The sequence below is a fragment of the Pseudomonas sp. UBA1879 genome (genome assembly GCF_002338065.1).
In the GTDB taxonomy this organism is placed as follows: domain Bacteria; phylum Pseudomonadota; class Gammaproteobacteria; order Pseudomonadales; family Pseudomonadaceae; genus Aquipseudomonas.
This window is the reverse complement of sequence record NZ_DDHJ01000010.1, coordinates 224,058-281,728: the sequence shown is the minus strand read 5'-3', so window position 1 is coordinate 281,728 and position 57,671 is coordinate 224,058. Positions and strand designations below refer to the sequence as shown.

General features: G+C 61.8%; 46 protein-coding genes (1 of these 46 only partly in view). 22 read left to right on the top strand and 24 right to left on the bottom strand.

Annotation, left to right across the window (positions count from 1 at the left end; genetic code table 11):
* From B3N48_RS10465 to B3N48_RS10430, 8 genes are all read left to right on the top strand, one after another.
* Positions 1 to 1,333 carry the 3' portion of a sensor domain-containing protein gene (locus B3N48_RS10465; RefSeq protein WP_296183018.1) on the top strand. 1,151 nt of this gene lie to the left of the window's left edge, so 1,333 of the gene's 2,484 nt are visible here — the last part of the coding sequence; its start codon lies off the left edge, out of view; it ends in the stop codon at positions 1,331 to 1,333.
* A gap of 293 nt (positions 1,334 to 1,626) precedes the next feature.
* Positions 1,627 to 2,571, top strand: coding sequence for an NAD(P)-dependent oxidoreductase (locus B3N48_RS10460; protein ID WP_296183015.1), 945 nt, complete (start codon positions 1,627 to 1,629; stop codon positions 2,569 to 2,571).
* Between the two features lie 17 nt (positions 2,572 to 2,588).
* Positions 2,589 to 3,992, top strand: a complete 1,404-nt coding sequence (locus B3N48_RS10455; protein WP_296183014.1) for an MFS transporter — start codon at positions 2,589 to 2,591, stop codon at positions 3,990 to 3,992.
* 34 nt (positions 3,993 to 4,026) lie between these two features.
* Complete coding sequence (locus B3N48_RS10450) at positions 4,027 to 5,004, top strand: LysR family transcriptional regulator (RefSeq protein ID WP_296183010.1); 978 nt, start codon at positions 4,027 to 4,029, stop codon at positions 5,002 to 5,004.
* 164 nt (positions 5,005 to 5,168) lie between these two features.
* Entirely contained in the window at positions 5,169 to 6,041 is an 873-nt protein-coding gene (locus B3N48_RS10445; protein ID WP_296183008.1) for a phosphonopyruvate hydrolase, read from the top strand.
* Positions 6,042 to 6,275: 234 nt separating this feature from the next.
* On the top strand, positions 6,276 to 6,950 hold the full coding sequence (locus B3N48_RS10440) for a DUF1028 domain-containing protein (RefSeq protein ID WP_296183006.1): 675 nt from the start codon (positions 6,276 to 6,278) through the stop codon (positions 6,948 to 6,950).
* A gap of 27 nt (positions 6,951 to 6,977) precedes the next feature.
* Positions 6,978 to 8,126, top strand: coding sequence for an acetylornithine deacetylase (gene argE / locus B3N48_RS10435; RefSeq protein ID WP_296183004.1), 1,149 nt, complete (start codon positions 6,978 to 6,980; stop codon positions 8,124 to 8,126).
* Between the two features lie 47 nt (positions 8,127 to 8,173).
* On the top strand, positions 8,174 to 9,070 hold the full coding sequence (locus B3N48_RS10430) for an NAD(P)-dependent oxidoreductase (protein ID WP_296183087.1): 897 nt from the start codon (positions 8,174 to 8,176) through the stop codon (positions 9,068 to 9,070).
* Positions 9,071 to 9,357: 287 nt separating this feature from the next.
* Here the strand turns inward: B3N48_RS10430 and B3N48_RS10425 are convergent, their stop codons facing one another.
* From B3N48_RS10425 to yghX, 6 genes are all read right to left on the bottom strand, one after another.
* On the bottom strand, positions 9,358 to 10,203 hold the full coding sequence (locus tag B3N48_RS10425) for a DUF4434 domain-containing protein (protein ID WP_296183002.1): 846 nt from the start codon (positions 10,201 to 10,203) through the stop codon (positions 9,358 to 9,360).
* A gap of 19 nt (positions 10,204 to 10,222) precedes the next feature.
* A complete protein-coding gene (locus tag B3N48_RS10420) occupies positions 10,223 to 12,190 on the bottom strand; it encodes an NfrA family protein (RefSeq protein WP_296182999.1) in 1,968 nt (655 codons plus the stop codon).
* A complete protein-coding gene (locus B3N48_RS10415; RefSeq protein ID WP_296182996.1) occupies positions 12,187 to 14,307 on the bottom strand; it encodes a glycosyl transferase family protein in 2,121 nt (706 codons plus the stop codon). Before B3N48_RS10415 ends, B3N48_RS10420 begins: the two co-directional genes overlap by 4 nt.
* Positions 14,308 to 14,318: 11 nt before the next feature.
* Complete coding sequence (locus B3N48_RS10410; protein ID WP_296182994.1) at positions 14,319 to 16,526, bottom strand: cellulose biosynthesis cyclic di-GMP-binding regulatory protein BcsB; 2,208 nt, start codon at positions 16,524 to 16,526, stop codon at positions 14,319 to 14,321.
* Positions 16,527 to 16,704: 178 nt separating this feature from the next.
* The gene (gene wecB / locus B3N48_RS10405; protein WP_296182992.1) at positions 16,705 to 17,937 is read right to left on the bottom strand and encodes a non-hydrolyzing UDP-N-acetylglucosamine 2-epimerase; all 1,233 of its coding nucleotides are present in this window, start codon (positions 17,935 to 17,937) and stop codon (positions 16,705 to 16,707) included.
* Positions 17,938 to 19,080: 1,143 nt separating this feature from the next.
* Entirely contained in the window at positions 19,081 to 19,968 is an 888-nt protein-coding gene (gene yghX, locus B3N48_RS10400) for a YghX family hydrolase (RefSeq protein WP_296182987.1), read from the bottom strand.
* Positions 19,969 to 20,346: 378 nt separating this feature from the next.
* Between yghX and B3N48_RS10395 the strand changes: the two genes are divergently transcribed.
* Positions 20,347 to 20,658 carry a hypothetical protein gene (locus B3N48_RS10395; protein WP_296182984.1) on the top strand — a complete coding sequence of 104 codons (312 nt, stop codon included), beginning with the start codon at positions 20,347 to 20,349 and terminating at the stop codon, positions 20,656 to 20,658.
* Positions 20,659 to 20,761: 103 nt separating this feature from the next.
* Here the strand turns inward: B3N48_RS10395 and B3N48_RS10390 are convergent, their stop codons facing one another.
* Positions 20,762 to 21,646: a LysR family transcriptional regulator gene (locus tag B3N48_RS10390; RefSeq protein WP_296182982.1), complete on the bottom strand. Its 885-nt coding sequence runs from the start codon at positions 21,644 to 21,646 to the stop codon at positions 20,762 to 20,764.
* A gap of 113 nt (positions 21,647 to 21,759) precedes the next feature.
* Between B3N48_RS10390 and argC the strand changes: the two genes are divergently transcribed.
* Positions 21,760 to 22,683: an N-acetyl-gamma-glutamyl-phosphate reductase gene (gene argC, locus B3N48_RS10385; protein ID WP_296182980.1), complete on the top strand. Its 924-nt coding sequence runs from the start codon at positions 21,760 to 21,762 to the stop codon at positions 22,681 to 22,683.
* A gap of 6 nt (positions 22,684 to 22,689) precedes the next feature.
* On the opposite strand, the gene B3N48_RS10380 is transcribed toward argC, so the two are convergent.
* Entirely contained in the window at positions 22,690 to 23,592 is a 903-nt protein-coding gene (locus B3N48_RS10380) for a LysR family transcriptional regulator (RefSeq protein ID WP_296182976.1), read from the bottom strand.
* Positions 23,593 to 23,853: 261 nt separating this feature from the next.
* On the opposite strand from B3N48_RS10380, the gene B3N48_RS10375 reads away from it, so the two are divergent.
* Positions 23,854 to 24,825 carry a DMT family transporter gene (locus B3N48_RS10375; RefSeq protein ID WP_296182973.1) on the top strand — a complete coding sequence of 324 codons (972 nt, stop codon included), beginning with the start codon at positions 23,854 to 23,856 and terminating at the stop codon, positions 24,823 to 24,825.
* A 48-nt stretch (positions 24,826 to 24,873) separates the two neighbouring features.
* Positions 24,874 to 26,028 carry a gamma-butyrobetaine dioxygenase gene (locus B3N48_RS10370; RefSeq protein ID WP_296182971.1) on the top strand — a complete coding sequence of 385 codons (1,155 nt, stop codon included), beginning with the start codon at positions 24,874 to 24,876 and terminating at the stop codon, positions 26,026 to 26,028.
* Positions 26,029 to 26,338: 310 nt separating this feature from the next.
* On the opposite strand, the gene eutC is transcribed toward B3N48_RS10370, so the two are convergent.
* The 3 genes from eutC to eat are packed head-to-tail and all read right to left on the bottom strand — an operon-like array spanning position 26,339 to position 29,947.
* Positions 26,339 to 27,160, bottom strand: coding sequence for an ethanolamine ammonia-lyase subunit EutC (eutC, locus tag B3N48_RS10365; RefSeq protein WP_296182968.1), 822 nt, complete (start codon positions 27,158 to 27,160; stop codon positions 26,339 to 26,341).
* A 12-nt stretch (positions 27,161 to 27,172) separates the two neighbouring features.
* Positions 27,173 to 28,567: an ethanolamine ammonia-lyase subunit EutB gene (locus B3N48_RS10360; protein WP_296182965.1), complete on the bottom strand. Its 1,395-nt coding sequence runs from the start codon at positions 28,565 to 28,567 to the stop codon at positions 27,173 to 27,175.
* Between the two features lie 27 nt (positions 28,568 to 28,594).
* The gene (eat, locus tag B3N48_RS10355) at positions 28,595 to 29,947 is read right to left on the bottom strand and encodes an ethanolamine permease (RefSeq protein ID WP_296182963.1); all 1,353 of its coding nucleotides are present in this window, start codon (positions 29,945 to 29,947) and stop codon (positions 28,595 to 28,597) included.
* A 476-nt stretch (positions 29,948 to 30,423) separates the two neighbouring features.
* Between eat and qhpR the strand changes: the two genes are divergently transcribed.
* A complete protein-coding gene (qhpR, locus tag B3N48_RS10350; RefSeq protein WP_296182962.1) occupies positions 30,424 to 31,473 on the top strand; it encodes an AraC-like transcriptional regulator QhpR in 1,050 nt (349 codons plus the stop codon).
* A 237-nt stretch (positions 31,474 to 31,710) separates the two neighbouring features.
* Here the strand turns inward: qhpR and B3N48_RS10345 are convergent, their stop codons facing one another.
* From B3N48_RS10345 to B3N48_RS10315, 7 genes are all read right to left on the bottom strand, one after another.
* Positions 31,711 to 32,976, bottom strand: a complete 1,266-nt coding sequence (locus tag B3N48_RS10345) for an MFS transporter (protein ID WP_296183084.1) — start codon at positions 32,974 to 32,976, stop codon at positions 31,711 to 31,713.
* Positions 32,977 to 33,160: 184 nt separating this feature from the next.
* A complete protein-coding gene (locus tag B3N48_RS10340; RefSeq protein WP_296182960.1) occupies positions 33,161 to 34,324 on the bottom strand; it encodes an L-talarate/galactarate dehydratase in 1,164 nt (387 codons plus the stop codon).
* Positions 34,325 to 34,360: 36 nt separating this feature from the next.
* Positions 34,361 to 35,677 (bottom strand): MFS transporter, encoded by a 1,317-nt coding sequence (locus tag B3N48_RS10335; RefSeq protein ID WP_414704223.1) that lies wholly within the window; start codon positions 35,675 to 35,677, stop codon positions 34,361 to 34,363.
* A 255-nt stretch (positions 35,678 to 35,932) separates the two neighbouring features.
* Positions 35,933 to 36,985, bottom strand: a complete 1,053-nt coding sequence (locus B3N48_RS10330) for a LacI family DNA-binding transcriptional regulator (protein WP_296182957.1) — start codon at positions 36,983 to 36,985, stop codon at positions 35,933 to 35,935.
* A gap of 120 nt (positions 36,986 to 37,105) precedes the next feature.
* Positions 37,106 to 37,561, bottom strand: coding sequence for a hypothetical protein (locus B3N48_RS10325; protein WP_296182955.1), 456 nt, complete (start codon positions 37,559 to 37,561; stop codon positions 37,106 to 37,108).
* Complete coding sequence (locus B3N48_RS10320) at positions 37,545 to 38,234, bottom strand: DUF6036 family nucleotidyltransferase (RefSeq protein ID WP_296182954.1); 690 nt, start codon at positions 38,232 to 38,234, stop codon at positions 37,545 to 37,547. The genes B3N48_RS10325 and B3N48_RS10320 overlap by 17 nt, the downstream gene beginning before the upstream one ends.
* A gap of 132 nt (positions 38,235 to 38,366) precedes the next feature.
* Positions 38,367 to 40,502 carry a TonB-dependent siderophore receptor gene (locus B3N48_RS10315; protein WP_296183079.1) on the bottom strand — a complete coding sequence of 712 codons (2,136 nt, stop codon included), beginning with the start codon at positions 40,500 to 40,502 and terminating at the stop codon, positions 38,367 to 38,369.
* 386 nt (positions 40,503 to 40,888) lie between these two features.
* Between B3N48_RS10315 and B3N48_RS10310 the strand changes: the two genes are divergently transcribed.
* Together B3N48_RS10310 and B3N48_RS10305 are read left to right on the top strand one after the other, a co-directional pair.
* Positions 40,889 to 43,054, top strand: a complete 2,166-nt coding sequence (locus tag B3N48_RS10310) for an outer membrane assembly lipoprotein YfiO (protein ID WP_296182951.1) — start codon at positions 40,889 to 40,891, stop codon at positions 43,052 to 43,054.
* Positions 43,054 to 43,776 (top strand): DUF3142 domain-containing protein, encoded by a 723-nt coding sequence (locus B3N48_RS10305; protein ID WP_296182947.1) that lies wholly within the window; start codon positions 43,054 to 43,056, stop codon positions 43,774 to 43,776. The genes B3N48_RS10310 and B3N48_RS10305 overlap by 1 nt, the downstream gene beginning before the upstream one ends.
* Before the next feature lie 350 nt (positions 43,777 to 44,126).
* Here the strand turns inward: B3N48_RS10305 and B3N48_RS10300 are convergent, their stop codons facing one another.
* From B3N48_RS10300 to B3N48_RS10290, 3 genes are read right to left on the bottom strand one after another with little or no spacing between them, the layout of a single operon-like run.
* Positions 44,127 to 44,456, bottom strand: coding sequence for an AtuA-related protein (locus B3N48_RS10300; protein ID WP_296182946.1), 330 nt, complete (start codon positions 44,454 to 44,456; stop codon positions 44,127 to 44,129).
* Positions 44,453 to 45,811 (bottom strand): acyclic terpene utilization AtuA family protein, encoded by a 1,359-nt coding sequence (locus B3N48_RS10295; RefSeq protein WP_296182944.1) that lies wholly within the window; start codon positions 45,809 to 45,811, stop codon positions 44,453 to 44,455. The genes B3N48_RS10300 and B3N48_RS10295 overlap by 4 nt, the downstream gene beginning before the upstream one ends.
* Complete coding sequence (locus tag B3N48_RS10290) at positions 45,812 to 47,104, bottom strand: CitMHS family transporter (RefSeq protein ID WP_296182941.1); 1,293 nt, start codon at positions 47,102 to 47,104, stop codon at positions 45,812 to 45,814. It lies immediately after the preceding gene.
* Positions 47,105 to 47,295: 191 nt separating this feature from the next.
* Here B3N48_RS10290 and B3N48_RS10285 point away from each other — a divergent pair, with 191 nt between their 5' ends.
* The 5 genes from B3N48_RS10285 to efeO (B3N48_RS10265) all read left to right on the top strand — a co-directional run bounded on the left by B3N48_RS10285 (position 47,296) and on the right by efeO (B3N48_RS10265) (position 52,857).
* Complete coding sequence (locus tag B3N48_RS10285) at positions 47,296 to 48,186, top strand: LysR family transcriptional regulator (RefSeq protein ID WP_296183076.1); 891 nt, start codon at positions 47,296 to 47,298, stop codon at positions 48,184 to 48,186.
* 345 nt (positions 48,187 to 48,531) lie between these two features.
* The gene (gene efeU, locus B3N48_RS10280; RefSeq protein WP_296182938.1) at positions 48,532 to 49,401 is read left to right on the top strand and encodes an iron uptake transporter permease EfeU; all 870 of its coding nucleotides are present in this window, start codon (positions 48,532 to 48,534) and stop codon (positions 49,399 to 49,401) included.
* 8 nt (positions 49,402 to 49,409) lie between these two features.
* Positions 49,410 to 50,618 (top strand): iron uptake system protein EfeO, encoded by a 1,209-nt coding sequence (efeO, locus tag B3N48_RS10275; RefSeq protein WP_296182936.1) that lies wholly within the window; start codon positions 49,410 to 49,412, stop codon positions 50,616 to 50,618.
* Positions 50,619 to 50,685: 67 nt separating this feature from the next.
* Positions 50,686 to 52,008 carry an iron uptake transporter deferrochelatase/peroxidase subunit gene (gene efeB / locus B3N48_RS10270; RefSeq protein WP_296183075.1) on the top strand — a complete coding sequence of 441 codons (1,323 nt, stop codon included), beginning with the start codon at positions 50,686 to 50,688 and terminating at the stop codon, positions 52,006 to 52,008.
* 27 nt (positions 52,009 to 52,035) lie between these two features.
* Positions 52,036 to 52,857: an iron uptake system protein EfeO gene (gene efeO / locus B3N48_RS10265; RefSeq protein ID WP_296182934.1), complete on the top strand. Its 822-nt coding sequence runs from the start codon at positions 52,036 to 52,038 to the stop codon at positions 52,855 to 52,857.
* A gap of 90 nt (positions 52,858 to 52,947) precedes the next feature.
* Here efeO (B3N48_RS10265) and B3N48_RS10260 read toward each other — a convergent pair whose 3' ends face one another.
* The 3 genes from B3N48_RS10260 to B3N48_RS10250 form a co-directional block, all read right to left on the bottom strand.
* Positions 52,948 to 53,718 carry a molybdopterin-dependent oxidoreductase gene (locus B3N48_RS10260; RefSeq protein ID WP_296182931.1) on the bottom strand — a complete coding sequence of 257 codons (771 nt, stop codon included), beginning with the start codon at positions 53,716 to 53,718 and terminating at the stop codon, positions 52,948 to 52,950.
* Positions 53,711 to 54,334 (bottom strand): cytochrome b/b6 domain-containing protein, encoded by a 624-nt coding sequence (locus B3N48_RS10255; protein ID WP_296182929.1) that lies wholly within the window; start codon positions 54,332 to 54,334, stop codon positions 53,711 to 53,713. The genes B3N48_RS10260 and B3N48_RS10255 overlap by 8 nt, the downstream gene beginning before the upstream one ends.
* Positions 54,335 to 54,530: 196 nt before the next feature.
* Positions 54,531 to 55,136: a hypothetical protein gene (locus tag B3N48_RS10250; protein ID WP_296183071.1), complete on the bottom strand. Its 606-nt coding sequence runs from the start codon at positions 55,134 to 55,136 to the stop codon at positions 54,531 to 54,533.
* 278 nt (positions 55,137 to 55,414) lie between these two features.
* Here B3N48_RS10250 and B3N48_RS10245 point away from each other — a divergent pair, with 278 nt between their 5' ends.
* Both B3N48_RS10245 and B3N48_RS10240 read left to right on the top strand, forming a co-directional pair.
* Entirely contained in the window at positions 55,415 to 56,110 is a 696-nt protein-coding gene (locus B3N48_RS10245) for a heavy metal response regulator transcription factor (RefSeq protein WP_296182926.1), read from the top strand.
* Positions 56,083 to 57,474 (top strand): heavy metal sensor histidine kinase, encoded by a 1,392-nt coding sequence (locus tag B3N48_RS10240; RefSeq protein WP_296182924.1) that lies wholly within the window; start codon positions 56,083 to 56,085, stop codon positions 57,472 to 57,474. The genes B3N48_RS10245 and B3N48_RS10240 overlap by 28 nt, the downstream gene beginning before the upstream one ends.
* Positions 57,475 to 57,671 lie beyond the last annotated feature (197 nt).

Below are 57,671 nucleotides of genomic sequence, written 5' to 3'. Positions count from 1 at the left end.
GGCCGAGGACGTGACCGATGAGCTGGCCGCCAACGCCAAGATCCATCACATGGCCCACCACGATGCGCTGACAGGACTGCCCAATCGCACGCTGTTTCAGCAGCGCTTGAAGGACGCCCTGGGGCGTTCCAACGGCCCGGGGGGCTCCGGCAAGATCACCGGCACGCTGTGCCTGGACCTCGATGACTTCAAGGACGTCAACGACGCGTTGGGCCACGCGTTTGGCGACAAGCTCCTGCGCGCCCTCAGCGACCGACTGCGGGCCGAGCTGCGCGAACGCGACACCCTCGCGCGGCTGGGGGGCGATGAGTTTGCCGTCATCCTGCCGGAGCTGGACACCCGAGAGGCCGCCGAACTGGCGGCACAACGGATGATTCAAGCTGTGCGGCCGCCGTTTCTGATCGACGGGCACAGCTGCACAGTCGGTGTCAGCGTCGGGATTGCGCTGTCCCCTGACGACCACGTCAAACCCGAGCAGTTGATGGGCTACGCCGACATGGCGCTGTACGAGGCGAAACGCAACGGTCGCAACCGCTTCGAGCGTTTCCGTCAGGAGCTGGATGAAATCGCTCGTCAGCGCCGGAACCTCGAAGCCGACCTGCGAACGGCGCTGCACTTCGGCCAGTTGAAGATGCATTACCAGCCCATCGTTAGCCGGGACGGTCAGGACATTTCCGGCTACGAGGCACTGATACGCTGGATCCACCCGATCAAGGGCATCATTGCGCCGATGGATTTCATTCCGATGGCTGAAGAAACCGGCCTGATTCACGAAGTCGGCACCCGCGCGTTGAACCTGGCCTGTCAGGAAGCTGCCGGCTGGGGGACTGGACAATCGGTGTCGGTGAACCTGTCGCCGATCCAGTTCAAAAACCCGGGGCTGATCGCCATCGTCGAACTGGCGCTGGCGGATTCCGGGCTGGCGCCGGAGCGCCTTGAGCTCGAAATCACCGAATCGGTCCTGCTCGGCGACAGCGACGAAAACGTGTCCACCCTGCGCGCCCTTAAGGCCTTGGGGGTGGCGATATCGCTGGATGACTTCGGCACCGGCTATTCGTCCCTTGGCTACCTGCGCTCCTTCCCCTTCGACCGCATCAAGATCGACCGCTCGTTCGTCAAGGACATGGCTGAGAATAAGGAAGCGCTGGCGATCATCCGGGCGATCACCGGCATGGGCAACAGCCTGCTGATCGAGACCACGGCGGAAGGTGTTGAAACCCAAGAGCAGATGCTCCAGTTGCAAGCGGAAGGCTGTTCGCACTTTCAGGGCTTTTTCTTCGGGCGACCGGTGCCAGCAGAAGAGCGGCTGATCACGTTGAAGGACGACCTCTAAAAGGGCGTACGTTCCGATGCAGGCCAGGAAGTGACGCACCCGGCCTGCGTTCACACGACCTCTTTCGGACAACGGCCCACTCAGGCGTCCACATCGTGGTCAGAAGTTGCGACAAGAACCTGCCCAACGCGCTCGGACCTCGCAGAAAATCAGCGATTAATACCCCAATCAATTCACTTTACCCCCTCCTCCCCTCACATTAGCCTTAATCCCGCGTCCTCATCGTTCATTGAGTCAGCCTGTCACTTAGCGATAAATCAGCGAACTAAGTCGTTAAAACTCGCGCGAACGAAATGCTCTGTAATTTGGGGAGGACGCACCGTCTTACTTTGAATAAGAGAACATGTATGAAACTTAATGTGGGCTTTATCGGCTACGGTGAAGTGGCTTCTCATTTTGCCCGACGCCTGGCGGAAAACGGATGCAGCGTTGTAGTGCATGATGTACTGGCCGACAATGAAGGCGGGTTGGCAACACTGAAAGATCGAATAGGTTCAACGCCAGTGACGGTTGTGGGATTTGAGGCGTTGTTTAAACACTGTGACATTGTCTTATCAACAGTTGTCACGCAGGCGGCGCTGAACGTTGCGCAACGAAGTGCACAGCAGCTGAGGCCAGGGCAGTACTACGTCGACTTGAATTCCACTTCGCCTTCGATCAAACAGGCCATCTCCAACATCATCCAGCCGTCCGCCGCCCTCTTTGTGGAAGGCGCGATATTAGGGGCACTGGGTGCAACGGGCGCAAACACCAAGATTCTATTGGGGGGCGAGCAGGCCAGCGAACTCAGTGCCCGCCTCAACGGTGCCGGGTTGAACACCCTGTTCTTCAGCCCAACACTGGGCCAGGCATCGACCTTCAAAATGTTGCGCAGCGTTTTTTCCAAGGGCATCGAAGCCATCCTCATCGAGACGATGCTGGCCGCGACAGAATCCGGAGTTGATGAGGCGCTCTGGGCCGATATTGTCCACACCGTGACGCATACGCCATTTGAAAAGACAGCGAGCAACTGGATCGTCAGTCATTTGAATGCGTGTGAACGCCGCTACTTCGAAATGCAACAGGTGGTGGAAACGCTGGAGGAGTTGCACGTCACGCCGTGTGTCACGCAGGGAACGCTGGCGTTCTTCAAGCGCTCCGCCGATTTGCAACTCAGTCATCAGACCCGGGAGCAGCCGGTGGATGGGGTATCGCAGGCCATCAATGTGATGCGTACAGCGCTCAACAGTCATCGATAACACGTCGGGGCATTTACATGATCTCTCTATTACAAGAAAAACAACGCAGCGAACATGCTCAACACCAAGCGGGCGGTAGAACATTTCTGAAATATGGCATCAGCGCGGTCGCCTCGTGCTTTCTCGCTTATATGGCCTATTACATTGTCCGCAACAACTTTGCTCTGTCGACGCCTTATCTGAAACAGCATCTAAGTTTGACGTCCACACAAATCGGCTTGCTCAGCAGCGTCCTGCTGATTTCCTACGGACTCAGCAAGGGGTTCATGAGTGCGTTGGCCGATAAGGCCAGTCCCAGGAAATACCTTGCCGTGGGCCTTTCTTGCTGTGCACTGGTCAACCTGGCGTTCGTGTTTACCAAGGACCTGTGGGAGTTCGTCGTCCTTCTGGCGTTACTTGGCCTGTTTCAGGGCACCGGGGCAGCACCGGCCTACATCACCATGGCGAACTGGTTTCCGAAAAGGCTGCGCGGACGCGTCGGGGCACTCTGGAATATCTCGCACAACATCGGCGGAGGCATCGTGGCGCCGGTGATCACCGCCGGCATCGTTTTCTTTGGGGTCGGCGGCTGGCAGTACGCTGTCTATGTGTTGCCTGCCATGCTTGCCCTGGCGGTTGTTCCTCTGGTCCTGATGCTTGGGAAGGACTCCCCACGCGCCGAAGGCTTCACCCCTCTTGAAGAGGCCCCTTCCGTTCACACGGCACGTAAGCCCTTGCCAGAAGATGAAGCGCGTCTCGGCCGTGAATTGTCCACCTGGCAGATATTTCGTCGGTACGTGCTGCCGAACAAATCCGCCTGGTACACCGCGATGGTGGATGCATGCGTGTATGTCATTCGTTTCGGCATGGTGTCCTGGATGCCGCTTTATCTGACGGAATACAAACACTTCTCCATGGCCGAAATGTCAGTCGCATTCTTGCTATTCGAATGGGCCGCCATTCCCTCCACGCTTCTGGCGGGCTGGATTTCCGATACGTTTTTCAAAGGTCAGCGCATGCCACTGGCGATCATCTCGACCCTGATGATCATCGTCTGCATCGTCGGCTACTGGAAATCCACGAGCGTCGTATCGGTGGTCATTTTTACCGCGATGATCGGGTGCCTGATTTACATCCCACAGTTTCTGGCCAGCGTCCAAGGCATGGAAATCGTCCCGTCCTTTGCCGTAGGGTCAATGACCGGGCTTCGCGGCTTCATGAGCTACATCGTCGGCGCAACCGCCGGTACGACGCTGATTGGCATCGCCGTCGACCGCGTGGGCTGGGACGGCGGAATAATGGTGCTGTTTGGCGGGTCGCTGCTCTGCGTGCTGTTTTGCATTCTCGCGCACATTCAGGTGCTCAAGATGAATCGGCGTCATGTGACGCACGCACCGACCGTCACCGACACGCCAACGCCCGTGTCGCGCACGACAGTATGACGTGCACATCCTTCGGGTCCGGAGGACGTTTGCTATGCTGCGCCGACCTGCAATGCGCCCTGCCATGACGTCGCAAGGATGCATGATCGGCGCCCATCATTGCTTTGATCCAGCGTGCGGAGGCGGCATGTATTACTTGGGCGTGAGTGCATTTCTTGCCATCGTCAAAGAGCAAAGTCTGAGGGCGGCGGCGGACAGTATTCATGTTTCGCCGTCGGCCATCAGTTATCGCTTGAAAGAACTTGAACAGAAGCTGGGCGTAACGTTGATCGAACGCCACAAGGGCGTCGACAGTATCAGGGTCACCGCATCGGGAAAGGCGTTTTTGCCGCTGGCCGAACGCTTCCAGGATGTGCTGAACGATATCGACCGGTTTGGCGTCACGAATTTCAATCTTCATTTGAATATCAGTGCGCCGAACAGCATGAACATGTATTTGCTGCCGCCCCTGTATTCGATGCTTTATCAGTGTGCGCCTCGTATGACCCTTCGCATTCACACGGAACACACCGAAGAGTCCGTTGAGTCGGTGTCCACGAAAGTCATGGATATTGCCTTTCTCGCGCGCGAAGTCTCAGTGCCGTCCAATGTGCTGATGTCACCGTTCACGGAAGAAGGGTTTTGCCTGCTGCGCCGTTCAGGGCCTTCCCGTGGGGAACCCACGGAAGTGAATGTCGCTCAGCTCGATCCTGAAAAGGAAATCTTCTGGCGCTGGAGCAAGGATTTTCAGTTATGGCATGAGCGAACGTTGGGCAGCCTGCAGATCAGGCGGGTCCAGCTGGACATGGCCAGCCTGATTCCAGACTTGCTGGTGGATGAGCAGCAATGGTCGATTGTCGTGAATTCGGTCGGTGAATGGGTCAAAAAAATCCGGCCCGATGAGTTCGTCGTCGAGTCCATCAAAGACGCGCCGCCCGCCCGCAAGTATTTCAAGATCACGCACAAACAACCTTCAGCAGAAGTCTGCGAAGGGCTGAGTATGGTCGAGAGATGCCTGACAACACTGTTCTGAAAACGCATGTTTAACGTCGTCCTCTGAACCAGGGACGGCCCGTTTTACTCACGCTGAACGATCGTTCCGCCGCCTCAGTCCCGAGCGCGGTGAGTGATGTCGTGTCAATACTGATTCTGCCCTCGTTATACAGGGCAAGTTCCAACGCCACTTCAGGAGTTTATATGAGCAAGCATCAACGCCTTCGCGCAGCCCTCGACAGCCGTCAGTTGTTCACTGCAATGGCGGCACACAATCCTCTGTCAGCGGTCCTGGCTGAAGAAGCAGGCTTTCACGGTATTTGGGGCAGTGGCTTCGAACTGTCTGCCAGTTACGCGGTGCCTGACGCGAACATTCTATCCAGCGGTACGCACCTCGACATGATGCGCGCCATTGCGTCGGTCACGTCCATCCCACTTATTGCAGACATCGACACAGGCTTCGGAAATGCCGTCAACGTCAGTTACGTCGTCCCCCTATATGAGGCGGCAGGTGCCTCGGCGGTGGTCATGGAAGACAAGACATTCCCGAAAGACACCAGCCTGCGCGCCGATGGGCGGCAGGAACTGGTTCGTCTCGAAGAGTTTCAAGGCAAGATCGCCGCTGCGGTGCAGGCGAAGTCCGATAAGGACTTCGTCGTCATTGCACGCACTGAAAGCTTGATCGCAGGGCTGGGACAAGAGGAAGCGATTACCCGAGCCCTGGCATACGAAGCGGCGGGCGCCGATGCCATCCTCATTCATTCCAAGCAGCCGACGCCCAATGAAATCCTTCACTTCGTGAAGGCATGGTCGGGTACCGTGCCACTGGTGCTCGTGCCCACCGCGTACCCTCAATTGACCGAGAAAGACATCGAAGCCCTGGGCAAGGTCGGGATTGTGATTTACGGCAATCACGCGATCAGAGCGGCCGTGGGTGCGATGCGCACAACGTTCGCGCAAATCATCAAAGACCGCGGTATCCAACACGTGGACCCACATCTTCCCTCCGTCAAAGAGATCATCCTGTTACAAGGCGATGAACGCATGCGTGACATTGAGCGACGCTACTTGCGCTGACAGGCGAAGCCGACGATTCGGACTGGCGACATTGCGAGTGGTGGACGGAGCGGACCGAGGAGCCGCGTCTGCCTGCATCACGTTCGGGCTGATACGGTTTTCCCTAACCAGCGCTCACGAATATCCTCGTTTCGTCCACGACGGCACCGCTCCAGAATGCGGTCATGGGCCATTCCCTCCGCCACGCTTCGGAGCGGTGAATGGCAGGTCAGGACGAAACAGGATGAACACACCATGACGTTTTCCATCGTCGGCCGCTGCGCCGCAACCGGCCAATTGGGCATCGCCATCAGCTCGTCGAGCATTGCCGTGGGGGCGCGTTGCCCTTGGTTGCGGCCGGGGGTTGGCGCGGTGTCGACCCAGAACATCACCCTCCCCGCCCTCGGCGCGCTCACGCTCGATCAGATGGAAAACGGCCTGTCCTGTGAGCAGGCGCTGGAGGCTGCGTTGCGCGTCGATGATTACCGCCAGTTTCGGCAAGTGACAGCCATCGATCATCTCGGCCGAACCGCGCATTTCAGCGGCAGCGAAACCCTCGGCACGCACCATGCGTTATCGGGGGAACAGTGCGTCGGGGCGGGCAACATGCTGGCGGATCGGGCCGTGATCAAGGCGCTGGTGCGGGCGTTCGAATCCTGTGAAGGCCCGCTCGCCGAGCGTTTGATCGCCGCGATGCAAGCGGCCGTTGCAGCCGGGGGTGAAGCCGGCCCGGTGCATTCGGCGGCGCTGGTGGTGGTCGGCGAACACAGCTGGCCTATCGTCGATCTGCGCGTCGATTGGGCCGACGAAGACCCCATCGGCACCCTCGCCCACCTGTGGGCCGATTACCGTCCGCAGATGCAGGATTACCTGACCCGCGCCCTCGACCCGACCCAGGCTCCCCGCTATGGTGTGCCGGGTGACGAATGACGCGTCGATGAAGCAAAGGGGAACAGCATGAACAGCCGGGACCTGTTGGCCGCGCTGGTGGGATTCGATACCACCAGCCGCGAATCGAACCTGCATTTGATCGAGTTCGTGCGCGATTACCTCGCCGGGTTCGACGTGCCTTGCGAGCTGATGTTCAACGCGTCGCGCAGCAAGGCGAATCTGTTCGCGACACTGGGCCCCGCAGACTTGCCCGGCATCGTGCTGTCGGGCCACACCGACGTGGTGCCGGTGGACGGGCAGCCGTGGACCGTCGCCCCGTTCGAACTTAGCGAGCATGACGGCAAGCTGTTCGGACGGGGTACGGCGGACATGAAAGGCTACATCGCCTGCGTGCTGGCCGCAGTGCCAGGTCTGCTGGCAGCGCCCTTGAATAAGCCAGTGCACATTGCGCTGTCTTACGACGAAGAAGTCGGTTGTCTCGGCGTGCGCTCGTTGCTGGCGGAGCTGGATCAACGTCCGGTCAAGCCGCTGCTGTGCATCATCGGCGAACCCACCGAGCTCAAGCCGGTGTTGGGCCACAAAGGCAAACTGGCGATGCGCTGCGACGTCCACGGCGCCGCCTGTCACTCGGCCTACGCGCCCCAAGGCGTGAATGCCATCGAGTACGCCGCCGAGCTGATCGGCGAACTGGGCCGCATCGGCTCAACGTTGCGCGCCCCAGAATTGCATGACGCACGCTTCGATCCGCCGTTCACCACCGTCCAGACTGGCATGATCAGCGGCGGTAAGGCCTTGAATATCGTGCCCGCCGATTGCCGCTTCGATTTCGAAGTCCGCGCCCTGCCCGCCCATGATCCGCTCGACATCGCGCAGCAGTTGCAGGACTACGCCAACGCGCGCGTCCTGCCACGCATGCAGGCGGTCTCTGCGGACGCCGACATTCGCTTCACCGAGCTCTCCGCTTATCCCGGCCTGGCGACCGACGCGAAGGGCCAGGCGGCACAGTTGATTGCGCAGTTCTGTGGTTCGGACGCGTTCACCACGGTGGCGTTCGGCACCGAAGGCGGGCTGTTCGACGCCATCGGCATCCCCACAGTGGTCTGCGGGCCGGGCAGCATGGATCAGGGGCACAAACCCGACGAGTTCGTCAGCGTGGCGCAGCTTGAGGCGTGCGATGCCATGTTGCAGCGGATCACCCGAACATTGCAGGACTGACGCGATGCATTGACCGGTCGAGGTGCTAGAGTGCTTGGCCTGCGGGCATCACTTTCACGGAGGCACCTCGAATGAAAATCGGTTTCTTGGGACTGGGCAACATGGGTCAGGCCATCGCGGCCAATCTGTTGAAGGGCGGCCATGAATTGGTGGTGTGGAACCGTTCGCCAAAGGCCACTGAGCCGTTGGTCGAGCTAGGCGCGAAGGCGGCCTCGGACCCGGCACAGGCGTTCGCGGTGGACGTGGCGTTCAGTATCTTTGCCGACGACAAGGCGTTGCGCTCGGTGTTGCTGGACTCCGGGCTGCTGGACCAGCTCAAAGGGCCGCTGGTGCACGTCAACATGGCGACGATTTCGGTGGAGTTTGCCGACGAACTGGCCGAGCGACACGCGGCACAGGGCATCGACTACATTGCCGCGCCGGTACTGGGTCGGCCGAATGTCGCGGCGGCGGCGCAACTCAATATCCTCGCAGCAGGCCCCGAGCAGGCCCTCGCCCGGGTTCAGCCGCTCTTCGACCTCATTGGCCGCAAGACCTGGCCTCTAGGCGACAAAGCCTCGGCGGCGAATGCGATGAAATTGGCGGCCAACTTCATGATTGTCTCGGCGGTGCAGGCGGTGAGCGAAGCGGCGGTGCTGGTGACCCGGCATGGATTGGAATCGAAGGACTTCGTCGACCTGATCTCCAACACCATTTTTCCCGGCCCGGTGTATGCGGGGTATGGCGGGTTGATCGGGGAACGTCGCTATGAACCGGCGGCGTTCAAGGCGGTGCTGGGGCTCAAGGATGTGGATTTGGTGCTGGCCGCCGCGAAGCAGGTGTCGGTCGAGATGCCAACTGCCGAACGGGTCCGGGCCAACTTGCAGGATGCGATCGAGCATGGCCAGGGGGAGATGGATCTGGCGGTGTTGGCCGAAGTGGAAGAGCGGCGCAATCCGCGGTGATGGGGTTGCGGTGGGTCTGAGAGCCTGGGGTGTCTGGCTTTACTGCCGCTGCGCGGCAGGTCGCGGCCGTCGTGCCTCCGGCGGCTCCTACAGGGATTGGGTGCTGTCACAATTGAGTGCAACCGTCTGCCTGTGAAGCAACAGCGAGATCAGACGACCTCGGCGTTATCCGGCACACTGCGGAACCTTGTAGGAGCCGCCGGAGGCACGACGGCCGCGATCAGCCCGGGGGCCGACCGCAGCGGCAGCAGAACCTGTGCACGCGGTGTGTCTCGCGGAATAATCGCTTACCTTGCCAACCCCTTGACCACGTCCGGCGTCACATAGTGCGGGCCGTCGAACAGGTACAGCGGGTAGCCCCGATAAGCCGCGATCTGCGGTTTCAGCTCATCAACGGTCGCCGGTCGAAATCCGCCGCCGACTTGGGGGCGGAAGGCTTCGACGATGATTTTCACGCGCTGTTTGCCGAGTTTTTTGCGCAAGGCATCGGCGTAGGTTCTGGCCACGGGGGCGGTGCGGGCGTAGACGCCGACGCCGTCCTGGAAGAACACGCCAATGTCGTCCGGCAGCCAGGTCTTGAGCCAGTTGGCTGTGGCATCGGGGCCGATATTGGCGCCATCGTAGACGCTGATCCACAACGGTCTCGGCAGCCGAGCGAGCAGCGCGGGCAACTCTTTGGCGCGGCTCCAGCTCGGGTCGACTTCCGCCGGGAAATACCACCCGGTGACGTTCAGCGGTGTCTTCACCTTCGCCAGTCGTTCAGAGAGCGTCGCCAGTTCCTCAATGTTGTCACGCGAGCGGTTTTCGCTGAAGAACCCCGCCAGACCGACAATCACATCCCGCGCCCAAGGCGCTTTGGCAATGCGCGCCCAGTCCGGCAACACGGGCACTTCAGGCAAACCTGAACCCGGCACGAAGGCCTGCCCGTCGACCGCCGTCCATTGCACCAGCAACTCGCGCACGCCGAGTTTCTGCCAGTCCCCTTGAATGCCCACCGTCGCGTTGTCAGGCTGCCATACGATGCCAACGATGTTGGGTCGGGTGCTCTGCCCCAGTTCATACAGCGCATCCACCGCCACGCCTAACGCGCCGATCAACAGCGCAGCAAGGGAGGTTTTCAGCAGGCGTGACATGGCAGATCCTTGCAAAACGTCACCACGAATAGGTCATGCGCGCGAATACACCTTGCGCGCGGTCATCGCCGAAAATCTTCTCCCGATACTGCACGGAGAAGTCGATGTACGACTGCGGCGCCTTGTGTTTGGTCTCGCGGAACCAGTAGCGCACGCCGACGCCGACACCCGCGCCCCCGGCATTGTCGGAGGACGTTTTGTTGCGTCCCAAGGCATCGACTGAACTGTGCATTTTCGAGTCGTAATCCGCTGCGAGGACCACGTGAGGGAAGACCACCAGGCGCGGGCTGACCCGGTCCAGGCGGATGCTGCGCCCCAGTTGCCACTCGCTGTTGAAGTAGTTGCGTTTGTCCCGCAGATAGCGCCCGCCTTCAGCGTAGAACTGCGAGGTCCACCAGCTTGGCACGTCGACCCGCAGATCAGTGCCGATGCTCGAACCATAGCCCAGACGCACCAGCCAGTCGCCACTGACGTTGCTGCCCGCCAGCGGAAAGGTACGCTCGAACGCGGCCATCACGTTGTACTCCGTGAACGGCTTGATGCGAACCCCGACCGCGCCTTGCAAGGCATCCAGCCCCTTGTCGTTGCCGCTTTCCTTGTTCCACAGCGTGTCGGTGACACGGCCGTAGAGCTCGACGAAACGCGCATCGCGATAGCCTGCCGGGCGCCAAAACACTTCGGTGCTGTTCTGCAAACTGTCGTTGCTGCTGCTCGGCGCACCGCTCAAACCGTTGCTGGTGCTGGCGCCGCGGTACGTCGTGGTGTTGGTCACGCCCCAGACGCGGGACAAGTCGGACACCGCGCGACGGGTGTCGAACACTTGCTGATCCGGCATCTGCAAATCGCCGGTCTGCTGGTAATCCAGCACCCGCTTGAAATAGGCAATCGCCTGCACATCGTCCGGCGCGCGCATGGCGGTGTAGGCAGCGTCCTGGGTTTCCTTGGGGCTGAGCCCCTGCGTGCGGTCAACGCGTTTGAACTCCGCCAGCGCCGCTTGATCGTCCCCGGCCTGACTGAGGAAATAGGCGATCTGCACCTCGTCACCGGGCTTCAGCTCACCTCTGGCCCGCGCCTGCTGCAGGCGCGACAACGCCTCTTGCGGTTGGCCGAGCGCCGCATAGAGCGAGGCCTGCTCGCGCAACGGCAAATTGCCCACAGCCAACGCCTGGCTGAAGTCCTGCTGTGCGCCGCTTTTGTCCCCCAAGCGCAGGCGCATTTGCCCGCGTTGGGCCAGCAATGTGGCGTCGTTGCCTTTGAGCGCCAGGGCTTCAGTGGCGGCTGATCGGGCGGCGGCGTACTGCTCCTGCGCGATCAGCGCGCTGACCAGCAAGCGCCGATAGGCGATGTTCTGCGGGTACTGGCGCACCACATCGCGGGCATAGCCGACGGCTGCATCATTGTCGCCCCGAGCCAGTGAAGCGTAACCCTTGGCAGCGGTGTTGACGGCCTTTTGCTCATGCAGCGCTTCCCGACGGTGGGTCAGCTGCGGCGAATCCCCCAGCACTGCCACGGCATCGTCGATCGCCACCTCAGCCTCGTCCAGGCGCTGCTGACGCTGTAGCGCCTCGATCAGCATCATCCGGTAATCGCGGTTTTTCGGCGATTCGGCGATTGCCTTGCGAGCAAATGTCGCTGCGCGGTCGTAATCGCCGTTGGCATAGGCGCGCAACGAACGTTCGCCGTTCTGAAAGCCTTTCTTGTTGCCAGGGTAGCGCTCCGGGTGATCGCGGCGATCCTTGTCCCATTCCGCCAATTGAATCAGCTTGCGCAGGCGGTCGACGTCGCTGCGTTGGCGCAGGGCTTCCTGAGCCTTGGCAATCGCCAGGTCGTAATCCTTGGCGTTGTAGGCGGCATAGGCCTGATTGGCGATCTCGTAGGCCGGGCCGCTCAGGGCCAGCGGCAGAATCTGCGGTGGCGGGGCAGCGGTGGATTCAGCCTGGCACAACGCAGGCAGGACGCTCAGGCCCAGAACAATCGAAAGTCTCATGAGGGCTGCTCCGTTGACGCGTCCGGTGAGGAATGGCGGTGTTGCCGGGCCACGGCCTGCTCGATGGTGTCCCGCGACAGCACGCCGATGTCCACCAGATAGTCACCGATACGTCCGTGCACGTGGGGGCGATACTGCAACATGGCGCGGTTGAAGGTCTGGCGGTCCAGCAGGCCTTGCTCGATGAGCAGGTCGCCCAGCAGGGGCGTGGCCGCTGGCAACGGCTGACCTGCCACCACTTCCAGACGACGCAGCTGTGCGACGATTTCGCTCTCACGGGCAATCAGCTGCACCGGCTCGGCGCCCATTTGTTCGGTGATCTGTTGCACGCCTTCTTCTGATAACGGACTGGCGACGGCGATTTCCGGGCGTCCGTCGAGGTCCAGCGTCAGCGGCACGACCCGCCAGCGCAGGCAGAATTCGTCCGCCAGTGGCGTCCCCGGGTGCACCTTCGCCGCGACGTCGAATACGCGGGGCAAGTCGTTCTGAAAAGCGATGGCCTCGGCGAGGGTTTCATCGTCGAGCCAACCATGGCTGAGCAAAATGCGCCCCAACGGCATGTGCCGGGTCTGCTGCTCGTCCAGCGCGCTTTGCAGTCTTTCGTCGTTGATGGCCTGCCACGACAGCAACACGCTGCCCAACTTGCGTGGGGCCTGGGCCACCAGATCGGTGGAGGGAAAATCGTGCATAGTCTTGTCCCAGACCAGCTTGCGATTGAGCAGCTTGCCCACCAGGAACAGACGCCAGGCCCGCGCTGCAGCCATGAAGTTGACGAAGTTGCCGACGACCATGCGTGGCATCGACAACAGACCGTGCTGCCAGCCATAGAGGATGGTCGTGAAGTAGCAGCGGTGAGCCATGCGCCACAGCAGCGCAACGCCGTTGGCTGCCAGCAGGACACCGACGAGGCCGTTGTTCTCGAACGGGGTGGGAAAGCTGGTGTTCCACAGCCCACTGGCACGCAGCACGATGAGCGCGAGCAACTGTACGAGGATCAGGTAGGCAATGATGCTGACGAACGAGGTCACGATGCCTTTGCGATCCCTGAACAACAGATAACGGTTGGCCAACGAGCCGTTCCAGCCCATTTGCTCCCAACCTTGCAGGCCGATACCCAGGGTCCAGCGGGCCTTCTGGCGGAACGCCGTGCGGAAGGTGTCGGGGAAAAATTCACGCACGCAGAGCGGCATTTGCAGCGTCGATTCGTAGGGCTTGCGAAACCATGATTTGCGCAGCACCCGGTACTGCACCGGAAAGCGCACGAAGATCGCGTTCATGCCGTAGCGAGCCAGTCGCGCACCCACATCGTAGTCTTCGGTAAGGCTGTCGGTGTTGAACGGCTGGTTGCTGTTTTCGTCGGCCAGCACTTGCAGGGCGCGGCGGGAAAAGCACGTGCCGACGCCCGCCGAAGGCACGCTGTCGGTCATGCTTTCGCGCACCACCAGATCCTTGCCGTGCCACTCGGCAAACTCGTCCATGTAAGTGCCCGCGACCCACTCGTACCAGTTGCGTTCCAGCGACACCACCGGCAGTTGAATCATGTCCTTGCGCGGCAGCAGGTAGTTGAACAGGCGCATTTCCAGAGGGTGCAGCACGTCTTCGCTGTCGTGCAGCACGACCCCGGCGAAGGTCACGCCGTGGGTCTTTTCGTAGAGGAAGATCGCCTGAATCACCCAGTTCAGACAGTCCGCTTTACAGGTCGGCCCGGCATGGGGGACTTCCACCCGGTGCAGCTGTTTATAGCGGCGGCGCATGCGTTCGACTTCGTCGATGGTGCGCTGATCGTTGACATAGGTGCCGACGAAGACCACGTAATTCTGGTAGTCCAGCGTTGACACCATGTTTTCGATCATCGGCGCGATGACATCGTATTCCAGCCACGCCGGAACCATGATCGCCAACGGCTGCTCGTCCCGGGCGATCAACTGCTCAGGGGTCAGCGGACGATAGCGCCGCTCGGCTGTGAACTTGCGGTAGATGCGCCGCGCCCAGTACCACAGGTCGATGAACAGATCGTCCAGACTGGAAATCAGGATGATCCCCGCGACCACGATGGTCGCGATCTCCAGTGCGCTGTAGTAATGGGCCAGCCAGTAGGGCCAATAAAGCGAGGTCATCGCGGCTCCCGTTACTGGCGATTGCGACGGGCGCGACGGCCAGCCAGCAACAACACGAGGAAGGCGATCACGGCCGCAGGAATGAGCCACAGTGCCGACGGTTTGCGCCAGGCGTCGAAGCCCTTCGGTTCGTCGTCATCGATCATCTGGCTGCCGGTCGGGTCCTTCGCGTCGAAGGTGGTCAGCGGGCCTTCGTCGCCGAGCACCGTGACGTTGCCGCGCTCCAGCAGCACCGGCCGGGCGAAGTTCGGCGCCTGTCCACCGAGGGTGCGGTAGATCATGCCGTGCTGATTGCCGGAATCGACTACTTGCAACGCTGCGAGGTGGTTGAGGGTTTTCAGGTCCAGCAGGGTTTGCGCTTTCTGATTGATCAGCAGATGACCGTCGTCGCTGACCTGCACTGACTCAGTGCTGTCCTTGACCGGTACTTCGAACGCGAGAAAGGCGGCGTCCGGCGACAACGCGGCCTTGGCGTCGCTGCTGACGCTGAAGTGGGCACGCAGCGGCGACACGCCACTGGCACTGGCGATGCGGATCACCTGCGGCAGGCTGCTCGCAGGCCGGTCGAGGTAGCTTTGCGGGACCACGACTTGAGCACCGGCCGCAAAACGCGCCGCCATGCCCGAGAAGTCGCTGTCCAGCGCGACGTTGTCGAGGGTGATGTGGCTGCTGGGGAGAACCGCGACCGGGAACGCTTGCGGGGTTTCACGGCACAGGTCGCTCACCGGCTGACGCTGGAACGAGACGCGCAAAACGTTCTGCGACGCCAAGGCGTAACGCGGGATACGCGCTTCGATGCGCTCCTTCTGGCCGTCAGCGTCAAGCTGTCTGGCGCCGATCAGGTAATCGTTGAGAAACAGGCTGGCAATTGGCGGCGTGCCGGACGCGCCGGGAGCGGCGGACACATCCACCGCTGCGCTGACCGGCACGCGTCCATCGTAGGCCACGCTGCCCAGCGGAAAGCTCGCGCTCCAGTCGGTCTTGGCCAGCACGTCGACGCTGCCGGGCTTGCCACCCAGTCGGGTCAGGGCCACACGACCGTCTTCGCTCAGCGGCATGTTCGCCTCTTCGCCCACGGTCAGTTGCCGGGTGCGCGCGAGTTTGTTCCAGGCGGCGCTGAACAGGGCGATGGCGTTGGTGGCCGCGTCCTGGTTGATCAGCAGCAGCGGGTGGGCACCCAGCATGGCCAGCCGCACGTTGTCAGTGCCCGACGCCAACACGCCGTTGACATGGCGGTCGCGCCACTGGGTGAACGCGCTGCCCGCTGACGCATCAAGGCCCTGAATCTGCGCCTGCAACGCGTCGAGGGACTCGCTGACGGCCTTGAGCAATTGCGGGTCATTCACCGCCAGGTCGGCGCTGAACGCGGGGGTCTGACCGAGCATCAGCAGCGCACCGATCTGCGCCGGATCGTCGAGGGTATGCAGGCCCTTGCCATCAAGGCTGGCGAACGCCGGAATCTGCTTGAGTTCGGCAGGAATGCTCAGGCTGCCAAGGTCGATGCTGTCCTTGACCGACGGGAACGACACGATGCGCGCCTGCTTGCCGATGCGTTCCAGGGCCACGCCGAGGCGCCAGGCAGCGTCATAGCTGGCGCTGGACAAGGCCCCCGGCGCGACCAGAATCCCCGGTTTGCCCGGCAATGCATTCCACGCCGCGCCGACGTCTTGCAACTGGCTGGCGTCGAAGCTGTAGCTCAGGCGGCTGTGGGGATCGATGCGCAGCACGTTGCCGATGGCGCGTTCGTCTTCGCACTGCACACGGGAAATAATCGACGACCATGCCACGCCCAGACGCACCGAGCCGCTCTCGCGGGGCGCTTTGTCGACCCCGAGGGTAGCGCTGGCGTCGCCTTCGCCTTCGTTCAATCCCAATGCCCGCACCGGGTAGCCGTCCAGCGACAACAGCAAGGTGTTACGTCCGGACTCACCATTCAGATAGCTGGCATCGAAATGCAGCGTGGCGTCGGTCAACGGCACATCTGCCGGCACCGGCAGGTACAGCTCGCGACGGGCGTCGCTGGCGTTGAGGATGATCGGGCGATCGATGCCCAGGTCTTTCAGGTCGATGACCCGCTGCTGACGGGTGTCGGCGGCCATGCGACTGATGGCCTGACTCAACGGGCTTTCGGCCGCGAAGGCAGGCGCAACGGCCAACAGACTCATGCCGCAAGCAAGGGCACTGAGCGCCCCCGAGTGAACGGTAACGGAAGACTTCATTCAGGCAGATCTCGGTAAAAATCGGATGAACTGTGGGAGACCGACGCACGAAGGGCGCGGCTGACAGCATCAGCCACGGCGTCTTCGCGGATCTCGCGACACAGGGGGTTCTCTAGAGGGTTTCCACGCCGACCGCCGGACGCCAGGAGATGCGTTTGGCGGGCGCACAACGCCCTCGCTAATGCAAGCTGGACACCGAGCGCAGTTGGGGCATAGGGCGTTGCACCTCGGCAGGCTCGGATCGCCATACGGGCGTCTCCACCACAAATTCGTCCACCGGCCGCCCCATCAACGCATCGACGATACGGGCACAGGCCTTGCCGTCGCCGTAGGGATTGGCCGATTGCGAGGCCCTGCGCCAGAGCGCTTCATCGTCGTACAGGGCACACACGCCGCGCACGATGGTGTCGGGATCGGTACCGACCAGACGCACCGTGCCAGCGGCCACGGCTTCCGGGCGCTCGGTGACATCGCGCATCACCAGCACCGGCTTGCCGAGGGACGGCGCTTCTTCCTGCACGCCCCCGGAGTCGGTCAGCACCACATGGGCCAGTTGCATCAGGCGCACGAAGGACAGGTAATCCAGCGGTTTGATCAAGTGCACATTCGGCAAATCGCCCAAATGCTCGGTCACCGGCCCCAGCACGTTAGGGTTCAGGTGCACCGGGTAGACGATCTGGATGTCGTTGCGTCCTGCCAGCGTGCGCAGTGCCTTGCAAATGTCGAGGAACCCGTCGCCGAAGTTCTCCCGGCGATGCCCGGTCACCAGCAGCAGCTTGCGCTTGGGATCGAAAAAGTTGAATTGACGGTCGAGGGCCACGCGCAACTGGCGATTGCTGTCGATACGTTCGGCGGTCATCTTCAAGGCATCGATCACCGTGTTGCCGGTGACGAAAGACGTGCCCTGCAAGCGCTCGCCCAGCACATTGCGCCGGGATTGAGCCGTAGGCGTGAACAGGTGGTCGGAAATCAGGTCGATGCTGCGGCGGTTCATTTCTTCCGGCCACGGCTGATGAATGTCACCGGTGCGCAGGCCGGCCTCGATATGCGCCACCGGAATGCGCCGGTGGAACGCCGACATTGCAGCGACCATCGCCGAGGTCGTGTCGCCGTGCACCAGCACCTTGTCGGGCTGGGCTGCGTCGAGCACCGGTTCAATGGCCGCATAAAGCGCAGCCGTCAGGGTGTTCAACGTCTGCCCTGGCGTCATCACATCGAGGGTGTAATCGGCCTTGAGGTCGAACATGTCCAGCACCTGCTGCAGCATGCTTTGATGCTGCCCCGTGATGCAGATCTTTGAATCGATGCCGGGTTCGGCAGCCAGTGCCTTGACCAGCGGAGCCATCTTGATGGCCTCCGGGCGTGTGCCGAAAATAGACAACACTTTAAGTTTGGGGTGAGCTCGAGCCATTCGTATTCCTCCCGCGCATTTGCATGCGCCGCACGGCAGCGTACTTGCAGCGAAAGTGCTCAAGTCGCTCGAAAGTTCTAGTAATGGTCGGACGGCAATAATCGGAGGGTTAATTCGATGTTCACTTCATTGTGACGTTGACGCAATCCTGAGTGCCCGAAACAGGGACAGATTATTAGCAGATAAAAAACACTTTGCAAAAGCTTTTATAACACTTTTAGCAACTTAGAAAGTGATTAAACTTTTGTCGAAAAGGCGGGTCAATGAAAGGTTTGGCATTACGCCATCACCCGTACGGCGGGGACTTCAGAGCGGTGAAGAGTGTGCGCCAGTCCACACTCAACTGTATAGCGTTGAACTTAGTGGGCATTAACAGGGTCGTGGGCGACGCGTCCCGCACCCCCGTTAGTTACAGTCCAATGTAGCAGTGATTCCCGAAGAGGGATCCAAAGTCAGACGACCGGCTCCGGTAACTTTCAAATCATTGACGCCATAGAAGTGACGGACCACATTGTATACATCGCTTCTGAAGCACTTGGCGACAACGTACGCATAATATATGCAACAGCAGTGGAAGTGTTGTTTTGTAATGAGCGGAAGTTTGAAGAACAGATCAATCAGAACATCCGCAGTTGCAGACCACACAGCAGCCCTATCTGTGAGAGCGGATTGATGGTGGGCAGCATCCGGACGAAAAACGGCTCAGGCGACGAAGATGTGCTTCTGAACCGGCCATTTGCGAATGAATTCGCTCCCACTGGGATTGGCGACATAGCAGGAATAGCGTGGCCGCCTAATCCGCGAAGAGCGTTAGCTCCAGCCAGATGCCGTTGCTTTTCGTACGCGATGGTTCAGACGCGGCAAATTGCGACTTGGGTGCAGGCCGAACGCAGGCGACGCGGAGTAGGTCGAGAGGCAGGGATGCCGCGAGAGCGCCGCAAGGACATGGATGTCCGTTCGGCGCGGGCCCACGGAGCGTCGCCGGAGAGGGAACCCTGACGCAGTCAGGGCCAAACCAGGAGCAGGCGTTTTTGGTTACTTTTGTCGCTCTTACAAAAGTGACCCGCTGTAAGAGCGGAACCGATTTCAGCAACACCACCGCGAACGGATAGTCACCCAATCCCGATACCAATTCCAATCCCGTTACACCAAATACTTGTTAAACCACGCCACCGTCCGATCCCACGCCAGCTTCGCCGCCGCATCGTCATACCGAGGCGTCGAATCATTGTGAAAGCCATGATTCGCACCCTTGTAAATGTGCGCCTCATACGTCTTCCCTGCCGCCTTCAAGGCCTGCTCATACGCCGGCCAGCCGTCGGTGATCGGCTTGTCCAACTCCGCGTAATGCAACAACAGCGGCGCCTTGATCCGACTTACATCCTCCGCCTTCGGCTGCCGCCCGTAAAACGGCACCGCCGCCGACAACTCCGGATACGCCACCGCCGCCGCGTTCGCCACCCCGCCGCCGTAACAGAACCCGGTGATCCCCACCTTGCCCGTTGTCGCGTGATGCCCCATCAACCACTCGATCCCCGCGAAGAAATCATTCATCAGCTTTTCCGGATCGACCTTCGACTGCAGGTCCCGACCCATGTCATCGTTGCCGGGATAGCCGCCCACCGACGACAACCCGTCCGGTGCCAGCGCCACGAAACCCGCCTTGGCCACCCGCCGCGCCACGTCCTCGATATACGGGTTCAAGCCCCGGTTTTCATGCACCACCAACACCGCCGGCACCTTGGCCGACGCCTTCGCCGGTCGCACCAGATACGCCCGCACCTGGCCATTGCCCCTGGGCGACGGGTACGTGATGTACTCGGCCATGATGTCGGGATCGGTGAACGCCACCTGCTCGGCGAGCGCGTAATTGGGGCTCAGCGAAGCCAGGATGGACGTGGCGGTCAGACCGCCCAGCGTGAAGACCGCCGCGCGGTCGAGAAACTCACGGCGATTGATTTTGCCGTGGACGTAGAAGTCATACAGCTCCAGCAACTCGGGGGCGAAATCCTTGGCAGTGAGACGGGTCATCTGTGCACTTCCTCAGCAATGGGCGAATAGCCACCGAACCTGAACCCACCGGCGCGACGGCGCAGCAATGAGCGCTCATTAAAGCAGCGTTTCAGACGCTTTGCTGCCTCACGATTCGGCCTGTCAGCAGAGGTCCAGCAGTGGCGATCTGGACGATCACAGCGACTGGCAACGTGCTAGTAGGTATTTCAAAAATGAGAACGGCGTCACACTTATTGGATCCCTTCAATATTGCGACGCCCTGTCAATGCCCCTATCGTCTCTGCCTCGACAGCTGCCGGAGCGCTGAATCCTGTCGGTTTCAACAAAATCAAGAACAACACGGTAGATATTTCAGGCGCGCCCGTGCCTGAACTTTATTTGGGATGGAGAGTGAAAATGACTACATGGAAATTGCGCGCCGTGATGATCGCGGGGATGAGTGTGCTGTTGTCGGCGTGTGGTTCTGCGCAGGTCAACATGACCGAAATGCAAACCGCCACGGCCAAAACCTTGGGCTTGGCCTCCTCGGATGAAATCACGGTCACCAACGTTCAGTACGAGAAGCAAAACGCCCTCGGCGGACAAAAGCTGACTTATGACGCCACCACCGCTCGCGGCCGCAAGTTCGCCTGCAGCGCGTTCGTGATTCCAGGGCTGACCCCGCTGGACAAGGCCGCGTGGAATGACGGCGAATGCCACCCACGTTAATACCCGCTGACCCACGTCTTCACGCGTGACAGCACATGTCGATGGCGATGGCCTGTTCAGGCATCGCCGCCGACAATCCCTTCCGCAGCACCGCCCTGCACCGCTACCACGCCTGCAACCCCCACAACACCTCCAGCACATGTCCGGTCGAACGCTCGACCTCTCCAGTCCGGTGCGCGATGCCTAATTCCCGAGACAACGGCGGTTGCAACGGGCGCATGACGACGCGACTGTCCGGCAACGGCGTGGACGCTTCGTGGGGCAGCAACGTCGCGCCGTAACCTGCGGCCACCAGGCTCTTGATCGCGTCGTTGTAATTGAGCTGGATGCGCGGCGTCGGCTGCGGTCCTTCATTGGCGAACCACTCTCCCACCTGACGCGACAACCGGGTCGAGGGGTCGTTGAGAATCAGCGCCTGCCCGGCCAGCCACGACGGCGTGATCACCTCGGGACTGTCCCAACGCGCGGGCAAAAACGCCATGACCGGGTCCCGCCGCCATGGCGTGATGCTCAGCCCCTTGACCGGCGGTTGCGGCAAGGCGATCACGCCGATGTCGAGGCTGCCATCGGCGAGTTTGTGCAGGGTCTGCTGCGACGTCAGCACGGCGACTTGCACGTCGATGCCCCCGTGATGGAGGCCAAGGGTTTCCAGCGCCTGAGGGATCAACTGCGCGATCACCCCTGTGGACGCCCCCAGCCGTACGCGGCCCGCCAGTCCCGACAACTGACGCTCCACGTCTTCGAGCGCCTGTTCGGCATCGGCCAGCAGGCGCCGGGCGCGCTCGATCAGGGTTTCACCGATGGCCGACGGCTGCACCTTGCCTCGGGTGCGCGAGAGCAACGTGCCGCCTACTCGCGCTTCCAGATCGGCGATGTGCAGGCTGACCGTCGGCGGGGCCAGGTTCAACACCCGCGCCGCTTCGGCAAACGAGCCGTGGTCGGCAATCGCCACCAGCGTGCGCAAACGGTCGAGGCTGATTTCGCGCATGGCGTGTGTTTCCTTCAGAAAAGCTGACGATCAGGATCATTAAATTCAACTTTTCCTATCCTACGCCCTGCCGGAAGATGATTGCCATCAACGGCATTCAGCGAGACACCGACATGACCCTTCCTGTGGTTTTCATCGACGGCGACCAAGGCACCACCGGCTTGCAGATTCACCAGCGGCTGCAGGGACGCACTGACCTGACCCTCGTCACTTTGCCTGCCGAGCAGCGCAAGCATCCGCAAAGCCGCATGGCAGCAATCAATGCCTGTGACATCGCCATTCTGTGCCTGCCCGACGACGCCGCTCGGGCCGCGGCTGCCAGCATAAAGAACCCTCATGTCCGGGTGATCGATGCCAGCTCCGCGCACCGGACCGACCCGGAGTGGGTGTACGGTTTCGTGCAGATCGGCGCGCAGCAACAGGCCGCCATCGCCACAGCGAAGCGGGTAAGTAATCCGGGGTGCTACCCCACCGGCGCGGTGGGCCTGTTGCGGCCGCTGCTGGACGCCGGTTTGGTGCCACGCGACTACCCGATCACGATCAACGCGGTGTCGGGTTATTCCGGCAAAGGCCGCGCCGGGGTCGATGAGTTCGAAGGGCCGGACGCCGCCCACGCCACGCCGTTCCAGATTTACGGGTTGGGCCTGGCGCACAAACACGTGCCGGAGATTCAGCAGTACAGCGGGTTGTCCGAGCGGCCCGTGTTCATTCCGGCGTACGGCTCGTTTCGTCAGGGCATCGTGCTGACCATCGCCCTGCAAGTGCGTTTGTTGGCACCAGGTGCGGATGGCGCGACGCTGCACGCATGCCTGGCGGCGCATTATGCGGGCAGCGGGTTCGTCGAGGTGATGGGCCTGGACGAGGCGAAAGCGCTGTCGGGCCTGGACCCACGGGCGCTGAATGGCACCGATAAATTACGGCTGATGGTCTTCGAAAACGCCGGGCACGTGATGCTGGCGGCGGTCTTCGATAATTTGGGCAAAGGCGCGGCGGGGGCGGCCGTGCAGAACCTCGACCTGATGCTCGCCGGGGCCTGACCCTCCCTACCCCAATTCAGCCTTCAGCCAGGCCACCAACAGACCCGCCTCCTCACGACGGGCCTGACCGTGGCGGCGGTAGACCGACAGCGCATTATCCAGATGCACGCTCTGGCTGAACGGCGCGATCAAAACGCCGCTGTCGAGCATGCGCTGTGACGTGCGCCGCCAGCCCATTGCCAAGCCGTGCCCCTCGACCGCCGCGTGAAGCATCAGCGAGTAGCTGTCGAACGCCAGCCCCCTCGCCTGTCGCGGCACGTCAACGCCGAACCTCGCCAGCCAGGTGTCCCATTCCAGTTGATAGACCGGCTGCGCGTCGTGGTGCAGCAGCGTGTGGCCGTGCAGACCGTCGAGGGCGATCGGCAACGTTCGCCCGTTCGCGTAGGCGGGGCTGCACACGGGAAAGACTTCATCAGCGGCCGTGAACAGCAACGGGTGCAGGCCGTGGTCGCGGTTGCTGCTCTGCATCGCCACGTCGAAATAGCCCTGAAAGTCGGTCAGCGGATTGGCCCAGGTGACCATCTTCAGTTCGATTTCCGGGTACTGCTGATGGAAATTCGACAGCCTCGGCATCAGCCAGTGAAACGCCTCGCAGGGCTGACACAGCAACACCACTTCATTCTTCCCCGCCACCCCGCGCAGTCGGTCCGAGGTGCTGGCGACGTCGCGCAATGCATTACCCAACGTGAGGTTGAGCTCGCGTCCCGCATCGGTCAGAAACACGGCCCGGTTGCGGCGCTGAAACAGGGCGATGCCGAGGTCATCTTCCAGCGCCCGAATCTGCCGACTGACCGCCGCCTGAGTGAGGTTAAGCTCCTCGGCGGCGCGGGAAAAACTCAACAGCCGAGCGGCCGCCTCGAAGGGCAACAGACTGGCCAATGGCGGGAGGGACTTGCCGAGCTTATTCATGATTTCAGGTAATACATCGTGACGAAGACATCATTTGTAGCACAGCGGGGCGGATCGGCAAGATGGCCGCATTCGCACCCGCCCCTGTAGGAGCGTGGCTTGTCCCGCGATCGCGCCGGGATCACGTCCGACCGCAGTCGTCGTAAAACCGGCTCATGCGGCGTATCTGGAACAATGGATGCGCCGGTTTTGCGACGGGTTCCCCGCCGATCGCGGGACAAGCCACGCTCCTACAGTTCACCCAGACTGGGAACTACTACCATGAATCCGTTGCGCTCCACCCTCCTCCAAGGCGTCGCCTTCGCCGTGCTGGCAACGCTGTGCTGGGCGAGCAATTTCATCTCGCCGTACGTGTTGCAGGGCTACAGCATTCAGGACTTCATGCTCGTGCGTTTCATGATGGCCGGGCTGATCGGCTTTTGCGTGCTGCCGTTCTACCGCGCTCAGCTGCGGGGCCTGCGCCCTCGGCAATGGCTGACCGGCATGGGCCTCGGTGTGGTGGGGTATCTGGGCTACAGCAGTTGCATTGCCGGCGGAGTGATCTACGGCGGGCCGTTGCTGATCGCCGCCTTCATCGGTGCGGTGCCGGTGTTGCAGGCCTTGCTCGGCAACGCGACACACCGCTCGCTGCGCTGGGGCCAGTTGGCCGTGCCGGTGACGGTGCTGTGCCTGGGGCTGGTGGCGATCAACCTGAACCTCCTGAACGAAGCCGCCAGCGGCCCGGCGCACCCTGGAATCGGTCTGGCGTTCTCCATCGGTGCGGTGCTGCTGTGGCTGTCGTTCAGCGTGGTGAATCAGGCGGCGATGGAACATTTGGACGCCCGCGCAACGACGGCCTGGACCTGCCTGATGATGATCGGTGCAGGGCTCGCCGCCGTGGTGCTGACTCCCCTGGCGTGGGCGGCGGATCTGCTGCGTCTCCCAGTATCGGGTACGGCCACACCTGACGCCCTGCACCTGTACGGCTGGGCCGCAACGATTGCGCTGCTGTCGTCGGTAATCGGCGCCGGCGCCTGGAACCTCGCCTCGCGACGCCTGCCCATGGTGCTCTCCGGGCAGCTCATCGCGCTGGAATCACTGTTCGCCAGCCTCCTCGGCCTCGCGTTCCACGGTCGCTTGCCGAGCATGGCCGAAGCTTTCGGTATGGTGCTGATTCTGATCGGCACCGTATACGCCGTTCGGGTCATTCTCGCACCCACCCGCCCCGCCTCGGAACACCCCACCACGCCCTGAGCTTCGACCCATCGTGCCTAACTCCATTGTGCCTAAGGAGCCTCGTCCATGAACGCCATCGCCGACTACCGCACCTACCCGCTGATCAGCCCCCTGCTCAGTGTCACCCTCACACCCGAGCTGGTTGAAGTGCTGTGGGCCGACCAGCGTCGCAGCCCCTTTCATGCGCTGTGGCTGCGGGATAACTGTCCCTGCGAGGCGTGCGTGTACAGCGTCACCCGCGAGCAGGTGTTCGAGATCGCCGACGTGCCGCTCGACCTTGAGGTACGCGCTGCCGACATCGATGAGCTCGGCGCCCTGCGCGTGCGGTGGCAGGACGGCCATGAAAGCCGCTTCGACCCCGGCTGGCTGCGCGCCCACGCCTACGACAATGATTCCCGCGCGGAACGGGAAGCGAAACGCCCGCGCCAACAGCGCTGGGTCGCAGGGCTGGAGTTGCCGGTGTTCGACTACGCGGCGGTGATGGAAGACGACAATGCCCTGCTCGGCTGGCTGCTGGCGGTGCGAGATGTCGGGCTGACTCAGGTGCGCGGCGTGCCCACCGAGCCGGGCTCGTTGAGCCCGTTGGCGCGGCGGATTTCGTTCATTCGCGAAAGCAACTTCGGGGCGTTGTTCAACGTGCAATCCAAAGCCGATGCGGACAGCAACGCCTACACCGCCTTCAACCTGCCGCTGCACACCGATTTGCCGACGCGGGAATTGCAGCCGGGTTTGCAGTTTTTGCATTGCCTGGTGAACGACGCCCAAGGAGGCGACAGCCGTTTCGTCGACGGCTTCGCGGTGGCCGAGACCTTGCGGATGGAAGACCAGGAGGCGTATCGATTGCTGTGTGAGGTGCCGGTAGAGTTTCGCAACAAGGACCGCCGCAGCGATTACCGCTGTCTGGCGCCGGTCATCGCGCTGGACGCTCGGGGTGAGGTGGCGGAGGTGCGCATGGCGAACTTTCTGCGCGGGCCGTTCGACATCGAGCCTGCGCGGATGCAGCCGTATTACCGGGCCTACCGGCGCTTCATCGAGATGACCCGCGAGGCGCGGTTTCAGTTTCGTCAGCGATTGGAGGCTGGACAGCTGTGGTGCTTCGACAACCGCCGCACCCTCCACGCCCGCGACGCCTTCGACCCCAAGAGAGGGGCGCGGCATTTTCAGGGGTGTTATGTGGACCGGGATGAGTTGCTGTCGCGCATTTGGGTGTTGCAGCGGTGATCGTGAGTGTCCCAATCCCTCTGTAGGAGCCGGCTTGCTGGCGAATGCGGCAGGTCCGCACCGCATTGGGTGACTGACAAGCCGGCTCCTACAATGAATGGCGGTGGATTAGCATCATGTGTCCGCCCGGCATCGCCTGTAGTAGCGAATTCATTCTGGGCAGCATTCCAGCGAAGAGGGTTCGGGTGATGGAGATGTGTCGACTGTACCGGCCCATCACGAATGAATTCGCTCCTACGGACAGCTCCGTGAGACAGCTCCGTGGCAGACCCATGACCTGGGGGGCTACGGAGGAACCTGGTGGCTCACGTTAGTTGCCGATCAAAAAATTCCCCGGCCGTCCGACTTCATTTCCTTCCAGCACCGGCACTTGCGCGTCGTCTTTCAATTTCACTCCGGACAATTGTCGGCGCCAGGCTTCGCGCATGAGGTAGAGCAATTTGTGCGCGGCCATTGCGTAGCTCATGCCCTCCAGGCGCACGTTGGAGATGCAGTTGCGCGCGGCGTCGTTCAGGCCGACGCGGGGCGCGTAGGTGAGGTACAGGCCCAGGCTGTCGGGTGAGCTGAGGCCGGGGCGTTCGCCGATGAGGATCACCACCATGCGCGCCTTGAGCAGTTCGGCGACTTCATCGGCCACGGCGACGCGCCCCTGTTCCACCAGCACCACCGGCGCGAGACTCCAGCCCTCCGCTGCGGCGAGTTCGTCGATGCGTTCGAGCATCGCCGGGCTGTGACGTTGCACGGCCAGCGAGGACAGACCATCGGCCACCACCAACGCCAGGTCGAACCCGTCCGTATGCGCCTCGGCATAACCACGCAATTGCGTCACTGAATCCGTCGACAGGCGTCGCCCCAAGTCCGGGCGCTGTAGGTAAATGTTCCGATCCTGCGCCGAACTGTGCACGGTCAAGGTTTCCCGCTGGCGACCGTTCAATTGCTCGCTCAGCGCCTGGTGATCGAACGGCAGATGCACGGCGTCACGGGCCTGGGCGTGGGCGAATTGGAAGTCCAGTTGCGCGGCAGTCGGCAGGCTGGTCCCGGCGTGACCCAAGGCAATTCGCGCCGAAGTCAGCGCGCGTAACTGCTGCCAGGCGTCGGCCTGGGCCGGTGTCTTGTTGTGGTCGTCACTCATGGCCGAACGTCCTCACTGCAACTGCGCCAGCGCCTTGCGAAACAGCGGCGGCACGCCCTGCCCCAAGCGCACGCTGTTGTCGTCCTGACGCAGAATGTCCATGCGCGTCAACCATTCCTCGAACTCCGGCGCCGGGCGCAAGCCAAGGGTCTTGCGGGCATACAGCGCATCATGAAACGAGGTGGTCTGGTAGTTGAGCATCACATCGTCGGAGCCGGGAATGCCCATGATGAAGTTGATCCCGGCGACCCCGAGCAGCGTCAGCAGCACGTCCATGTCGTCCTGATCGGCTTCGGCGTGGTTGGTGTAGCAAATGTCGCAGCCCATCGGCACGCCGAGCAACTTGCCGCAGAAGTGATCTTCAAGTCCGGCGCGAATAATTTGCTTGCCGTTGTACAGGTATTCCGGGCCGATGAAGCCGACCACGGTGTTGACCAGAAACGGGTTGAAATGCCGGGCCACGGCGTAGGCGCGGGCTTCGCAGGTTTGCTGATCGACGCCGTGGTGCGCGTTGGCCGACAGCGCGCTGCCCTGCCCGGTCTCGAAATACATCAGGTTGTTGCCCAGCGTCCCGCGTTTCAGACTCAGCCCCGCTTCGTAACCTTCGCGCAGGATTTCCAGGCTGATGCCGAAGCCGCTATTGGCCGCTTCGGTGCCCGCGATGGACTGAAACACCAGGTCCAGCGGCACGCCCTTTTCAATGGCAGCCACAGAGGACGTCACGTGAGTGAGTACGCAGGATTGGGTAGGAATGTCGTAGTGGCGGATCACGCCGTCGAGCATTTTCAGCAATTCGCTGATGGCGCTGATGCTGTCGGTGGCCGGATTGATGCCGATCATGGCATCGCCGTTGCCATACAGCAGGCCGTCGAGGACGCTGGCGGCGATGCCAGCCGGGTCGTCCGTCGGGTGGTTGGGCTGCAAGCGCGTGGACATTCGCCCGCGCAGGCCCACAGTGTTGCGAAAGCGGGTGATGACGCGGATTTTCTGCGACACCAGCACCAAATCCTGCACGCGCATGATCTTCGACACGGCCGCCGCCATTTCCGGTGTCAGCCCCGGCGCCAGCGCCTTGAGGCTCGCTTCGGTGGCGTCGTCCCCCAGCAGCCAGTCGCGAAAGCCGCCGACCGTCAGGTGGCTGACCGGCGAGAAGGCCGCCAGGTCATGGGTGTCGACGATCAAGCGGGTGACTTCGTCCTCCTCGTAAGGGATCAGTGCCTCGTTGAGGAAGCGCTTGAGCGGCACCTCGGCCAAGGTCATTTGGGCCGCCGCCCGTTCGGCGTCGCTGGTGGCGGCGACTTCGGCGAGGAAGTCGCCGGAGCGTGCGGGGCTGGCCTTGGCCATGAGCTCCCGCAGGCTGTCGAAACGCCAGACCATGCCACCGATGCTGTGGGAAAAGCTCATCACCCGCGTCCTCTTTCGATTCAGAATCCATCAGCCTGGGACGGCAACCACCGCCCCGCGACCTCGTACCACTTTGCAGAACAGCGCACCCACGGCCATCAGACCGATGAAAATGCCGCAAATCACCAGGTTGAACCACACCATCGCGATCAGACAGACCACCGCCAACACCAACGCGATGCCCGGCACGATGGGGTAGCCCGGTGCCCGGAAGCTGCGTTCGAGGTTCGGCTCGCTGCGGCGCAACTTGAACAGGCTGAGCATGCTGACGATGTACATCACAATAGCGCCAAACACCGACATGGTGATCATCGCGGCGGTCAGGGTCATGCCTTGCAGATTGACCAGGCCGTCACTGAGGATCGCCAGAATGCCGATCACGCCGCCCGCCAGAATGGCACGGTGCGGCGTCTGGAAGCGCGACAATTTGGCGAGGCTCGCGGGCAGGAAACCCGCGCGGGCCAAGGCGAAGAACTGACGGGAGTAGCCCAGAATGATGCCGTGGAAACTCGCCACCAGACCGAACAGGCCAATCCACACCAGCATGTGCATCCAGTTGGAATTGCCACCGACCACGGCTTTCATCGCTTGCGGCAGCGGGTCGTTGATGTTCGACAGTGCGCGCCAGTCGCCCACGCCGCCAGCGAAGATCATCACGCCGATCGCCAGCACCACCAGCGTCAAGATGCCTGCCACATAGGCACGCGGGATGGTACGTTTCGGGTCTTTGGCCTCTTCGGCGGCCATGGCAGCGCCTTCGATGGCGAGGAAGAACCAGATTGCGAACGGGATGGCCGCGAAGATCCCGCTGATCGCGGGCAGGCTGAAGGTGTCGGAACCGGCCCAGCCGCCGAGCACGAAATTGCTGAAGCTGAAGCCCGGGGCCACGACGCCCATGAACACCAGCAGTTCGGCCACGGCCAGCACAGTGACCACCAGCTCGAAGGTGGCGGCGATGCTGACGCCGAGGATGTTGAGGGTCATGAACACGATGTACGCGCCGATGGCGGCCACTTTGGGGTCCAGCGACGGGTATTGCACATTGAGGTACGCGCCGATGGCCATGGCGATGGCCGGGGGCGCGAAAACGAATTCGATCAGCGTCGCGAGGCCCGCGATCATCCCGCCGGTTACCCCGAACGCCCGCAGGCTATAGGCAAACGGCCCACCCGCGTTGGGGATCGCGGTGGTCAGTTCGGTGAAACTGAAAATGAAGCAGGTGTACATCACCGCGACCATCAGCGTGGTGACCAGAAAGCCCAAGGTGCCTGCGGTGCCCCAGCCGTAGCTCCAGCCAAAATATTCGCCGGAAATCACCAGGCCCACGGCCAGCCCCCACAGGTGCAGGGTCCCCAATGTCGGTTTGAGTTGTGTAGCGGTCATGTGCGTGCACCCCGGTAGTCAATCGACGGAATTTGCCTGACGTCGAGCATAGTCACAGGTTTACGGCCAAGGCTTGACCGTGGAATGCGCCGGTTGTCGTGTGTGGTCAAGTTTTTCGGGTATTTGCGCAGGGTGCGCCATGCTGGCGCGCCGTGAGCCCGCTTTGCTTTATCTCGGGTCATGTTTGACAAAGATTGGGTGGCACCTCAGTACCCAGTGAGGTGGGTCGATGGGTAGCAAGCAAGGCGCTCCCGCAGAGCACCTGTAGGAGCGTGGCTTGTCCCGCGATCGGCGGAGAACCCGTCGCAAAACCTGTGCATGCGGTGTTTCAAATGCGCGCTATCAGCCGGGTTTACGACGACTTCGTCGCCGATCGCGGGACAAGCCACGCTCCTACAAATGGCGGCGTATCACGTAACAAGGTATGACATTTGCTTGAATGAAATTCATACAGACTTTCAAGGCTGCTCACGCCCATGCTTCAGCTCCCGATCCCGCACGGCGCACCGAACACCTCCCCCGCCAGCCATCGTGGGGTGTTGTCGGCTGCGGCGAACGGTCTGGACGGGTTCATCGTGCAGCACGGCGGCGATCTGGATCGGGTGTTCGGCCGGGCCGGGATCGATCCCGAACAACTGCTGCACCCGACCCTCAGCCTGCCTCTCACCAACTACTGCAAGGTGCTGGAAGAAGCGGCGCGGCAGACCGGTTGCGACAATTTCGGCCTGCGCTATGGCCAGCAGTTTCAGCCTCAGGCGCTGGGGTTGCTGGGCTACATCGGCCTGTGTTCGCCGACGCTGGAGGCCGCGCTGATCAACTTTGCCGAGGCCTTTCCCTTTCACCAGCACAGCACCCTGATCGAGCTGGTAGACCAGGGCGAGTGTTACCGTTTCGACTATCAGGTACGTCACGGCGCGATTCACGAACGTCGCCAGGACGCCGAATTGACCATGGGCATGGCGCTAAATCTGGTACGGCACGTCCTCGGTCCGCAATGGGCGCCGCGCCAAGTGACGTTCGAACATGCCAGGCCACAGGACTGGCAAGAACACCGGGAGGTGTTTCACGCCGATGTGCAATTCGGCCAGCGCTGCAATTCGCTGCTGATCCCCAAGGCGGAGTTGATCGGCAAAGTGATGCCGGGCAGCGACCCGATTCTGCTGATGCTGATCAAGGACGCGATCCGCCAGTTGGGGGACAACGGCCGTGAAACCACTGTGCTGGAACACGCCCGCCAGACCGTCCTCGCCACGTTGCACCTCGGTGAACCGGCCCTTGACGAGATCGCCCACAGCCTTGGTCTGTCGGAATGGGCGCTGCAACGCAAGCTGCGCGAGCACGGTTTGAGCTTCACGCAACTGGTGGACCAGATCCGTCAGGACACCGCCCTCGCCCACCTCAAACAGCAAACCCTCAGCGTCACTCAACTCGCCTCGCTGTTGGGCTATTCCGAAACCAGCGCCTTTTCGCGTGCGTTCAAGCGCTGGTTTGGGGTGAGTCCCAAACAGTGGCGTGGGGCTCAGTAGCGTGTGGTGAATTCGGAAGAAATCAGGCGCCTGACATGGCCTCTTCGCTGCCGTCGTAAACTCCGGCGTCTCCCGCAGGTACGGTGGTGTGCACAGAACCCATGACCCACCGCTACAACGATCGAGACGCACGATCAACGCCCGAACGACCCAAATCCTGCGGGAGACGCGGGAGGTTACGACGGCAGCGATCGCGGTAGACCGGTTAACCTACCCACCGCTGGCACACTGCATTGTTTAACGCCGCCGTAATTCCAACCGCTGCAAACGCCCCATGCTCAAGAACGCAAGCGCACCCACCAGCGCATGCGCTGCCACCACGTACATCGCTCCGGAGAACGACCCGGTGGACTGCACGATGTAGCCGATCACGATCGGGGTAAAGATGCCCGACAGGTTGCCGAACATGTTGAACAAGCCGCCCGCCATCCCGGTGATTTCCTTGGGCGAGGTGTCGGACACCAGGGTCCAGTCCACGGCCACTACACCTTTGCCGAAGATCGCCAGCGACATCAGGATCGTCACGACCCACATCGATTCGGTAAAGTTGCAGAACACCAGCGTCGCGCCCATGGTCATGCCGCACACCAGCGGAATCTTGCGCGCCACCGACAGCGAGAAGCCCTTGCGGATCAGGTAATCGCACACCGCCCCGCCGCACAACGCGCCGAGCAGGCCGCAGATGCCGGGGATCGCCGCAATCGCACCCGCTTCCATGATGTTCAGCCCGCGCCCTTTCACCAGGTACACCGGGAACCACGTCAGGAAGAAATACTGCAGCGAGGTGTCGCAGTATTTGCCGAGGTAGATCGACCACATCATCGGGCTTTTCAGCAGCACTTTCAGGTCCGAAAAACGCGGCACGAAGGCGCCCTTCTCTTTCGGTTTGTCCATGTCCACCTGAGCGCCGCCTTCACGCAGATGCTCAAGCTCGGCGTGGTTGACTGAGGGGTGTTCGGTCGGGGTTTTCACGAACTTGAACCAGATCAGGCTGACCACTATCCCCAGCCCGCCCATGAACCAGTACACGTGCTCCCAGCCATAACGGTGAGCGATGAAACCCATGGCGGGTGCGAGCAACACCACCGACATGTACATCGACGAGTTGAAGATCACCGTCGCCAGTCCACGTTCCTGCAACGGAAACCACGCCGCGACAATGCGGCTGTTGGCGGGATAGACCGGTGCCTCGATCAGCCCCAGCAGGAAGCGCAACACGAACAGCGTGCCAATCGCGACCGGCACCGAGAAGAAGCCGATCATGCCCTGCGCCACGGTAATCGTGGACCAGAGAAACAGCGACAGCCCGTAGACCCGCACCGAGCCGAATTTGTCGAGCAGCCAGCCGCCCGGCAACTGCCCGAGCACATAGGCCCAGGCGAACGCCGAGAACATGTAGCCAAGGGTGACGGAGTTGATGCCCAGCACTTCGGTCAGCGCAGAGCCTGTGATGGACAGCGTGGCGCGGTCGCCGACGTTGATCGCGGTGACGATGAACAGCATCGCGAGGATGCCGAAACGCACTTTGCTGCGCACGGCGGTTGCAGCCCCCGCAGCCGGAATGGCCGCGCTTGCGGTGTTGGAATGATCCACATGAAAGCCCTCATTTTGTTGTTATAGATCGGCCACAAGAGCGCCCCGTAGGGAGGCGCTCCTGGTCATGCACACACGGTGGTTCAGTGATGAATCAGGGGCGGGAACCGACCTCGGCGGTCTGCGCGGTCCAGGCCTTGACCTGCTCGCTCAACGACAGCCCCAGGCCCGGACGGGTCGGCACCAGCATCCGGCCGTTGCGGGTTTCCAGACGCTCGTTGAACATCGGCTCCATCCATTCGAAATGCTCGACCCAAGGCTCGGTCGGATACGCCGCCGCGAGGTGCACGTGCAACTCCATCGCGAAATGCGGCGCCAGCATCAGCCCGGCCTGCTCGGCCATCGCCGCGACCTTGAGGTACGGCGTGATGCCACCCACCCGAGGTGCGTCCGGCATCAGGAAATCGGCGCCACGTTTGTGGATGAACTCGGCGTGCTCGGTGACGCTGGTGAGCATTTCGCCAGTGGCGATCGGGGTGTCGAATTGCTGGGCCAGGGCGGCGTGGCCTTCGGCGTCGTAGCAGTCCAGCGGCTCTTCGATCCAGATCAGGTTGAATTCTTCGAAACGACGGCACATGCGCTGGGCGGTCGGGCGATCCCACTGCTGGTTGGCGTCCACCATCAACGGGAAGTCATCGCCGAGGTGCTTGCGAACCGTGGCCACGCGGTGCAGGTCGATGGCGCAATCCGGCTGACCGACCTTGAGTTTGATCCCGCCGATGCCCTTCTCCCGCGACATATCGGTGTTGTGCAGCAACTGCTCCAGCGGCGTGTGCAGAAAGCCGCCCGAAGTGTTGTAGCAACGCACCGAATCCCGATGGGCACCCAGCAAACGCGCCAGCGACAGATTGGCGCGCTTGGCTTTCAGGTCCCACAACGCTACATCGAAGGCACCAATGGCCTGGGTCGACAGACCGCTACGCCCCACCGATGCGCCGGCCCAGCAGAGTTTGGTCCAGAGCTTGGCGATGTCGCTGGGGTTCTCGCCGATCAGCGCCGGGGCGATTTCCTTGGCGTGGGCAAACTGGCCGGGACCGCCTGCCCGCTTCGAGTAACTGAAGCCCATGCCGCGATGACCATCGGTGGTCTCGATTTCGGCCACCAGAATGGTGATTTCGGTCATCGGCTTCTGCCGACCGGTCAGCACCTTGGCGTCGCTGATGGGGTTCGACAGCGGCAGGAACACCGAAGACACCTTGACCCAGGCGATCTGGTCGTTATCGGCGGATTTCAGATGGGCGTTGGATTGAACAGACATGGCATTCTCCTTACGAATTCTTATGAGGCTGAGTGATCAGACGCGTTGGCCGGACAGACCGTCGTTCTTGCTGCGGGTGGTCCGATCGGGCACAGGCGTGTCTTCCAGATCGTCGAGGTCGAGACGGTTCAGGGGGCCGACAATCACGAGGTAAGCGAAGGCGCCGAGCAGGCCCATGGCCCCGACGTAGATCAGCGCCGAATCGAACGACCCGAGCTGATTGACCAACACACCGATAGCAATTGGCGTGACGATGCTGGCGATGTTGCCGCAGAAGTTGAACATCGCCCCGCTGATGCCCATCGAGCGTTTTGGCGAGACGTCACCGACGATGCACCAACCCAGGTTGCCGATGCCTTTGGCGAAGAACGCCAGGGACATCACGCCGATCACCACAGGGATCGACTGGGTGTAGTTGGCGATGACGATGGTGCTGGACAGCAACAACCCGCAAATAATCGGGGTCTTGCGGGCAGCGGTCAGGCTGTAGCCCTTTTTCAGCATCCAGTCGGACCAGACGCCGCCGATCATGCCCCCGAGACAGCCAGCAATCGGCGGGATGGCCGCAACCAGGCCGACCTTGAGCATGGTCATGCCCTTGGCTTCGATAAGGTAGGTCGGGAACCAGGTCAGGAAAAACCAAGTGATGGACGTCAGGCAGAACTGCCCCAGATACACGCCGAGCATCATGCGGTTGGCGCCGATGGCCTTGGCCCGTTTCCAACTGAACGGGGTCTTCACGTCGCCCATGTTCGGCAGCCCGCCACCGGCTTCGATGTAGTCGATCTCGGCCTGATTGGCGCGTTTGTCCTTGCGCGGCTCGTGGACCAGCTTGAACCACAACAGGCCGATGAGGATGCCGGCCCCGCCGGTCCAGAAAAACACGTGCTGCCAGCCAAAGCTGTTGAGCAGCAACACCATCAGCGGCGTGAAGGCGGCCAATGCGAAGTACTGCGCCGACTGGAAGATCGCTGTGGCGAGTCCACGTTCATGACGCGGAAACCACATCACGGTCAGGCGGTTGTTGGCGGGAAAGGCCGGCGACTCAGCCACGCCCATCAAAAAGCGCAGGACGAACAGCACGACGAACGCCGAACTGAACATATCGACGTAGCCCTGCAAGTACGTCAGCGCCGACCAGATGATCAGGCTCATGCCCAGCACCAGACGCGACCCGAAACGGTCGAGCACGATGCCGCCCGGAATCTGCATGCTGGTGTAGGCCCAACCGAACGCCGAGAACGCGATGCCCATGGTGATGGCATCGAAGCCCAGGTCGGTGCGCATCGACGGAGCGGCAACGGACAGCGTGGCGCGGTCAACGTAATTGAACACGGTCACGATGAAAATCATCGTAAGGATCAAATAGCGAACATTGGTCTTCGCCGAAACCGGTGGTGTGGAGATCACTGTTATTTTCCTTGTCGTGATGAAGCCCGCGCCTGTGTCTGGACGTGCCCGTGTGTGCGCGACATTTTATGATTGCGCAATCATTACCGCCCAGTAAAAAAGGCATTGCCGATCATCTGCAGATGCCTTGAGGGAAAATACTACACTGATTGCGCAATCATTCAATATCACGTTTGTCGGACAATCGAAAAACGAGGTTCAGGTACTGGCGCGGTCGATGAGGGTAAATCCGGTGTCGACGCGAACGGGCGTGGCGCTGGAGGTGTGTTCTTGAAAGCGGTCGAGCAAGGCCTGCGCGACCTGCAACCCGATGCGGTTGCCATCGACCCGCACGGTGGACAGCGCCGGATAGACCTGCGCCGCACTGCTCAAATCGCCGAAACCCATGACGGCGAGGTCTTCCGGCACCCGCAGGCCGCGACTGGCCGCTTCGGCCAGGACACCTTGAGCGACAGTGTCGGAGCTGCACACGACGATGTCCGTGGAGACGCCGCGGTCCAGCAGGTTCGCCAGCCCTTCCCGCCCGACTTGGAGCGTGGCGGGCGGCGCGAGGACTTCCATCGGCACATCGTCGATGCCGTGTTGATTAAGTGCGGCGATCAGACTGTGGCAACGACGCAAACCGCGAGGGTCGCCGATGGCCACGACGGAGAAGCGCTTATAGCCTTTTTGCAGCAGGTGCCGCGCGGTGTCCTGCCCTACTTTTTCGTGGGAGAACCCGACAAGCATGTCGATGGGGTCTTCACTCAAGTCCCACGCCTCGACCACTGGAATGCCCGCCTGCGCCAGACGCGTTCGGCTGGATTCGGTGTGCAGCGTACCGGTCAGCACGATGCCGTCGGGGCGCCTGCCCAGCACCGCTTCCAGCAGCTTTTCTTCCTGCTCGGCGTCGTAGCCGGTCAGGCCCAGCAGCGTCTGATAACCGGCCTGGGTCAGCCGATCCATCAGCGCCTGCACCGTATCGGCAAAGATCGAGTTGGCAATCGTCGGCAGGAAAATCGCCACCAGCCGGCTCTTGCTGCTGGCGAGACCGCCGGCCAGCATATTCGGCACATACCCGGTTTTGCGCACTGCTTCGCGCACCTTCTCACGGGTGTCCTCGCTCACCAGATCAGGCCGATGCAACGCCCGCGACACCGTCATGGGCGAAACACCCGCGACCTTGGCCACATCGATCAACGTAAGGCTGGAGGCTTTCTTCGGCTCGGACGACGACACAAGGTCCGCCGACCTGCCTGATTTCTTCGGCATGAACGATTCCGGTTTCAACGCTGGGGGACAGGCACCGCCCGGAGTAGACGTGCGCCGAAGGGGAATTTAACAAAGGTGGGGCGGACAAGCACTGGAATAACGCGAGCGCAGGGCGCGGGATTATTTGAAAGCGGTCAAGCGTGTGGCGGCGTAATGACGGGTTTGGTAGGGCAAAAGGATTTGGACTTTCAATCCAAGTCCCTCACTCAATCCCCAAGTGGCGGCCAGCTCATCACGCCGTTCGCGCAATCGCACCCCCGGTTGACGGTCGACCTGGTCATGGCTGCGATACCTGTAGAGCAACAATCTTAACGAATACAACGCTTCGGACGCCCGCTCGTCACTGAGGCATGTGAAGCGCGTGAGTCTCTCCATCAAATACCCGGCTCTGCGCACTCCAACCTCATCAGGGGAATGCGAGAGAAACAACCGAAGCTCCGACTCAAGACTTGATTGCTCGTACCAGATCTCGTGAGCAGCGCTGATCAACGCGCCGTCGTCGGCCTCGCTCAGGGGACTGCGGCTCAAGGCGTCCAGCGCTCGAGAAAGAATGTGGCGATCAGCAGGGTTCGCCATTGGGAGTCTCCAGATAATCCTCCAGGATATTCCTGAGGATCGAAGTCGGGGGTTCGTGATTGCCAACATAGCAATCAATCGCCTGTAGCGCCAAGCGCTCGAAATCTGAGGCGAGGATGAACCCGGTACGCAGTAGAGCGTATATATCACTGACGTCCTGATCGGTGCCGCGACCCAGTTTGGAAATCGCGACATCGACCGGCGAGGCAATCAAGACTTGTAAAGGAGAGTCGGCGCCGAATGAAACGAGTGGCACGCCGCGCTCCAGATAATCCTCATGCAAAGGCCCAAGGCACGCGCTGAAGTTGAGGTCGTAAGTCAGTTCCATGACACGACCACTGCCCTCTTCCTGAAACGCTTCTGGCAGCGCGGCCAATAGGCCACGCAAGTTGATGCTGGAGGGAATGGCTACATCGACGAACTCTGCATCCACGTCAGTCGACACCCGATGGCTCGTGTACAGGTGTACCGCACACCCGCCGAAAACCACGACGATGAGTGATCCTGGCGGCGAACGTTCAAATCTCAGTTCACTGTCCAGAGACCGAAACATCGCGATCAGCGCTTGGCCCAGCCCTGTATCACAATTCACTACCGCCGGCCTCACCTGTTCCGTGCCCTCATCCATCATTGCTAATGCTGCCTCGAAGAAATCCGGCCAGAAAATTAACAATGTGAAAACAAAACCGAAGTCAGCCGCAGGACAGACGTCACGTAGGGATTAACGAATAGCGATGAAGGCAATCAGGTTGGGTACTGCACAAGCCCTACAGCCAAGATGTCTAGCTGGTCGTAGGACTTCGCCTCAAAACGCCAACTTGGCCCGCGCCACCAACTGCCGTGGCTCACCAATGGAGATGGCCGGTGAGCCGAGGCCGCTGGCGGAGGTGTAGTACTTCTCGTCGAACATGTTTTTCAGGTTGAGTTGCAGGGTCAGGTCGCGGTCGTCGAACTTCATGTTGTAGGCGACGAAGGCGTCGGCGATTTTGGAGGACGGCAGGTGGTATTCGGTCCCGGCGCCGTCGTTCACGCCCCAACGGCTGGCGAAACGTGCGCCGGCGCCTGCGCGCAAATCACCGATGCCGACCTGGCCGAAGTCGCGGGTCAGGTAGAGGGCGCCGGTGTGTTTGGACACTCCGTCCAGCGGCTCGCCTTTGAGGATGGGGTCTTCCAGGACTTTGGTGTCGGTGTAGGCGTAGCTGCCGGTGAGGCTCCAGAATTCATTGATCTGACCGGTGATGTCGGCCTCCAGCCCTCGGGAACGCACCTCGCCCGAGACCCGCGTGCAGGTCTCGGCGCCGTTCACGCCGCAGGGCTCGCTGGTCTGCACGTTTTTCTTGTTGATGTTGAACAGCGCGACGGTGGCCGTGATGGCGTCGTTCTGAAACTTGGTGCCGATCTCGTAAGACTTGCCCTCTTCCGGCGGGAGGTCGCCAATCGGCGCGGCGATCGAGGTGTTCGGGCGGAACGATTCGGTGTAGCTGCCATACACCGACCAGTCCGGCTGGATCAGGTAAACCAGGCCCAACCGGGGCACGACTTTGCTGTCTTTGACGTCGGCACCCACCACGAACGGGCGGCCCTTGCCAGTCACTTCGTCAAAGGCGTCGTAGCGCAAACCGGCCTGGACGATCCACTGATCGTTCAAGTGCACGGCGTCCTGTACGAAGAAGGCGTGGGTGCGCAGGTGATCGGTCTGGTCGCTGTTTGGCGCGCTGACCACGCTCGGCTGCGGGGTCACGCCGTAGACCGGCGCGTTGTAGTTGAAATCGACCTTGTTGGCGCTGCGAAACAGGTCGCCGAGGTCGCGGTCGTTCTTCATGTAATCGGCGCCGAACAGCAGTTCATGGCGCACCTCGCCCCAGTACAGGTTGCCCAGCATGTTGACGGTGGCGGTGTGAGCGAATTGCACCGCATCGCGGGTGGCATCGCCGCGTCGGGTGACGGCGCCGGTGGTGTAGTTGGCCGAGATGAAACGGGACTGGTAGTCGTTGTAATAGTTGCGGCTGTAGGCGTAGCCGGTGCGCAGGGTCCACACGTCGTTGAGGCGATGATCCATGCGCAGATCGAGAGAATCGGCGCGGCCCGTCGTCACATTGAACGGCTCGTCCAGACGGCGGTTGCGCGGGATGTCCAGCACCTTGCCGGTCTTGGTGTTGATCTGCGTGCCCCGGTCGAACGGCACCGAATATTCCATGTGTTCGTAGGCCGCCGAGACCGTGGTGTCGTCACCGTACCAGGCCAGCGACGGCGCGATCACCGACTGGTCGATGCTGCCGAAATTGCGCCAGTAATCGTAGTTCTGCTGGTCGGCAATGACGCGGTAGGCCAGGCCATTTGTGCCGATCGGGCCGGTCAGGTCGATCTGCTCGCCGCCCCCGCCGAAGCTGCTGCCGAACGCAGAAATGGAATGGGCATCGACCAGTTGCGGCTTTTTGGTGACGACGTTGATCACACCGCCCGGGTCCTGTACGCCGTAGAGCATCGACGATGGCCCTTTCAGCACTTCGATGCGCTCGGTGGTCGGCGTGAAATTGCGCGCCCGCACCGACTGCATGCCGTCGCGCATGATCGAGTTGTCGCGGTTGGTGCCGAAGCCGCGCTTCTGAATGGCGTCCTGAGTGCCGCCCAGGGTGTTGCCCTGCTTCACGCCGCCGACGGCGTTGATCGCTTCGTCGAGGCTGTTCGGCTGGCGGTCTTCGAGGACCCGGTTGGTCACTACGTTCACGGTTTGCGGCACTTCCACCAGCGGGGTTTCGGTGCGGGTGGCGACCGAGGCCTGCCTCGCCTGATAGTGGATGCGACTGTGCTCGGTTTCGCTGATGTCGGTTTGGGACGTGGCGTCGATGTTGACCGCGTCCAACTGCATGTCGACGGCGCTGGCGAACGTGCTCAGGCCAAGGGAACACAGCAACGCCGTGACCGAACACACGCCCCGCACAGGAGGACGAAAGGCGGGCAAGGCAGGCACGGAAAAACCGGATTGAGCTGTCATGAACGGAGGCACCTACGGTGTCGTGAAGTGGAGGGAACACATCTGATTCTCACTACACGGATGCCAGCAGGATGTACCTCACATGTTTTTTGAAAATAATGGCCAAGTACGCGACTCGTCAGTGTGGAAGCCGGCTTGCTGACGAATGCGTGGAGTCGGCGACACTCCCGTAATCTGGCATGTCGCCTTCGTCAGCAAGCGGGCTGCTACAGCGCTAATCATCGTCGGCCAGACTGAGTACGTATCAAAGTGCCACCGATCCGCGTGTTAAAAACAATCTGTATCATTCGCCGCGCCCCCCTCTTTCTGCGTAGTGAAATCAAGGATTATTCATGCGTATCCGCTCGCTGACCCCTCTTGCGCTGATCATCGGCATCACCTTCTGCGGCTCCGCCCAGGCCAGCGGCGACGACTCCTGTTACCCCTCGTGGTCACTGCTGCGCGATTCACTGGACGTCTGCAACAACCTCGCCTTCCTCAGCCCCGCCAACGACAGCCGGGTGAACCTGCGATTGCTGCTCGCCGACCGCAAGGCGCTGGCGCTCAAGCCCAATGACTTGACCGACGATGAAATGGCCGAAGGTTTTGGCCCCGTGCCCTTCCCGGTGGCGCGTCTGGAAAGCTCAGCCGACGACGAGGATCAGGGCGACCACTCCAGCACCGCCGCGCTGGGCGAGCTGCTGGAGAAACTGGGCCTCAAACGCGACAGCCTCGACACCGCCGGCGACGCGTTTCTGCAAGGGGAAGGCAGCCGCTGCCGGAGCAACAGCGACGACAGCGCCACAGCGTTCATTCAGCACGTCGTCGACGCACCGCAACTGTCCGACGCCGAGCGTCAGTCCCTGGCCCGCGCGCGCATGCAGCTGTTGGAAACCTGCACCTGGGAAGGCGAAAAACAGGCGGCGCTGCTGCCTACGGACATTCAGTCGGCGAACGGCAAGGCGTTCCTGACCTACCTGCAAGCCGCGTCGGATTTCTACAGCGGGCGCTTTACGGCGGCAGAAACCGGCTTCGTCAGCCTGAGCGACAGTGCTCAGCCGTGGCTCAAGGAAACGGCGCTGTACATGGTCGCCCGCACCCGGCTCAACGATGCACAGAAAGACGCCTTCGACGAGTACGGCACGATGAAAGAGGGCCTCGACCCCGCGCCATTTGCCCAGGTCGCGGAGGCCTTCGACCATTACCTGAGCGCCTACCCCACCGGCGCCTACGCACAGTCCGCCAAGGGCCTGATGCGTCGGGTCCACTGGCTGTCGAAAGACCTGAATGCGCTGGCGCAGGACTATAACGCGCAGTTGACCAACGCCCATGACGATCAGCGCAACCTGCCACTGGACGGGTTGATTCAGGAGACCGACAACAAGCTGCTGATGCTCTTGGCTGACGCCACGCCTGCGACCCTGATCACCGCCACCCACGACCTGATGCTCATGCGGCCTGACACGCAAACGCCGCTGACCCGCGACGCCCTGCTGGCTCAGAAAACCCTCTTCGCCGAGCAACCGGCGATGTTCGATTACCTGCAGGCAGTGTTCGCGTTCTACCTCGATAAAAACCCGGCCGAGGCCCTGAAACACCTGCCCAAGGACATGCCTGCGACTCTCGACTATTTCGCCTTCAGTCAACAGACCCTGCGCGGTCTGGCGCTGGAAGCCACGGGAGATGTGAAAGGCGCGCAGAGCCTGTGGCTGAAACTGCTGCCGTTGGCGCAACAGCCGCTGCAACGGGAGCAGCTGGAACTGGCGCTGGCGATCAACTTCGAGCGCAACGGCCAATTGCCGAACGTGTTCGCCAGTGACTCACCCGTGCAGTCCGCGCAAGTGCGTCAGATCCTGCTGGGCAAGGCGGCCGATGCCTCTCTGCTGCGTCAGCAGATCGCTCAGGGCATCAGCGACAACGAGAAGGCCACGGCGCAGTTCGTGCTCCTTTATAAAGAGCTGCTGCACGGTCAGTACGCGCCGTTCGGCGACGACCTCAAGGCCCTGCCGGAAAAACCCGCCGACAGCAAACTCACCACGCAATTGGGCTACGTCTACGGCGACGGCCAGAGCCTGCAGCTGTTCCGCTGGAACGGCGCAAAGGCTGAATCAGGCTACGTCTGCCCTGCCATCGGCGAGATCGCCGCCGCCCTGCACGCCAACGCTAAAGACCCGAAAGGCCTGAACTGCCTCGGCGAGTTCATTCTGCGCAACGGTCTGGACAGCATGCCGCTGGATCAACGTCCATCGGTTTCACAACTCGGGGGCAGCGAGCCGGGCTTCAAGGGGGAGGCGTTCTCCCGTCTGGACGGCTATCAAACGGTGATCGCCGATGCCACGGCCGGGCGTGACGAGAAAGCCTACGCGTTATTCCGCGCGATCAACTGCTACGGGCCATCCGGCTACAACGGCTGCGGCGGCAAGGACGTCCCACAGCCGGTGCGCAAGGGGTGGTTCAAGCAATTGAAGAGCACCTACGCCAACACCATGTGGGGCAAGACGTTGCAGTATTACTGGTGATGAAAGCGCTGCGTCGGGCGTTGATCGGGCTGCTGTTCAGCGTTTTGACAGGGGGTTCGGCGTGGGCCTCGGTAGACGCCAGGGACTACGAGGCGTTCTGGCTGTGGAGCGGCGTCGCGTCACAGCCGGTGCTGGCGCGGGCGAAGACGTTGTATGTGTTGCAGGGGCAGATTTTCGCGCCCCGCCGAGACAAACAGCGGGTCGACTTCATCGCCCAAGGCATGAGCGTGAAGCGGCTGCCGTCGCAGGACCTGTGGATCGTCTACCGCGCCCACACCCTGCGCTGGCCTGAATCGGTGTATCGCCAGCTGTTCGGGCAGGTGGAGCGATGGCGGCAAGCGGGCAACGGGGTGACCGGCATTCAGATCGACTTCGACGCCCGCACCCGCTATTTGCAGGAGTACGTGACCTTCCTCAAAGACCTGCGCGAGCGCCTGCCTGCGCGATACAAGCTGAGCATCACGGGGCTGATGGACTGGAGCAGCAACGCCGACCCGGAAGCGATTGGGCAACTGAAAGGCGTGGTGGACGAGGTGGTGGTGCAGACCTACCAGGGCCAGCGCAGCATCCCCGACTACGCGGCGTACCTGCCACGGGTGAGCCGCATGGGGATGCCGTTCAAGGTGGGGTTGGTGCAAGGCGGAGAATGGGATGCGCCCGGGTACTTACAGAGCAGCCCCTGGTTTCGAGGGTATGTGGTGTTTTTGAGGAATACGCGGTAGACATCTGGGTCTACGCAGCTGGCGAAGAGGGTGTTTCAGGCGTAAGAGACTCAGCGACTGTGTCACCCTCCTCGCGGCCGTCGTGCCTCCGGCGGCTCCTACGAGGTCTGTGGTGTGTCGGGGAAGTGCAATCGACGCAGGTCCGGTGGGGGCCGGCTTGCTGGCGAAGACGGCGTTTGAGGCGAAAGGGATTCAGCGGCTGTACCGGCCTCTTAGCGGCCGTCGTGCCTCCGGCGGCTCCTACGGGGATTGCGGTGTGCAGCCGACGCACGTCCGGTGGGAGCCGGCTTGCTGGCGAAGGCGGTTTGCCAGCCAGCATAGAATCACCCACAACCGTGATCGCGTCCGGCTCAAGGTCCGCATGCAATTTCAATGTCCAGCAACGCGGCCCCCAACGCCTTGCCATGGGCATCCAGGGCCAGCGAGCGGGTTACGCCGCCTTTGAGAATCCCTGGCAAGACGAAATTCAACGCGTGCACATTGGGCAGTTCATAGCGCCGAACGCTCCCTGCTTTCAGATCAAGCAGCTCGGCAAAGTGCGCCGCCACCCGCTCGGCCGTCAGTTGTTCGACCAGTCGCAGGTAGTCGTCAGGATTGAACGCAATCACCGAAATGTTCGACGTATCGCCCTTGTCGCCGGTCCGGGAATGGGCCAGGTCACGCAATTTGACGATGCTCATGAAGCGTCCTCCAGATGAACCTGCGGCGTGATCGTCTCGCGGGGTAACAACAACGACGCCACCGCCACCACCTGACGCACGCTCTTGGTCGCCCCGCCGCCGCCGTAGGGCCCGTTGGTGTAGAGCGTCTCCACTTCATTGCCGACGCGCACGGCTTCGGATTTGTCGGCGCAGCGTGCGGCCACCCGCAGACGCACCTCCCAAGGCTCAGCCGAGGCCCGCGAGCCCAAATCCAGACCATGCAGCGAATCGACGCCGATCAGGTCGGCGCGCACGTCCTCGCACGCCACCCCGGTGATCTTCAACCGCCCCAGCACCACGTCCCGCGCCAATTGCGCCCGGGCCAGCGCGCCGGGGCCGCCGTAGGAAATCTGCCCCTCGCCAATCCATCCGTCGAGAAACCCTACCGATACTTTCAGCGTCTCGGGTCGAACGCGACCGGACGCCCCCTCGGCACGCACTTCGTTGGGCGCCACGACGTCAAAGGAAACAGCCGAAAAATCCGCCGTCACATCCGGAGTCAGGTAGGCGCTGGGGTCGTGCACCTCGTAGATCATCTGTTCAGCGCAAGTGGCCTTGTCGATGCGTCCGCCGGACCCTAAGACCTTGCTGATCACCGCCCTACCCTCGGCGTCGATCTCGGCCAGCGGAAAACCCAGCCGCGCCAGATCCGGCACGTCCTTCACGCCGGGGTCGGCGAAATAGCCCCCAGTGATCTGCCCCGCGCATTCCAGCAGGTGGCCGATCAACGTGCCGCGTCCCAGGCGTGCCCAGTCGTCGGGCGCCCAGCCAAACTCGAACAGTTGTGGCGCGAGGAACAGCGAGGGGTCAGCGACACGCCCGGTGATGACCACATCGGCGTCGGCCTTCAGCGCTTCGACGATGCCTTCAGCGCCCAGATAGGCGTTGGCAGAAATCAGCCGATCGCCCAATGCCCCGACCGTCGCGCCATTGTCCAGCAGCTGTTGAGGGTCCAACTGGGCGAGCACGTCGTCCCCGGTCAGCGCCGCGACTTTCAGGCCGTGTACACCTAACGCCGTCGCGATACGCCGCACCTCGTTCGCCGCCGATAACGGATTCGCTGCACCCATGTTGGTGATCACCCGCAAACGCTTTTGCCCCGGTTCACGCCCCCGCACCACGAACGGCAGGACGCGGCGCATGCGCTCGCTCAGCAGGGGGTCGTAACCGGCCTCAGGGTGCGACAGTCGAGCCTGTTGCGCGAGGGCGATGGTGCGCTCGGCCAGGCATTCGAACACCAGGTAATCCAGCGCGCCCTTTTCGGCCAGCTCTACAGCCGGCTCAATACGGTCACCGGAATAACCGGCGCCGGCGCCAATGCGTAAGGTCTTCATTCAAAACACTCCCAGCAGCAAGGCGGTGAGGGTCATCAGCACCGATGCGCCAAACAGAAACGGGATGGTGAAGCGCTGGTGGTCGGCCAGTTCGACCTTGCACAGCCCCACCAACAGAAAAGTCGCCGGGGTCAGCGGACTGACCGGGAAACCGGTGGTGTGCACGCCCAGCAACGACGCTTGAGCCACTTGCAGCGGGTCGACGCCCAGCGCGCGGCCGACTTCGGCGATCACCGGCATCACACCGAAATAGAATGAATCCGGGTCGAACAGCAGGCTCAGCGGCATGGACAGGAAGCCGACCATCATCGGGATCAGCTTGCCGTGGCCCGCCGGAATCTGCGCCACCGCGACCTCCGCCATGGCCTTGAGCATGCCGGTGCCTTGCATGATCCCGGTGAACACCCCCGCCGCGAGAAGAATGCTGGCCATGGTCAGCGCAGTCTTGGCGTGGGCATCGATACGCGCCCGTTGCGCATCGACATTGGGGTAGTTGATGCACAGCGCCAGCACGGTGCCGACCATGAACATCACCACCGGATCGACCCAGCCGGCGATCATCACCGCCATGACCACAACGGTCAGCAGCAGATTGAGCCAAAACAGGCGCGGGCGACGCAGCACCTCTTCCTGCTCGGTCAATACGCGCTCGGGCACCACATCGACGATGGCGCCAGCGCCCAGGCCGAGACGTTTTTCTTCGCGACGCCCCAGCAGCCAGGCGCTGATGAAAACAAACGCCAGACCGACGATCTGCACCGGAATCAGCGGCTGGAACAGTTCGGCCACTGGCACATGCAAAGCCGCCGACGAGCGCAGCACAGGGCCGGTCCACGGCAGGAAATTCACCCCCGCTGCCATCGCTGCGACACAGGCCAGAATCCGCCGATCGATCCCCAGGCGCGTGTACAGCGGCAGCATCGCCGGGATGGTCACCAGAAAGGTCACCGCCCCTGAACCGTCCAGATGCACCAGCAACGCCAGCAGCGCCGTGCCGACGACGATCCGCGTCGGCCGCGTGCCCACGGTGCGCAGGATGCGGTCGATGATCGGGTCGAGCATGCCTGCATCGGTCATCACCCCGAAAAACAGAATGGCGAACACGAACATGCCGACCACGGGGGCGACGTTTTTGATGCCGGTGATGATGAATCCGCTGGTTTGCAGACCGAAACCGCCGATGAGCGCGGCGATGATCGGCAAGGCGATCAGGGCAACCAGAGGCGAGAGGCGTTTGCTCATCACAGCCGCGAGCAAACAGAGAATGGTGATGACACCGAGGGTGGCGAGCATGGCGAGTCCTTGTCATCCCTGACCGGCGGGCGGCGGAACGAGCTGTTGTTGTTTTCATCGAGTATCGAAACGCGGATAAGCTTTGTAAATTGAAATGTTCGGCGCCTGACGTTCGGAAAAACAGAACGAAGCATCGACCGGCGAGCGCGCCGGAACGATCCGTCACGGCGATCAAATGGAGAAAAATGCCTTTGAAAAACTCGATCCAGCACATCCGCGCCTTTCTCGCCGTGGCCCACAGCGGCAGCTTCGCCAAAGCGGCCATCGAACTGAACCTCTCGCCGTCGGCCCTGACCGTGCAGATCCAGCAACTGGAGGAATGGCTGGGCGTCACCCTGCTGGAACGCAATCCTCGTCAGGTCAGCCTCACCGCCGCCGGGCAGAACAACCGCGGGCCGATGGAAAAACTGCTGCTGGATCTGGACAACATTGTCAGCGGCTCGCGGGACCTCGCAGCGTTGCGCCGAGGTGTGGTCACGGTGGCCGCCCTGCCCTCGCTGTGTTCCGGCGCCCTGCCACCGATCCTCAAGACCTTTCGCGAGCAGTTTCCCGGCGTTGAAGTGCGCCTGCGGGACGTGGTGGCGCAGCGCATCGATGCGCTGGTGCGGGAGGGCGAGGTGGATTTCGGGCTGGGAGTGCGGGCGCGCATGGGTCACGGCCTGGCGTTCGAGGTGGTGATGGTGGACCGCCTGAGCCTGTTTGTGCCCTTCGACCATCCGCTGGCGAAACGCAAGACGATCACACTGTCCGACATCGCCGCCGAGCCCATCATCCTCACCGGCCGCGACAGCAGCGTGCGCGAACGGGTCGAACAACTGTTCGCCGAAGAACGCCTGACCCTGACGCCGGGACTGGAAGCGAACTACATGTCCACGGTACTGGCCCTGGTGCGCCAGGGGCTGGGGATGACATTGCTACCGGAATCCGCCGACGAAGGTCGGGGTGATCTGGTGCAGGTGCAGGTCGAGCATGCGGGGGTGAATCGGGAGATTGGGCTCATCACCCGGACGGGAATCGGCATGAGTCCGGCGGCTGGAAAGTTCGTAGAAATGATGAAGAGGTCACTGACTCAGCAGATCTGATCTGTAGGAGCCGGCCTGCTGGCGAATACGGTGCATCCGTCACCACGGATGTATCAGGGTAATCGCATTCGTCGGATCGCCGCCCGCATCGATCCGGCTCCCACAATGAAGCCGTGTACACCAGAAATCCTGGAGCATGCAAAATCGCTTGCAGCTTATGGCTCGAAGCTCGCCACTGCTGCTCCGGCTGAACCCCACCTGAACACCTGCACAAATCCTAAAAATTGCAAAAAAACCAGTATGCGCATTCAATAATGAGTATCATTATGTTACACATTGCCTGAATGCGAATGGCTTGCGACCGCGTTCAGGCTGCATACCCTATCAGATTTACTCCGGTGATAAATGCTCGTTCCTTTTTTGATCATGTTGCGCGAAGGGATTGAAGCCGCGCTTATCGTAGGCATCATTGCCAGTTACCTCAGACAGACAGGCCGTGGCGAGTGGATGCCCGCTGTGTGGATCGGTGTTTTCCTGGCGGCCGCGCTGGCGCTGTTCGTAGGCGGTGGCCTGGAAATGGTCAGCGCCGAATTCCCGCAGAAACAGCAGGAGCTGTTTGAAGGCCTCGTCGGGTTGCTGGCGGTGGTGATCCTCAGCTCGATGGTTGTGTGGATGCGCAAGGTCGCGCGCTCGGTCAAACATGATCTGCACGAATCACTGGACGCCGCCCTCGCTGGCTCGAAAAACCAGACGTACGCGTTGATCGCCATGGTGTTCTTCGCCGTGGCCCGTGAAAGCCTGGAAACCGTGTTCTTCCTGCTCGCCGTGTTCCAGCAGAGCGAAGGCGCTTCCGGTCCACTGGGTGCGCTGTTCGGCCTGATCATCGCCGTCGCCATCGGCGTAGCTATTTATAAGGGCAGCCTGCGCCTGAACCTCAGCCGCTTCTTCCGTTACACCGGGCTGTTCATCCTGGTCGTGGCCGCCGGCATTCTCGCCAACTCCGTGCGTTCGTTGCATGAAGCCGGGGTCTGGAACCACTTCCAGGACGTGGTTTTTGACATCAGCGCGACCTTGCCGATGGACGGCCCGACCGGCTCGGTACTGGCCGGCATGTTCGGTTATCAGGATGCGCCGACCGTCAGCGTGCTGGTGGCGTACCTGGCCTATCTCGTCTTCGCGCTGTTCCTGTTCTTCAAGCCGCAGGCGCGGGTGGTGAGTTTGCCCACCCGCCCGGCCCATGAACACGGCCACTCTTCTTCAGTTCCGAATAAATAAGGGCAACCATGACCAGTCAGACCGGCCTTCCTCCCCAGAAAGCCAAGCCTAAACGCGCCCTGCAATTTGCCGTTGCAGGCTCGGTGCTGCTGATGATCGCTGCAGGCGCGATGTTCTATTTCGCCTCACAGGCCGCGCAGAAAAAACGCGTTGCCAACGGCGGCAATGAAACCGTGGTGACCATCAACGCCAAAAGCTGCGAACCGAACGAAATCACCGTGCCCGCAGGCAAGCACGCATTCCGCATCGTCAACGCCTCCGAGCGCGCCGTGGAATGGGAAATCCTCGACGGCGTGCTGGTGGTCGAAGAACGCGAAAACATCGTGCCGGGCCTGAGCCAGATCATTAACGCCAACCTACAGCCCGGCGATTACGCGATCACCTGTGGCCTGCTGAGCAACCCTCGCGGCGTGCTGCACGTGACCCCGACCGCCGAATCCGAAGCCGCCGCCAAGGCCCGTCCTTCGATGGTGGCGTTCATTGGCCCGTTGTCCGAATACCGCGTCTACCTCAGCACCCAGAGCAGCGCGCTGATCCGCGCCACGGCCGATCTGCAACAGGCCATTGACAGCGGCGACCTGGCCGCTGCGCAGAAAGCCTACGGCCCGGCCCGCGCTGCGTATCAGCGCATCGCCCCGGCCGCGCAGCGCTTGGCAGAGCTGGATAACGCGATCAACGCCCGCGCCGACTACTTCGAAAAACGCGAGCAGGACCCCGGCTTCAGCGGCTTCCACCGCCTGGAATTCGGCCTGTTCGCGCAAAAATCCCTGGACGGCCTGTCCCCGGTCGCGCAGAAGCTGCAAGCCGACCTCGCGACCCTGAAAACCCAGCTGCTGGCTCAGAGCATCGCCCCTGAGCAATTGGCAAGCATGGTCGTGCGCAGCATGCGCAGCCTGGCCGACATCCGCAGCAGCGGCGAAGAAGAGCGTTACAGCCACCTCGACGCCAGCGGTTTCGCCGCCAACCTGGAAGGCACGCGCAAAGTGGTCGACCTGTTGCGTCCGCTGCTGGCCAAGAACTGGGGCGACGTGCTGAAGAAGATCGACGACGCCAGCACGGCCCTCGACGACCAGTTGCTGATGCTCAAGACCGACAGCGGCTACACACCGTACGACCAGGTCAGCACCGAACAACGAAAACAGATAGCAGACAAGGCCAAGGCGCTGGCCGATGCACTCGATGGAATCGATCCGGCCCTCGGCCTCACCGGCCTGTAAGCGTGCCCTGGCGGGTGCCACCCTGCGCCCGCCCGGCCCTGAAACCCGAGCGAAGAAAGCCATTCACATGAAAGACTCCGATAAAACCAACGCCCCGATTTCCGCTGACCGCCGCCGTGTCCTGATGGGCCTTGGCGCGGCTGGCGCCGCCATCGCCGGTGCCAGCCTGACCGGCAACGCTCTGGCGGCCACCAACGCCCCGGCACAGGTGACCGAGGCTCCGAAGAGCGAAAAGACCCAGGACCACAACGAATTCCATGGCGTGCACCAGAGCGGTATCGTCACGCCGCGTCCTGCTGCCGGGATGATGGTCGCGTTCGACGTGCTGGCCCAGGACGCCGATGACCTGGAGCGTCTGTTCCGCACCCTCAACGAGCGCATCGCCTTCCTGATGACCGGCGGTGCCGTGCCTCAGGTCGACCCGAAACTGCCGCCTTTGGATTCCGGCATCCTTGGCCCGGTGGTCAGCCCGGACAACCTGACCATCACTGTCTCGGTCGGCGATTCACTGTTCGACGAGCGTTTTGGCCTTGAAGCAGTCAAGCCCAAGCGCCTGCAGCGCATGGTCGGTTTCCCCAACGACGCACTGGAAGCTGCGTGCTGCCATGGCGACCTGAGCATTCAGTTCTGCTCCAACGCCCCGGACAGCAACATTCACGCCCTGCGCGACATCGTGAAAAACCTGCCGGACTTGCTGTTGGTGCGCTGGAAACAGGAAGGCACCGTACCGGCCCAGGCCCCGCTCAAGCCGGGTCAACCGCCTGAGAGCGCGCGCAACTTCCTCGGTTTCCGCGATGGCTCGGCCAATCCGGATTCCAACAACCAGAAGACCATGAACGATGTGGTCTGGGTGCAAGCGGGCAGCGACGAGCCAGCGTGGGCCGCCAACGGCAGCTACCAGGCGGTGCGCGTCATCCGCAACCTGGTCGAGCGTTGGGACCGCACCCCGCTGCAGGAACAGGAAAGCATCATTGGCCGGGTCAAACCGACCGGCGCGCCAATGGACGGCAAGACCGAGACCGATGTTCCGGATTACGCCAAAGACCCTGAAGGCAAGCTCACCAAACTCGATGCTCATATCCGTCTGGCGAACCCGCGCACGGCCGAAAGCCAGCGCAACCTGATCCTGCGCCGCCCGTTCAACTATTCCAACGGCGTGATGAAGAACGGCCAGCTGGACATGGGCCTGTTGTTCATCTGCTACCAGCAGGACCTGGAAAAAGGCTTCATCACCGTGCAGACCCGGCTCAACGGCGAGCCGCTGGAGGAATACCTGAAGCCGGTCGGCGGCGGCTATTTCTTCACCCTGCCGGGGGTCAAGGACAAAAACGATTTCATCGGCCGGTCGCTGCTGGCTGCTGCCTCCGCTGTAAAAACAAAAACTGCCTGACAACCCTTACCTCACAGGAAGAGCTCCATGAAAAAGTCGCCTCTCGCGCTGTTGGTTACCCTTGGCTTGTTGCAGACCCCGTCCGTGTTCGCGGCGACGGCGCCACTGGACCTGGTGACCCCGGTGTCCGACTACAAAATCTACGTCACTGAAAACGTCGACAAGCTGGCCACCGATACCCAGCAGTTCACTGACGCGATCAAGAAAGGCGACCTGGCCACCGCCAAGAAGCTGTACCCGACCACCCGCGTGGCGTACGAGGCCATCGAGCCGATCGCCGAGCTGTTCGACGACCTCGACAAGTCGATTGACTCCCGCGAAGACGACCACGAGAAAGGCGTTGAAGCCGAAGACTTCACCGGTTTCCACCGTCTTGAGCACGCGCTGTTCGCCAAGAACACCACCAAAGGTCAGGAAGCCCTCGCCGACAAGCTGCTGGCTGACGTGAAAGACCTGCAATCGCGCATTGCCGACCTGACCTTCCCGCCCGAGAAAGTCGTGGGCGGTGCTGCTGCCCTGCTGGAAGAAGTCGCGGCGACCAAGATCTCTGGTGAAGAAGACCGTTACAGCCACACCGACCTGTATGACTTCCAGGGCAACGTAGACGGCGCGAAGAAGATCGTCGATCTGTTCAAGCCGCAGCTGGAGAAGTCGGACAAGGCGTTCGTGGCCAAAGTCGACAAGAACTTCGCGACCGTGGACAAGATCCTGGCGAAGTACAAAACCAAGGATGGCGGTTTCGAAACCTATGACAAGGTGAAGGAAAACGACCGCAAGGCCCTGACTGGCCCGGTCAACACCCTGGCGGAAGACCTGTCGCAAATGCGCGGCAAGCTCGGTTTGAACTGAGTTCAACGCGTAAAAAAACCGCCTGCCGATCACTCGGCAGGCGGTTTTTTTATGCGCGACACGCTCCTACAGATGAACCACGTCCAACCGTCAAATCCCGCTAAACCAGTTGTAGCCCTGATCCTCCCAATAGCCGCCCGGATAATCGTTGGTGACGAAAATCTCGACGATGTGCTTGGGATTCTTGAAGCCCAGTTTGGTCGGCACGCGGATGCGCAGGGGGTAGCCGTAGCTCGGGGGCAACGCGACCTCGCCAAAATCCAGCGCCAGCAGGGTTTGCGGGTGCAACGCCGTCGGCATGTCCAGACTCGAGTAGTAGCGGTCCGCGCATTTGAAGCCGACGAATTTGGCGGTAGTGTCCGCCCCGACATGCTCCAGGAAGGTCTTCAACGGCACGCCACCCCATTGCCCGATCGCACTCCAGCCTTCGACGCAGATCAGCCGGGTGATGTCGGTGCGCTGGGGCAGTTTGCGCAGGCCGTCGAGGGTCCAGGGGGCCTTGTCGCGGACCAGACCGGAGACACCCAGCTTCCAGTCCGCCACGTCCAGGTCGGGAATGTCATCTTCGCCGTAGAACGCGTTGAACGGGAACGGGTTGCGGATCTGTTCCTTGGCGAAAGTCGGCGCCAGCTTCTGACCGCTGAACAGCCAGGCCTGGACCCGGTCGTTGAAGCGCGACATGCTCCACAGCACCTTGTCCACCTGATCGCCGTCCTGCAGGTTGCAACCACTGAGCATGGCCATCGCGCCGACCGTCAGGCCACCCTTCAGGAAGTGTCGGCGTTGCAGGTTTTCCAACTGAATCTGTTGCGCCGGTTCCAGCTTGATGCGCTGGATCGCGCGTTTTTTTGGCTCAATCATGTTTGCCCTTCCCGCTTTCCATCACACGCGTGCCGCCGGTGATCATCGGCAACAGGGTTTTCGGTACCAACAGCACCAACGCCAGGTGCACCACGACAAACGCGCCAATGGCCGCCATCGCACCGAAATGCACGAAGCGCGCGAAATCGTACCCGCCGAACAGCGCGGTCAGTTCCTGCAATTGGATCGGTTTCCAGATCGCCAGCCCCGAAACCACAATCAACACACCGGCCGCCAGCACCAACCAATACATCAACCGTTGCACCGCGTTGTACACGCCCTTCTCATGCTTGAGGCGAAAACGCAGCGCGTCCAGCAAATCGCGTTTGACGGCGTTTGGCGTCACCGGCAGAAAGTCGCGTTTGAAGTGTTTGCTGAACACGCCGTACAACACGTAGATCAGACCGTTGATGACCAACAGCCACATCACTGCGAAGTGCCACGCCAACGCGCCGCCCAACCAACCGCCAAGGGTGAAATCACGAGGAAAGGAAAAACGGAACAGCGGCGAGGCGTTGTAGATGCCCCAGCCGCTCATAAACATGCAGACCATGCCGACGGCGTTGATCCAGTGCGTAAGGCGAATGGGCCAAGGGTGGATTCTGGTTTTTTTCATGGTGTGAGGCTCATCACGTGGGACTCAAAACTGCATTCAGAACCTGAAGCGCAGCAGTGCCTGGGCGTCAGCCTTCGCCAGCAAGCCGGCTCCCACAGTAGGGGTTCAGTCATCAGAATCGAAGACAACCCCGGCCCGTGGGAGCCGGCTTGCTGGCGAATGGGCAACGCGGTGCGGCAGGCACACCGCGATCACGTTACATCGGCGGCTGGAAGCCATCCTTGCCAACGGCTACGCCACGGGCGGTCTTACCGTCTTCAGCCGGGAACACCACGACTTTGGCGCCTTTGACCAGTTGCTCGGGCTTGCCAGCTTGAATGTAGGCGATTGGCACGTCATCCGGCACGACCAGCTGCTTTTCGCCGCCTTTGTAGCTGACGCTCAGGGTGTGGCCGTTAGTGCCGGTCAGTTTGCCGACGGTGCCGTTGGTCATGGTCCCGGTGCTGCCGTCAGCGTTCTGCCAGCCGTAGTGGCCTTCGCCGCTGCCTTTCAGGCTCGGTTCGAACACTGCCACTTCCAGCGCCTTCAGCGTGCCGTCGGCCTGTGGCGTGGCCGCCGAGCCGATGAAGCTGTCGGACTTGATCGACGCGATGTCACCCTTGGAGACCAGACGCACGCCGGTCTTGTCGGTAACGCTGATGCTCTGGTGGGCGCCAGCGCGGGTGGTGAAGTTCAGGGTGTTGTTCTCGAAGCTGTCGATGGTGCCGCGCACCGGCTTGACCACGGGCATGTCAGCGGCCGAGGCGATGACGGCGGCGCTCAGGGCGAGCAGGCCGAAGGTGGCAGACAGTGCATTCTTCATGTTCATCGTGACGTTCCTTGAGGGCAGTTGAATGAAGCGTAGTGCGTTTTGGTGACCGCCATACTCCGCCGGCAACCGGCACCGGACAATGACCGGGCGATGACATTTTTGTCATTCACGGCACGGCACCGCTCACAGCCTGATCCATGACAAAAATGTAACCGACCGCGGGTTGCCAGTTGGTTAAACTCCGCACACAACGCGGCATCCAGCCGTGTCGACGATTACCTGATGCACGTCCGCCCTGTCCCGACGACGTGAAGCGAGCCCTGCCCACGATGCACATTCTGCTCATCGAAGACGACACCAAAACCGGCGAGTACCTGAAAAAGGGCCTCAGCGAATCCGGCTATAAGGTGGACTGGACCCAGCACGGCGCCGACGGTTTGCACATGGCGCTGGAGCAGCGTTACGACCTGCTGGTGCTGGACGTGATGCTGCCGGGCATCGACGGCTGGCAGATCATCGAAGTGCTGCGCGCCAAACAGGACGTGCCGGTGCTGTTCCTGACCGCCCGCGACCAGTTGCAGGATCGTATCCGCGGGCTGGAGCTGGGCGCCGACGATTACCTGGTAAAACCGTTTTCCTTTACCGAACTGCTGCTGCGCATCCGCACGATTCTGCGTCGGGGCGTGGTGCGTGAGGCTGATCATTTCCACCTGGCGGATCTGGAACTGGACCTGCTGCGCCGCCGCGTCACCCGCCAGCAACAGGTGATCACCCTGACCAACAAGGAATTTGCCCTGCTGCACCTGTTGCTGCGCCGTGAGGGCGACGTGCTGTCCCGGGCGCAGATCGCCTCGGAAGTCTGGGACATGAACTTCGACAGCGACACCAACGTGGTCGATGTGGCGATCAAACGCCTGCGCAGCAAGATCGACCTGCCCTATCCGGTCAAGCTGATCCACACCGTGCGCGGCATCGGTTATGTGTGCGAGGTGCGGCCATGCGAGCCCGACGCCAGCCCTCTCTGACGCTGCGCTCGACCCTGGCGTTTGCTGTGGTGGCGATGTTGGCCGTGGCCGGTTCCGGCATGTACCTCTACGAAACCATGAAGGCTTCGGTCATGACCCGCAGCGACCACGCGGTGCTGGCGCGGCTCGATCACTTTCGCAAATTGCTGCACTACGACCTGACCCTCGACACCCTGCGCAGCAGCCCTCAGTTGTTCGAAAACATGCTGGACAGCGAGGACGATATTTTCGTGATCGGCGAGCCTGGCAAACCGCCGGTGATCAACGTCAATCCGCTGCTTGCGCCATTGCCGGAGATGCCGGTGATTGGCGCTGAACAACCGCTGGGCGCCGAAGACATGCGCAGTGGAATGGCAAGTGGGGAGGTGCCCATGCGGGCGGCCACGGTGGAAGCGCACTCCGGCGGCAAAATCGTGCACTTGACTGCGGCGCATCTGGCGGTCAAGGAGATGGCGACACTCGCCAACTTCCGCAATCGCATCCTGATCGCGATCGCGTTGGCGTTCGTGGTGACGGCCGGGTTGGGGTATCTGTTGTTGCGCCGAGGGCTGCGTCCATTACGCCGCATGGCCGATCACGCCGCCGCCATCACCCCGGCACGCCTCGACAGCCGCATGGACAGCCATGACACGCCGGTGGAACTGCAGCAGTTGAGCGATGCGTACAACGGCATGCTGGACCGCCTTGCCGACGGCTATCAGCGCCTGACCCAGTTTTCCGCCGACCTCGCCCATGAGATTCGCACGCCGGTGGGGTCGTTGATGGGGCATTGCCAAGTGGCGCTGCGACAACCACGCAGCGCCGATGAATATCAGATGCTGCTGGCTTCGAACCTGGAAGAATTGGAACGGATATCGCGCATGGTCGAGAGCATCCTGTTTCTCGCCCGTGCCGACGATGCCCAGGCCGCACTCAATCGACAGACGCTGAGCCTGGCCGATGAGGTGCAACGGGTGACGGGGTACTTTGAGGGGCTGGCCGAGGAACGGCAGATGACCTTCAGCGTTTCGGGTGAGGCCCGGGTCGACGCCGATCCGCTGTTGCTGCGCCGCGCCCTGAGTAATCTGGTGGCCAACGCCATTCGCTATGCCGATGAAAGCAGTGAGATCCAGATTCGGGTGATCGATGAACGTGGGCAACGGCGCATCGAGGTGGAAAATCAGGGGCCTGTGCTGAGCGAATCGGCCCTCGGCAAGCTGTTCGACCGCTTCTACCGCGCCGACGCCTCCCGCCACCAGAGCTCGGACTCCAACGGGTTGGGCCTGGCCATCGTCGCGGCAATCATGCAGTTGCATGGCGGTGACGTGGCGGTGAGTCAGCCAACACAGGGGCGGATCTGTTTCGCGCTGATTTTCCCGCGATAGCGGTAAGTGACGCATTGCCTGCAACAAGCTGGATGCATGCGCCCTGACACACCGCATGCGCAGGATTTGCTGCCGCTGCGCGCCAGGTCGCGGCCGTCGTGCCTCCGACATCTCCTACGGGCTTTGTGGTGTACAAGGGTTTGGTGATCACCTTGCTGCCGCATCGTGCACGTCTCCTGACACGCCGAATGCCTTGT

Bases quoted from the DNA above. Each gene is read 5' to 3' on its own strand.
- B3N48_RS10460 (WP_296183015.1), top strand. From the start codon at position 1,627: ATGCTCTGTAATTTGGGGAGGACGCACCGTCTTACTTTGAATAAGAGA.
- B3N48_RS10455 (WP_296183014.1), top strand. From the start codon at position 2,589: ATGATCTCTCTATTACAAGAAAAACAACGCAGCGAACATGCTCAACAC.
- B3N48_RS10450 (WP_296183010.1), top strand. From the start codon at position 4,027: ATGCTGCGCCGACCTGCAATGCGCCCTGCCATGACGTCGCAAGGATGC.
- B3N48_RS10445 (WP_296183008.1), top strand. From the start codon at position 5,169: ATGAGCAAGCATCAACGCCTTCGCGCAGCCCTCGACAGCCGTCAGTTG.
- B3N48_RS10440 (WP_296183006.1), top strand. From the start codon at position 6,276: ATGACGTTTTCCATCGTCGGCCGCTGCGCCGCAACCGGCCAATTGGGC.
- argE (WP_296183004.1), top strand. From the start codon at position 6,978: ATGAACAGCCGGGACCTGTTGGCCGCGCTGGTGGGATTCGATACCACC.
- B3N48_RS10425 (WP_296183002.1), bottom strand. From the start codon at position 10,203: ATGTCACGCCTGCTGAAAACCTCCCTTGCTGCGCTGTTGATCGGCGCG.
- B3N48_RS10420 (WP_296182999.1), bottom strand. From the start codon at position 12,190: ATGAGACTTTCGATTGTTCTGGGCCTGAGCGTCCTGCCTGCGTTGTGC.
- B3N48_RS10415 (WP_296182996.1), bottom strand. From the start codon at position 14,307: ATGACCTCGCTTTATTGGCCCTACTGGCTGGCCCATTACTACAGCGCA.
- B3N48_RS10410 (WP_296182994.1), bottom strand. From the start codon at position 16,526: ATGAAGTCTTCCGTTACCGTTCACTCGGGGGCGCTCAGTGCCCTTGCT.
- wecB (WP_296182992.1), bottom strand. From the start codon at position 17,937: ATGGCTCGAGCTCACCCCAAACTTAAAGTGTTGTCTATTTTCGGCACA.
- yghX (WP_296182987.1), bottom strand. From the start codon at position 19,968: ATGACCCGTCTCACTGCCAAGGATTTCGCCCCCGAGTTGCTGGAGCTG.
- B3N48_RS10395 (WP_296182984.1), top strand. From the start codon at position 20,347: ATGACTACATGGAAATTGCGCGCCGTGATGATCGCGGGGATGAGTGTG.
- B3N48_RS10390 (WP_296182982.1), bottom strand. From the start codon at position 21,646: ATGCGCGAAATCAGCCTCGACCGTTTGCGCACGCTGGTGGCGATTGCC.
- argC (WP_296182980.1), top strand. From the start codon at position 21,760: ATGACCCTTCCTGTGGTTTTCATCGACGGCGACCAAGGCACCACCGGC.
- B3N48_RS10380 (WP_296182976.1), bottom strand. From the start codon at position 23,592: ATGAATAAGCTCGGCAAGTCCCTCCCGCCATTGGCCAGTCTGTTGCCC.
- B3N48_RS10375 (WP_296182973.1), top strand. From the start codon at position 23,854: ATGAATCCGTTGCGCTCCACCCTCCTCCAAGGCGTCGCCTTCGCCGTG.
- B3N48_RS10370 (WP_296182971.1), top strand. From the start codon at position 24,874: ATGAACGCCATCGCCGACTACCGCACCTACCCGCTGATCAGCCCCCTG.
- eutC (WP_296182968.1), bottom strand. From the start codon at position 27,160: ATGAGTGACGACCACAACAAGACACCGGCCCAGGCCGACGCCTGGCAG.
- eat (WP_296182963.1), bottom strand. From the start codon at position 29,947: ATGACCGCTACACAACTCAAACCGACATTGGGGACCCTGCACCTGTGG.
- qhpR (WP_296182962.1), top strand. From the start codon at position 30,424: ATGCTTCAGCTCCCGATCCCGCACGGCGCACCGAACACCTCCCCCGCC.
- B3N48_RS10345 (WP_296183084.1), bottom strand. From the start codon at position 32,976: ATGCTGTTCATCGTCACCGCGATCAACGTCGGCGACCGCGCCACGCTG.
- B3N48_RS10340 (WP_296182960.1), bottom strand. From the start codon at position 34,324: ATGTCTGTTCAATCCAACGCCCATCTGAAATCCGCCGATAACGACCAG.
- B3N48_RS10335 (WP_414704223.1), bottom strand. From the start codon at position 35,677: ATGATTTTCATCGTGACCGTGTTCAATTACGTTGACCGCGCCACGCTG.
- B3N48_RS10330 (WP_296182957.1), bottom strand. From the start codon at position 36,985: ATGCCGAAGAAATCAGGCAGGTCGGCGGACCTTGTGTCGTCGTCCGAG.
- B3N48_RS10325 (WP_296182955.1), bottom strand. From the start codon at position 37,561: ATGGCGAACCCTGCTGATCGCCACATTCTTTCTCGAGCGCTGGACGCC.
- B3N48_RS10310 (WP_296182951.1), top strand. From the start codon at position 40,889: ATGCGTATCCGCTCGCTGACCCCTCTTGCGCTGATCATCGGCATCACC.
- B3N48_RS10305 (WP_296182947.1), top strand. From the start codon at position 43,054: ATGAAAGCGCTGCGTCGGGCGTTGATCGGGCTGCTGTTCAGCGTTTTG.
- B3N48_RS10300 (WP_296182946.1), bottom strand. From the start codon at position 44,456: ATGAGCATCGTCAAATTGCGTGACCTGGCCCATTCCCGGACCGGCGAC.
- B3N48_RS10295 (WP_296182944.1), bottom strand. From the start codon at position 45,811: ATGAAGACCTTACGCATTGGCGCCGGCGCCGGTTATTCCGGTGACCGT.
- B3N48_RS10290 (WP_296182941.1), bottom strand. From the start codon at position 47,104: ATGCTCGCCACCCTCGGTGTCATCACCATTCTCTGTTTGCTCGCGGCT.
- efeU (WP_296182938.1), top strand. From the start codon at position 48,532: ATGCTCGTTCCTTTTTTGATCATGTTGCGCGAAGGGATTGAAGCCGCG.
- efeO (WP_296182936.1), top strand. From the start codon at position 49,410: ATGACCAGTCAGACCGGCCTTCCTCCCCAGAAAGCCAAGCCTAAACGC.
- efeB (WP_296183075.1), top strand. From the start codon at position 50,686: ATGAAAGACTCCGATAAAACCAACGCCCCGATTTCCGCTGACCGCCGC.
- efeO (WP_296182934.1), top strand. From the start codon at position 52,036: ATGAAAAAGTCGCCTCTCGCGCTGTTGGTTACCCTTGGCTTGTTGCAG.
- B3N48_RS10260 (WP_296182931.1), bottom strand. From the start codon at position 53,718: ATGATTGAGCCAAAAAAACGCGCGATCCAGCGCATCAAGCTGGAACCG.
- B3N48_RS10255 (WP_296182929.1), bottom strand. From the start codon at position 54,334: ATGAAAAAAACCAGAATCCACCCTTGGCCCATTCGCCTTACGCACTGG.
- B3N48_RS10250 (WP_296183071.1), bottom strand. From the start codon at position 55,136: ATGAAGAATGCACTGTCTGCCACCTTCGGCCTGCTCGCCCTGAGCGCC.
- B3N48_RS10245 (WP_296182926.1), top strand. From the start codon at position 55,415: ATGCACATTCTGCTCATCGAAGACGACACCAAAACCGGCGAGTACCTG.
- B3N48_RS10240 (WP_296182924.1), top strand. From the start codon at position 56,083: ATGCGAGCCCGACGCCAGCCCTCTCTGACGCTGCGCTCGACCCTGGCG.